The 55,564-nt window shown below is 72.7% G+C and carries 50 protein-coding genes (2 of these 50 cut by a window edge); 20 read left to right on the top strand and 30 right to left on the bottom strand.

Annotated elements, in window-relative coordinates; genetic code table 11:
* From ACF07V_RS08335 to ACF07V_RS08325, 3 genes are all read right to left on the bottom strand, one after another.
* Positions 1 to 1,466 carry the 5' portion of an FAD-dependent oxidoreductase gene (locus ACF07V_RS08335; protein WP_392152311.1) on the bottom strand. Its footprint begins 196 nt before the window's first position, so the window shows 1,466 of its 1,662 coding nt (coding positions 1–1,466); it begins with the start codon at positions 1,464 to 1,466; its stop codon lies off the left edge, out of view.
* A gap of 33 nt (positions 1,467 to 1,499) precedes the next feature.
* Positions 1,500 to 2,402 (bottom strand): diiron oxygenase, encoded by a 903-nt coding sequence (locus ACF07V_RS08330; RefSeq protein WP_392152310.1) that lies wholly within the window; start codon positions 2,400 to 2,402, stop codon positions 1,500 to 1,502.
* Between the two features lie 200 nt (positions 2,403 to 2,602).
* Entirely contained in the window at positions 2,603 to 4,369 is a 1,767-nt protein-coding gene (locus tag ACF07V_RS08325) for a S8 family serine peptidase (protein ID WP_392152308.1), read from the bottom strand.
* Between the two features lie 397 nt (positions 4,370 to 4,766).
* Between ACF07V_RS08325 and ACF07V_RS08320 the strand changes: the two genes are divergently transcribed.
* Both ACF07V_RS08320 and ACF07V_RS08315 read left to right on the top strand, forming a co-directional pair.
* On the top strand, positions 4,767 to 5,129 hold the full coding sequence (locus ACF07V_RS08320) for a DUF1304 domain-containing protein (protein WP_392152306.1): 363 nt from the start codon (positions 4,767 to 4,769) through the stop codon (positions 5,127 to 5,129).
* A complete protein-coding gene (locus ACF07V_RS08315) occupies positions 5,126 to 5,692 on the top strand; it encodes a TetR/AcrR family transcriptional regulator (protein ID WP_392152305.1) in 567 nt (188 codons plus the stop codon). The genes ACF07V_RS08320 and ACF07V_RS08315 overlap by 4 nt, the downstream gene beginning before the upstream one ends.
* Positions 5,693 to 5,730: 38 nt before the next feature.
* On the opposite strand, the gene ACF07V_RS08310 is transcribed toward ACF07V_RS08315, so the two are convergent.
* The gene (locus ACF07V_RS08310; RefSeq protein WP_392152303.1) at positions 5,731 to 8,709 is read right to left on the bottom strand and encodes a carbohydrate binding domain-containing protein; all 2,979 of its coding nucleotides are present in this window, start codon (positions 8,707 to 8,709) and stop codon (positions 5,731 to 5,733) included.
* Between the two features lie 214 nt (positions 8,710 to 8,923).
* Between ACF07V_RS08310 and ACF07V_RS08305 the strand changes: the two genes are divergently transcribed.
* Positions 8,924 to 9,292, top strand: a complete 369-nt coding sequence (locus ACF07V_RS08305; RefSeq protein ID WP_392152302.1) for a YrdB family protein — start codon at positions 8,924 to 8,926, stop codon at positions 9,290 to 9,292.
* 6 nt (positions 9,293 to 9,298) lie between these two features.
* On the opposite strand, the gene ACF07V_RS08300 is transcribed toward ACF07V_RS08305, so the two are convergent.
* Positions 9,299 to 9,754, bottom strand: coding sequence for a MarR family winged helix-turn-helix transcriptional regulator (locus tag ACF07V_RS08300; protein WP_392152300.1), 456 nt, complete (start codon positions 9,752 to 9,754; stop codon positions 9,299 to 9,301).
* A gap of 120 nt (positions 9,755 to 9,874) precedes the next feature.
* Between ACF07V_RS08300 and ACF07V_RS08295 the strand changes: the two genes are divergently transcribed.
* Complete coding sequence (locus ACF07V_RS08295) at positions 9,875 to 11,344, top strand: MFS transporter (protein WP_392152299.1); 1,470 nt, start codon at positions 9,875 to 9,877, stop codon at positions 11,342 to 11,344.
* Between the two features lie 176 nt (positions 11,345 to 11,520).
* On the opposite strand, the gene ACF07V_RS08290 is transcribed toward ACF07V_RS08295, so the two are convergent.
* Entirely contained in the window at positions 11,521 to 12,525 is a 1,005-nt protein-coding gene (locus tag ACF07V_RS08290; RefSeq protein ID WP_392152297.1) for an Lrp/AsnC family transcriptional regulator, read from the bottom strand.
* Positions 12,526 to 12,763: 238 nt separating this feature from the next.
* Here ACF07V_RS08290 and ACF07V_RS08285 point away from each other — a divergent pair, with 238 nt between their 5' ends.
* Both ACF07V_RS08285 and ACF07V_RS08280 read left to right on the top strand, forming a co-directional pair.
* Positions 12,764 to 14,212: an MFS transporter gene (locus ACF07V_RS08285; RefSeq protein ID WP_392152295.1), complete on the top strand. Its 1,449-nt coding sequence runs from the start codon at positions 12,764 to 12,766 to the stop codon at positions 14,210 to 14,212.
* Complete coding sequence (locus tag ACF07V_RS08280; RefSeq protein ID WP_392152293.1) at positions 14,209 to 15,393, top strand: amidohydrolase; 1,185 nt, start codon at positions 14,209 to 14,211, stop codon at positions 15,391 to 15,393. Before ACF07V_RS08285 ends, ACF07V_RS08280 begins: the two co-directional genes overlap by 4 nt.
* A 30-nt stretch (positions 15,394 to 15,423) precedes the next feature.
* On the opposite strand, the gene ACF07V_RS08275 is transcribed toward ACF07V_RS08280, so the two are convergent.
* The 3 genes from ACF07V_RS08275 to ACF07V_RS08265 all read right to left on the bottom strand — a co-directional run bounded on the left by ACF07V_RS08275 (position 15,424) and on the right by ACF07V_RS08265 (position 18,415).
* Positions 15,424 to 16,380: an SMP-30/gluconolactonase/LRE family protein gene (locus tag ACF07V_RS08275; protein WP_392152292.1), complete on the bottom strand. Its 957-nt coding sequence runs from the start codon at positions 16,378 to 16,380 to the stop codon at positions 15,424 to 15,426.
* A gap of 125 nt (positions 16,381 to 16,505) precedes the next feature.
* Positions 16,506 to 17,327, bottom strand: coding sequence for a VOC family protein (locus ACF07V_RS08270; protein WP_392152290.1), 822 nt, complete (start codon positions 17,325 to 17,327; stop codon positions 16,506 to 16,508).
* 107 nt (positions 17,328 to 17,434) lie between these two features.
* Positions 17,435 to 18,415 carry a MerR family transcriptional regulator gene (locus tag ACF07V_RS08265; RefSeq protein ID WP_392152288.1) on the bottom strand — a complete coding sequence of 327 codons (981 nt, stop codon included), beginning with the start codon at positions 18,413 to 18,415 and terminating at the stop codon, positions 17,435 to 17,437.
* A gap of 107 nt (positions 18,416 to 18,522) precedes the next feature.
* On the opposite strand from ACF07V_RS08265, the gene ACF07V_RS08260 reads away from it, so the two are divergent.
* Positions 18,523 to 20,022 carry an alpha/beta hydrolase gene (locus ACF07V_RS08260; RefSeq protein WP_392152286.1) on the top strand — a complete coding sequence of 500 codons (1,500 nt, stop codon included), beginning with the start codon at positions 18,523 to 18,525 and terminating at the stop codon, positions 20,020 to 20,022.
* A gap of 105 nt (positions 20,023 to 20,127) precedes the next feature.
* On the opposite strand, the gene ACF07V_RS08255 is transcribed toward ACF07V_RS08260, so the two are convergent.
* From ACF07V_RS08255 to ACF07V_RS08235, 5 genes are read right to left on the bottom strand one after another with little or no spacing between them, the layout of a single operon-like run.
* Entirely contained in the window at positions 20,128 to 20,913 is a 786-nt protein-coding gene (locus ACF07V_RS08255; RefSeq protein ID WP_392152284.1) for an ABC transporter ATP-binding protein, read from the bottom strand.
* Positions 20,910 to 21,911 (bottom strand): ABC transporter ATP-binding protein, encoded by a 1,002-nt coding sequence (locus ACF07V_RS08250; RefSeq protein WP_392152283.1) that lies wholly within the window; start codon positions 21,909 to 21,911, stop codon positions 20,910 to 20,912. The genes ACF07V_RS08255 and ACF07V_RS08250 overlap by 4 nt, the downstream gene beginning before the upstream one ends.
* A 5-nt stretch (positions 21,912 to 21,916) precedes the next feature.
* Positions 21,917 to 22,786 (bottom strand): ABC transporter permease, encoded by an 870-nt coding sequence (locus tag ACF07V_RS08245; protein ID WP_392152281.1) that lies wholly within the window; start codon positions 22,784 to 22,786, stop codon positions 21,917 to 21,919.
* Positions 22,783 to 23,736 (bottom strand): ABC transporter permease, encoded by a 954-nt coding sequence (locus ACF07V_RS08240; RefSeq protein ID WP_392152280.1) that lies wholly within the window; start codon positions 23,734 to 23,736, stop codon positions 22,783 to 22,785. The genes ACF07V_RS08245 and ACF07V_RS08240 overlap by 4 nt, the downstream gene beginning before the upstream one ends.
* A complete protein-coding gene (locus tag ACF07V_RS08235; protein ID WP_392152278.1) occupies positions 23,733 to 25,370 on the bottom strand; it encodes an ABC transporter substrate-binding protein in 1,638 nt (545 codons plus the stop codon). Before ACF07V_RS08235 ends, ACF07V_RS08240 begins: the two co-directional genes overlap by 4 nt.
* Positions 25,371 to 25,516: 146 nt before the next feature.
* On the opposite strand from ACF07V_RS08235, the gene ACF07V_RS08230 reads away from it, so the two are divergent.
* Positions 25,517 to 26,566, top strand: coding sequence for a LacI family DNA-binding transcriptional regulator (locus tag ACF07V_RS08230; protein ID WP_392152276.1), 1,050 nt, complete (start codon positions 25,517 to 25,519; stop codon positions 26,564 to 26,566).
* Between the two features lie 7 nt (positions 26,567 to 26,573).
* Here ACF07V_RS08230 and ACF07V_RS08225 read toward each other — a convergent pair whose 3' ends face one another.
* Positions 26,574 to 28,208 carry an amidohydrolase gene (locus tag ACF07V_RS08225; protein ID WP_392152274.1) on the bottom strand — a complete coding sequence of 545 codons (1,635 nt, stop codon included), beginning with the start codon at positions 28,206 to 28,208 and terminating at the stop codon, positions 26,574 to 26,576.
* Between the two features lie 92 nt (positions 28,209 to 28,300).
* Between ACF07V_RS08225 and ACF07V_RS08220 the strand changes: the two genes are divergently transcribed.
* The 4 genes from ACF07V_RS08220 to surE all read left to right on the top strand — a co-directional run bounded on the left by ACF07V_RS08220 (position 28,301) and on the right by surE (position 33,062).
* Complete coding sequence (locus tag ACF07V_RS08220; RefSeq protein ID WP_392152272.1) at positions 28,301 to 29,014, top strand: TetR/AcrR family transcriptional regulator; 714 nt, start codon at positions 28,301 to 28,303, stop codon at positions 29,012 to 29,014.
* A gap of 113 nt (positions 29,015 to 29,127) precedes the next feature.
* Positions 29,128 to 30,519, top strand: a complete 1,392-nt coding sequence (locus ACF07V_RS08215) for an NAD(P)/FAD-dependent oxidoreductase (protein WP_392152271.1) — start codon at positions 29,128 to 29,130, stop codon at positions 30,517 to 30,519.
* 86 nt (positions 30,520 to 30,605) lie between these two features.
* Complete coding sequence (locus tag ACF07V_RS08210; protein ID WP_392152269.1) at positions 30,606 to 31,871, top strand: MFS transporter; 1,266 nt, start codon at positions 30,606 to 30,608, stop codon at positions 31,869 to 31,871.
* Positions 31,872 to 31,985: 114 nt separating this feature from the next.
* A complete protein-coding gene (surE, locus tag ACF07V_RS08205) occupies positions 31,986 to 33,062 on the top strand; it encodes a 5'/3'-nucleotidase SurE (RefSeq protein WP_392152267.1) in 1,077 nt (358 codons plus the stop codon).
* Positions 33,063 to 33,089: 27 nt separating this feature from the next.
* Here surE and ACF07V_RS08200 read toward each other — a convergent pair whose 3' ends face one another.
* Positions 33,090 to 33,503: a MarR family winged helix-turn-helix transcriptional regulator gene (locus tag ACF07V_RS08200; RefSeq protein ID WP_392152266.1), complete on the bottom strand. Its 414-nt coding sequence runs from the start codon at positions 33,501 to 33,503 to the stop codon at positions 33,090 to 33,092.
* 220 nt (positions 33,504 to 33,723) lie between these two features.
* Here ACF07V_RS08200 and ACF07V_RS08195 point away from each other — a divergent pair, with 220 nt between their 5' ends.
* Genes ACF07V_RS08195 through ACF07V_RS08180 form a run of 4 tightly spaced genes read left to right on the top strand, consistent with a single transcriptional unit; the run spans position 33,724 to position 37,584 of the window.
* Positions 33,724 to 34,635: an SDR family oxidoreductase gene (locus tag ACF07V_RS08195; protein WP_392152264.1), complete on the top strand. Its 912-nt coding sequence runs from the start codon at positions 33,724 to 33,726 to the stop codon at positions 34,633 to 34,635.
* 1 nt (position 34,636) lies between these two features.
* Positions 34,637 to 35,524: an amidohydrolase family protein gene (locus tag ACF07V_RS08190; RefSeq protein WP_392152262.1), complete on the top strand. Its 888-nt coding sequence runs from the start codon at positions 34,637 to 34,639 to the stop codon at positions 35,522 to 35,524.
* Positions 35,525 to 35,534: 10 nt separating this feature from the next.
* Complete coding sequence (locus tag ACF07V_RS08185) at positions 35,535 to 37,082, top strand: long-chain fatty acid--CoA ligase (protein ID WP_392152260.1); 1,548 nt, start codon at positions 35,535 to 35,537, stop codon at positions 37,080 to 37,082.
* A 43-nt stretch (positions 37,083 to 37,125) separates the two neighbouring features.
* Positions 37,126 to 37,584: a MaoC family dehydratase gene (locus tag ACF07V_RS08180; RefSeq protein ID WP_392152259.1), complete on the top strand. Its 459-nt coding sequence runs from the start codon at positions 37,126 to 37,128 to the stop codon at positions 37,582 to 37,584.
* A gap of 168 nt (positions 37,585 to 37,752) precedes the next feature.
* Here the strand turns inward: ACF07V_RS08180 and ACF07V_RS08175 are convergent, their stop codons facing one another.
* From ACF07V_RS08175 to ACF07V_RS08140, 8 genes are all read right to left on the bottom strand, one after another.
* Complete coding sequence (locus ACF07V_RS08175) at positions 37,753 to 38,784, bottom strand: aldo/keto reductase (RefSeq protein WP_392152258.1); 1,032 nt, start codon at positions 38,782 to 38,784, stop codon at positions 37,753 to 37,755.
* Positions 38,781 to 39,755 (bottom strand): Gfo/Idh/MocA family oxidoreductase, encoded by a 975-nt coding sequence (locus ACF07V_RS08170; protein ID WP_392152256.1) that lies wholly within the window; start codon positions 39,753 to 39,755, stop codon positions 38,781 to 38,783. The genes ACF07V_RS08175 and ACF07V_RS08170 overlap by 4 nt, the downstream gene beginning before the upstream one ends.
* 1 nt (position 39,756) lies before the next feature.
* A complete protein-coding gene (gene ligA, locus ACF07V_RS08165) occupies positions 39,757 to 41,064 on the bottom strand; it encodes a protocatechuate 4,5-dioxygenase subunit alpha (RefSeq protein WP_392152254.1) in 1,308 nt (435 codons plus the stop codon).
* 23 nt (positions 41,065 to 41,087) lie between these two features.
* On the bottom strand, positions 41,088 to 42,005 hold the full coding sequence (locus tag ACF07V_RS08160; protein WP_392152252.1) for an amidohydrolase family protein: 918 nt from the start codon (positions 42,003 to 42,005) through the stop codon (positions 41,088 to 41,090).
* A gap of 2 nt (positions 42,006 to 42,007) precedes the next feature.
* On the bottom strand, positions 42,008 to 42,697 hold the full coding sequence (gene ligK / locus ACF07V_RS08155) for a 4-carboxy-4-hydroxy-2-oxoadipate aldolase/oxaloacetate decarboxylase (protein WP_392152250.1): 690 nt from the start codon (positions 42,695 to 42,697) through the stop codon (positions 42,008 to 42,010).
* Positions 42,698 to 42,714: 17 nt separating this feature from the next.
* On the bottom strand, positions 42,715 to 43,740 hold the full coding sequence (locus ACF07V_RS08150; RefSeq protein ID WP_392152249.1) for an amidohydrolase family protein: 1,026 nt from the start codon (positions 43,738 to 43,740) through the stop codon (positions 42,715 to 42,717).
* Positions 43,741 to 43,766: 26 nt separating this feature from the next.
* A complete protein-coding gene (locus ACF07V_RS08145; protein WP_392152247.1) occupies positions 43,767 to 44,978 on the bottom strand; it encodes a 4-hydroxybenzoate 3-monooxygenase in 1,212 nt (403 codons plus the stop codon).
* A gap of 103 nt (positions 44,979 to 45,081) precedes the next feature.
* Positions 45,082 to 45,849, bottom strand: a complete 768-nt coding sequence (locus ACF07V_RS08140) for an IclR family transcriptional regulator (protein ID WP_392152245.1) — start codon at positions 45,847 to 45,849, stop codon at positions 45,082 to 45,084.
* Positions 45,850 to 45,932: 83 nt separating this feature from the next.
* Here ACF07V_RS08140 and ACF07V_RS08135 point away from each other — a divergent pair, with 83 nt between their 5' ends.
* A complete protein-coding gene (locus ACF07V_RS08135; RefSeq protein ID WP_392152243.1) occupies positions 45,933 to 46,631 on the top strand; it encodes a substrate-binding domain-containing protein in 699 nt (232 codons plus the stop codon).
* 27 nt (positions 46,632 to 46,658) lie between these two features.
* Here ACF07V_RS08135 and ACF07V_RS08130 read toward each other — a convergent pair whose 3' ends face one another.
* Together ACF07V_RS08130 and ACF07V_RS08125 are read right to left on the bottom strand one after the other, a co-directional pair.
* Complete coding sequence (locus ACF07V_RS08130; protein ID WP_392152241.1) at positions 46,659 to 47,996, bottom strand: hypothetical protein; 1,338 nt, start codon at positions 47,994 to 47,996, stop codon at positions 46,659 to 46,661.
* Positions 47,997 to 48,057: 61 nt separating this feature from the next.
* On the bottom strand, positions 48,058 to 49,335 hold the full coding sequence (locus ACF07V_RS08125; protein ID WP_392152239.1) for a hypothetical protein: 1,278 nt from the start codon (positions 49,333 to 49,335) through the stop codon (positions 48,058 to 48,060).
* Positions 49,336 to 49,875: 540 nt separating this feature from the next.
* Between ACF07V_RS08125 and ACF07V_RS08120 the strand changes: the two genes are divergently transcribed.
* Positions 49,876 to 51,276: a polysaccharide lyase 6 family protein gene (locus ACF07V_RS08120; protein ID WP_392152238.1), complete on the top strand. Its 1,401-nt coding sequence runs from the start codon at positions 49,876 to 49,878 to the stop codon at positions 51,274 to 51,276.
* 49 nt (positions 51,277 to 51,325) lie between these two features.
* On the opposite strand, the gene ACF07V_RS08115 is transcribed toward ACF07V_RS08120, so the two are convergent.
* The gene (locus ACF07V_RS08115) at positions 51,326 to 51,676 is read right to left on the bottom strand and encodes a DoxX family protein (protein ID WP_392152236.1); all 351 of its coding nucleotides are present in this window, start codon (positions 51,674 to 51,676) and stop codon (positions 51,326 to 51,328) included.
* Between the two features lie 61 nt (positions 51,677 to 51,737).
* Here ACF07V_RS08115 and ACF07V_RS08110 point away from each other — a divergent pair, with 61 nt between their 5' ends.
* Complete coding sequence (locus ACF07V_RS08110; RefSeq protein WP_392152235.1) at positions 51,738 to 52,637, top strand: LysR family transcriptional regulator; 900 nt, start codon at positions 51,738 to 51,740, stop codon at positions 52,635 to 52,637.
* A 45-nt stretch (positions 52,638 to 52,682) separates the two neighbouring features.
* Positions 52,683 to 52,898, top strand: a complete 216-nt coding sequence (locus ACF07V_RS08105) for a hypothetical protein (protein ID WP_392152233.1) — start codon at positions 52,683 to 52,685, stop codon at positions 52,896 to 52,898.
* Between the two features lie 16 nt (positions 52,899 to 52,914).
* Here ACF07V_RS08105 and ACF07V_RS08100 read toward each other — a convergent pair whose 3' ends face one another.
* The 3 genes in view from ACF07V_RS08100 to ACF07V_RS08090 are tightly spaced (at most 56 nt apart) and all read right to left on the bottom strand, a layout consistent with a single transcriptional unit that may run on beyond the window.
* Positions 52,915 to 54,318 carry a GH1 family beta-glucosidase gene (locus tag ACF07V_RS08100; protein ID WP_392152232.1) on the bottom strand — a complete coding sequence of 468 codons (1,404 nt, stop codon included), beginning with the start codon at positions 54,316 to 54,318 and terminating at the stop codon, positions 52,915 to 52,917.
* Positions 54,319 to 54,374: 56 nt separating this feature from the next.
* Complete coding sequence (locus ACF07V_RS08095) at positions 54,375 to 55,241, bottom strand: carbohydrate ABC transporter permease (protein ID WP_392152230.1); 867 nt, start codon at positions 55,239 to 55,241, stop codon at positions 54,375 to 54,377.
* Positions 55,238 to 55,564, bottom strand: the final stretch of a protein-coding gene (locus ACF07V_RS08090; RefSeq protein ID WP_392152229.1) for a carbohydrate ABC transporter permease. The gene runs 639 nt beyond the window's last position; the window shows 327 of its 966 coding nt (coding positions 640–966); its start codon lies beyond the right edge, outside the window; its stop codon occupies positions 55,238 to 55,240. The genes ACF07V_RS08095 and ACF07V_RS08090 overlap by 4 nt, the downstream gene beginning before the upstream one ends.

Here is a 55,564-nt window from a genome sequence, read left to right as displayed (position 1 = left end):
GTCGGCTGCGGCAGCGCCCCGGCGACCGCGTCCGCGAGCAGCGTCCCGACCGTCTCCTCCGCGCACGCCCGGTTGGCCCCGATGCCCCCGGAGGGCCCGCGCTTGATCCAGCCCACGACATAGCTGCCTGCCAGCCCCGCCACCCGGCCCGCCTCGTGCGGCACGGTGCCGGTCGTCTCGTCGAACGGCAGCCCCGCGAGCGGCACTCCGCGGTAGCCGATGGCCCGGACGAGCAGCCCCGCCGCGATCTCCGTGCCCGGCCCCGAACCGTCCTCGGTCACCCGGACCGCGCGCACGCGGCCGTCGCCCAGGGCCTCGACCGGGGCGGAGTGGAACCGCAGCACGATCCGGCGCCGGTCCTGCCCGGGCGCCCGCGTCCAGTCCACCGACTCCCGGGCCACGCCCCGCAGGAGCCCGGCCTTCGTCCCCGGCCCGGCCGCGTCGATCGCCGCGCCGGTGCGCGGATCCCGGTCGTCGACGACGAGGTCGACGCCGGACAGGTGCTTGAGGGCGAGCAGTTCGGAGGTGGTGTACGCAGCGTCCTCGGGTCCGCGGCGGCCGAGCAGCACCACCTCGCGGACCCGCGCGTCGCGCAGGGCGGCGAGCGCGTGGTCGGCGATGTCCGTACGGGCCAGGGAATCGGGGTCCGAGACGAGGACGCGGGCCACGTCGAGCGCCACGTTGCCGTTGCCGACCACGACGACCCGCTCGGCGGGGAGCCGCACGGCGTCCGCGCCGGTCTCCGGGTGCGCGTTGTACCAGGAGACGACGGAGGTCGCCGAGACGCTGCCCGGCAGGTCCTCGCCGGGGATGCCGAGCCGTCGGTCGGAGGGCGCGCCCACCGCGTAGACCACCGCGTCGTGGTGCGCGGCGAGTTCCTCGGGGGTGACGTCCCGGCCGATCTCGACGCCGAGCCGCATGCGGACCCGTGGGTGGGCGTGGAAGCGGGCGAAGGTCTCCCCGGCGCCCTTGGTCGCCGGGTGGTCCGGTGCCACGCCGTACCGGACGAGGCCGCCGGCGACCGGCAGCCGGTCGATCAGCGTCACCTCCGCGTTGGTGTGCAGGAGGAGGTCCTCGGCGGCGTACATGCCGGCCGGGCCCGTGCCGACGACCGCCACGCGGATCGGGGCGAAGTCGGCGGGGATCGAGCGGTCGAAGACCGGCTCGCCCCAGGGGTGGAAGGTCGGCGAGGCGAGGACCGGCGCGGGCTCGCGGTTCGCGTAGTAGGCGGCGTTGATCCCCTCGTACTCCCGCAGCCGCGCGGTGAGCCGGTCGGCCGGGAAGATCGCGTCGACGGGGCAGGCGTCGGCGCAGGCCCCGCAGTCGATGCAGCTCCGCGGGTCGATGTACAGCATCTCCGTGGTGCCGAAGTCGGGTTCGTCCGGCGTCGGGTGGATGCAGTTGACCGGGCAGACGGCGACACAGGTGGCGTCGTTGCAGCAGGTCTGGGTGATGGCGTAGGTCATGTCGTCGGCTCAGCTCGGATCCGGGGGAGGGGGTCAGATGAGGTGCGCGCGCTTGTAGAAGAAGAGCGCGGGCCGGGTCAGCATCCCGACGTCGGCCAGGAACTCCATGAGGCCGGAGCAACTGGACCGCAGCTGCGCCTTGTAGTGCTCGTTGGCGGCCGCCTCGCGGCGGGCGCGCTCGGGGTCGAGTCCGGCCCGCACGTACACCTCCGGGTTCACCAGGCTGGTGATGATGTAGTACGCGGCGATGGCGACGACGAGGGACTGGAAGTGGCGGCGTGGCCTGCTCGCGCGGGCGAGGTGACGGCGCGTCTCGTCCCGGGCGAACTTCATGTGCCGGGACTCCTCGACGACATGGATGTTGTTGATGGTGCGGACGAAGGGGACGACCCGCTCGTCGCGCATCCAGTCGCGCTGCATGACGTCGAGGACCTCCTCGGCGACGAGGATGCCGGCGTACGCGGCCTCGCCGAAGCCGACGGTCTTCATGAAGCGCCCGAGTTCCAGCACGGCCCGCCTGGGCCGGTAGGCGGGGGCGCCGAGCTTCTGGGAGCCCCGGGCGAACATGATCGAGTGCCGGCACTCGTCGGCGATCTCGGTGAGCGCCCACTGGAAGCGGGGGTCGGTGTGGTCCATGAGGTAGATGTCGCGCAGCACCATCTGCTGGAGGATCATCTCGAACCAGATGCCGGTGCTGGCCACCGAGGCCGACTCCTGCCGGGTCAGCTCCTTGCGCTGCTCCTCGGTCATCTCCTGCCAGTAGGCGGTCCCGTAGAGGCTGTTCCACTCCGGGCTCTGGCCGTGGAAGTCCTTGTCGAGGGGGGTGTCCCAGTCGACCTCGGCGGCGGGGTCGTACGAGAGCTTGGCGGCCGACAGGAGCAGCCGCGCGGCGACGTCGTGGTCTTCGTTGTCGGGGCGAACGGTGCTGCTTGCCATGGTGCGGCTCCTCGGGGTCGCGCGGGCGGCTCGGGCGCTTGTTAGACATCGCGTCTAGCAAGCTTGTTAGACGGAACGTATAGCAAGGGCCCCCGGGAGGCCTACCCCTCGGTACGGACTTTCTTCCGCCGGAGTTACCCCGGGTACGCGAACGGGGCCGGAGCCGTGGCGGCTCCGGCCCCGTCCCGGGGTGCGCGGTGTCAGAAGGTCAGGTTCCAGGCGTCGATCCTGCCCGTGTCCTGGTTCGCGTTGTCGTTCACGCGGAGCTTCCAGACGCCGTTCGCGACCTCCGAGGAGGCGTCGACCGTGTACGTCTGGAGGATGTTGTCCGTGCCGCTGCCGGTCCGGTTGTGCAGGGTGTACACGGTGCCGTCCGGGGCCACCAGGTCGACCTTCAGGTCACCGATGTAGGTGTGCTTGATGTCGACGCCCACCTTGAGGGTGGCCGGTGCGTTGCCCGTCACGCCGCTGACCGTGATCGGGCTCTCGACGGTGGTGTTGTCCGCGATCGCGACGTCCGTGAGGTTCTCGAAGTACGCCCCGGCCGGCGGGGTGGAGCCGCCGACGGCCTTCAGGGCGTCCACGCGGCCCTCGCCGAAGAAGCTGTTCTTCGCCGTGGTGCCGGTGCAGCGGGCGTCCGAGGGGCAGGCCAGGTCGGTGGCCTGCTCGCCGAGCTTCGCCCGGATGTCCGCCGGGGTGTACGCCGGGTTGGCGCTCGCGAGCAGGGCCGCGACGCCCGCCACGTGCGGGGAGGCCATCGAGGTGCCGCTCAGGGAGGCGTACTTGCCGCCGGGGACGGTGCTGTAGACGGACTCGCCGGGGGCCGAGACCTCGATGATGTCCTTGCCGTAGTTGGAGAAGGACGCCTTGGAGGTGCCGCTGGTGCCGTTCGCCGCGACCGTGACGACGCCCGGCAGCTCGGCCGGGATGTCGAGGCAGTCGCTGGTGAGGGTCCGGGTGACCGGCGTCGAGTCGTTCGGGCTCGACGAGTCGGTGGTCTTGTTGGCGAGGTCGACATTGGAGTTGCCGGCCGCCGCGACCTGGAGCGAGCCCTTGCTCTCGGCGTAGGCCTGGGCGCGGCCCACGCCCTCCAGGATGGCCGCCTGGTCGACGTTGTTCGGGCAGTTGAACTGCCACGGGTCCGTGTAGTAGCTGTTGTTGGTGACCTTGAAGCCGTGGTCACCGGCCCACACGAGGCCGCAGATGGTGTTCTCCGCGAAGAACAGCGTGGTGCCGGGCTCGGCGATGCGCACCGAGGAGATCTTCACGCCCGGGGCGACACCGATGGCGCCCTTGCCGTTCTTGGCGGCCGCGACCGTGCCGGCGACGTGGGTGCCGTGCTGGTCGACGTCGCGCCAGGCCCCGGCCCGGGTGTCCGTCTTGCCGTAGGCGCAGGAGACCGAGTCGGCGGCGTTGAAGTTCGGCGCGAGGTCCTGGTGCTGGTCGTCGACGCCGGTGTCCAGGATGCCGACCTTGACCGAGGTGGAGCCCGGGTTGACGGCCCAGGCCTGGTCGGCCTTGATCTGGGTCATGTCCGAGCGGACGGGCTCCGTCGTGGGCGCGGCGGCCTGCGACGGGTTGGCCGGGAGCGCCGGGTTGTAGGCGTCGGCGGGGACGTCGGAGGTACGGGTCGCGCCGACCTTCTGGACGCCGGAGACGCCGCGCATCGTGGCGGCGAAGGAGGCGGAGGTCGAGTGCGCGACGATCACGCCGATCGCGTCGTACGAGGCGAAGACCGAGCCGCCGTTGCTCGCGACGGCGGTGCGGACGGCGGTGGTGTCGCCCGGGGTCGTGATGACCAGGTAGGCGCGGGTTCCGGCGGCCCAGGCGGCCGGGGCCGCGGCGTTCGAGGGGGCGCTCGCGGTGAACGCCGCGAGCGGCTCGTTGTCGAGCGGGGCGGCCTGGGCGAGGGAGACGGGTCCCGCGAGCGCCAGGGTCGTACCGAGGGCGGTCGCCGCGAGTCTCATGCGGCCGGATATGTGGGAAAACAATGCGTCCTCCGATGACCCGGTGGCGCGGGTGGCGCCGGCCGGGCCGTGTGATGTGTGGGGTGGACGCAAGATCCCAGACGGGCCGGGCGGAAGGAAGTGTTCTGTCCGAGAAGCCGGTTCGCGTTACACAGTGTTGACCTGTCCACGCCAGGAAGGGGGGTGTATCCCCCGATCTGCCCCTTCGCTCCCGAGGGGCGGAGTCGGGCGCTCGACGAGCTCCGCGGGCGGGCCTGGACCCGGCGCCCGCCAGCTCGGGCATGCCCGATTTCCTGGACAGGTGTCCATGAGCTCGGGCATGCCCGATTTCCTGGACAGGTGTCCATGTATGCTGGACATCTGTCCAGAAAATGTCGAGGCGATGAGGGAGACGGCGATGGAGACCGCGGCGAACGTACTGGTGGGCCTGGTGGCCGCCCTGCACGCGTACATCCTGGTTCTGGAGATGTTCCTGTGGGAGAAGAAGCCGGGGCGCGGACTGTCCGGCTTCGACGCCGACATGGCCAGGGCCACCGCGCCGCTCGCCGCCAACCAGGGCCTCTACAACGGCTTCCTGGCCGCGGGACTCGTCTGGGGCTTGATCGCGGAGGACCCCACGGGGTACCGGGTGAAGATCTTCTTCCTCGGCTGCGTGGTCGTCGCGGGACTGTACGGCGCCGCCACCGCGAACCGCCGCATCCTGTTCGCCCAGGCCCTGCCCGGCGCGCTCGCGCTCGGCGCGGTCCTCCTGGCCGGATGACGGACAAGCAGGGGGACCCCAGGGCCGCCCGCACCCGGGCCAGGCTGCGCCGGGCCCTCCTCGACGAGTGCGCGGAGCACCCGCTGGCCGAGGTGAGCATCGCCGCGCTCGTCCGCAGGGCCGGCGTCGGCCGCGCCACCTTCTATCTGCACTACGGCGACCTGGAGGCGCTCGCCGTCGACGCCTGCGCCGACGTCGTCCGCGAGGCGGTGGACGCCCTGCACGCCTGGCGCGGCACCCCCGATCCGGCGTCCCCGCCGCCCGCGCTCCTCGACTTCTTCGCCGGCCTCACCCCGCACGCGGCCCTCTACCGGGCCCTGTTGCGGCCGGGCGGCGGCGGACCGCTCGGTCTCGTGCTCCACCAGGACCTGCGCGCCCGCAGCCTCGCGGAACGCAGCCTGGTCGGCGCCCCCGAGCCGGCGCTGATCGCCTCGGCCGTGGCCGCGACCTTCGCGGGCGTGCTCGCCGACTGGCTGCACGGCCTCGTGGAGGGCACTTCGGACGACGTGGCCCACCGGATCTGGCGGCTGCTGATCCAGCTGCACCGCACACCGCTCTCCTAGCCGTACGGGGCGGGGGTGCCCGCCCCGTACGGGAACCCCTACTTGAGGTACGGGCCGGCCGCGCCGACCTTGCCGGGGCCGTTCAGGACGTACACCCGGAGGTTGCCCTTGCCGGGGGCGGCGACCGAGAGGGTGCCGTCGGCGACCGTCCGGACGTCGCCGGTGACGGCGTCGGTGTACGTGCCGTTCGGGACGCCCGTGAAGGTCGCGCCGCCCGAGACGGTGACGAGCGCGAAGCTGTCCGTCGAGCCGCTGGTGTAGCGGCGCTTGAACGCCATGCCGCCCGAGACGCCCTCGGTGGAGTACTGGCCCGTCTGGAGCGCCGGGATCGCCCGGCGGATCTGGTTCAGCCGCTGGACGTGCTTGACCAGGGGCTGTTCCAGGGTGGTCGCGACCTGGCCGCTCGCCGAGGAGACCTGGGAGAAGTTGGAGGCCGTGACGGAGCCGGCGACGTGATCGCCGAAGTAGGCACGGCCGGTGGTCGCGAGCGGGCAGGTCGGCCCGCAGTCGATCTTCTTCCCCTTCTGGAACTCGATCTCGGAGCCGTAGTACAGCGTCGGGATGCCGCGGAAGGTCCACATCAGGGACATGTTCTCGGCCCAGGCGTCGGTGCCGCCGGCGTACCGCTCGCTCGACTTGTTGGGGCCGTAGTCGTGGCTGTCGACGTAGACGACGTTGTAGGTGGCGTCGTTGTAACTGTCGTCGGAGTCCTTGCCGTTGGAGAAGGCGTTCTGCGCGTCGCCGAAGTTCATGTGCATGCGCATGTCGATGACGTTCATGCCGGAGAAGCGGCTGTGGTCGGGGGTGTGGTAGCTGTTCCCGGCGAGGAAGGCGTTGGTGGAGGTGGGCTGGTTGCCGGTGCCCTGCTGCTGCTCGTAGTCGTACATCTCGAGGGCGGCCCTGGCGTCGTCGGCGTCGTACTCCTTGCGCTCCTTCCAGGTGTAGAACTGCGCGGAGTGGTTGACCGAGCCGCGGTTCCACTTGTCGTTGACGAAGGCGGCGACCTCGCCGAAGACGAAGAAGTTCTTCGCCGCCTCGGCGCCGTGGCGCTGGGTGACCCGCTCCTGGATGGCGGGCAGGAAGCGGCGGTTCCAGGTGGTGCGGGGAATGTGCACGGCGGTGTCGACGCGGAATCCGTCGACGCCCATGTCGATGTACTTGTCGTAGGCGCCGATCAGGTAGTTCTGCACGGTCGCGTTCTCGGTGTTGAAGTCGGCCAGGTCCTCGTGCAGCCAGCAGGACCGCGCGTCCTCGCCCTCCCAGTTGCCGATCCAGCACTGGTGGTAGAGCTCCTTCGGGAACATGCCCGAAGTGGGGCTCGGCCACTGGCAGTTGTAGACCGTGTACCCCTCGGCGCTCTTCCCGCCGGTCGGCCTGCCCCAGTTCACGCAGGTGTTGCCGGTGGGCTCGGCCGTCGACCACAGGTCGCCGTTGTAGTACGACTTGCCGCTCTTCGCGTCGATCGTCAGGCCGTCGTACTCGAAGCCGGGCTGCTTCTCGTCGTAGTACCAGCTCCACTGGCTGTCCCGCACGCCGTACACGGTCGGGACGAAGAGGCCCTTGGCGCCCCAGCGGGAGGAGTGGTTGTAGACGACGTCCTGGTAGATCTTCATGCCCTTGGCGTGGGCGGCGTCGATCAGGTCCTGATAGGAGGCGCCGGCGGACTCCAGGCGCGGGTCGACCTTGTAGAAGTCCCAGCCGTGGTAACCGTGGTAGTCGTAGTCGGAGCGGTTGAGGACCACCGGGGTCACCCAGATCGCCGAGAACCCGAGGCCCTTGACGTAGTCCAGCTTCTGGATGAGGCCCTTGAAGTCGCCCCGGAACATGGGGTCGTCGTTGGCCGCGTTGCCCGACTTGGTGTGCTGGCTGCCGCCCCGGTTGTTCGACGGGTCGCCGTCGTTGAAGCGGGCGGTGAGGACGAAGTAGATCGGGTCCTTGCGCGGGTCGGTGCCGAGCGGCTTGCCGGTCGCGGGCGTGGCGGGCCTGTCGCCGGTGGTGGCGGTCGCGGCGGCCGAGGCGGCGGAGACGTTCCCGGCGGCGTCCACGGCCCGCACCGTGTAGCTGTAGGCGGTCCGCTCGGCGAGGCCGGTGTCGGAGTACACCGTGGAGCCGACGTCGGTCACGACGGTGCCGCCGCTGCCGCCGGTGCGCGTGACCTGGTACTTCGTGACGCCCCGGTCGTCGGTGGCGGGGTCCCAGCCGAGCAGTACGGAGACGCCGTCCGCGGTCGCCGTCAGACCGGCCGGGGCGGTGGGGGCCCGGGTGTCGGGCGGGGTCGCGGCGCACGGGTCGGCGGCGTTCGCCGTCACCACCCGGTTCCGCACGGTGGAGACGCCCGCGCCGATCGTGTAGTCGGAGCCGCCGTTGTTGTCCCAGGTGCCGTTGCCGTTGTTGAAGGCGGCCTTGAGGGAGGCGGCCGACCCGAGGTCGATCTCCCGCTTCCACCAGCCGGCGCAGGCGGCCTGCATGCCGACGCCCGGGACGGCGGTCCAGGCGCCACCCGCGGGCTGGTAGTGGATGTTGGCGGTGGACCAGCCGAGCGCCTCGGTGGAGTAGTAGACCGTCGCCTTCGCGGCGGGGGTGGGCGTGGTGGCCCCGCAGGGGTCGGAGTGGGCGACGACCCCGTCCTTGACGGTGATGTTCCCCGTCCCCAGGGCGTAATTGGCGCCGCCGTTGTTGTCCCAGGTGCCGCTGCCGTTGTTGAAGGTGGCCTGGAGTCCGGCGGCCGTGCCGAGGCTGACGGTCTTCTTCACCCAGTCCGTGCAGGCGGGCTCCATGGCGACGCCGGGGACCGTGGTCCAGGATCCGCCGTCGGGGGCGTAATGCAGGTTGTACGCGGGCCAGTTCTTCGTCTTCGTCCAGTAGAAGACCGTCGCGGTGTTCTCGGCGCTCGCCGCGACCGGGGCGGTCCTGGGCGAGGGGTCGGCGGGTGGCGCGGCGAGCAGGCCGAGGAGGCCGGCGGCCACGGCCAGGACGGCCACCGGGCGTCCGGGCAGCGGTACGGGGATGCGGCTCATCTGATTCTCCAGGCGGAGGCGCGTTCCGTTCGGGCCGGTTGGGGCGAAGGGGATCGGCGCCGATGGAAACGCTGTCGGAAAGTTTCTGAAACATCTTGCGTCGGGCGGAAGTTACCGCCGCCGGGACCCGGAGGTAAAGACTTCTGACGGAAGCGGCGTTCGGGGTCTACGCTCGGGCCGTCCCGCACGTGTGATCGACGTCGAGAGGTGTCCGATGAAGCTGCCCGCCCCGCTGCACGTCTTCAACGAGGGGCTGGCGTTCCTGCTCGAACTCGCCGCCCTGGCCGTGCTGGCCTGGTGGGGCTGGGAGAGCGTGGAGAACACGGCGCTCCGGCTGCTGTGCGCGATCGCCGCGCCGGCCCTCGCGGCCTTCGTCTGGGGCCTGTTCGCCGCGCCCAGGGCGCGGTTCCGGGTGCCGCTCGCGGCGGTTCTGCTCGTGAAGGTCCTGGTGTTCGGCGCGGCGGCGCTCGCGCTCCACGCCCTGGACCGGTCGGCGTGGGCCGCCGCCTTCGCCGTCGTGGCGCTCGTCAACACCGCCCTGGCGACGGCGGACCGGCAGGCCGCGATGCATCGCGGCGCGTGAACCGGGCTACGGTCGGGGCCAGGGCCGGCCTTCGAGCCGCTCGATGTCCCGGTTGAAGCGTTCGAGGTAGGCGGCGAAGCGGGTCACGTCCTCGGGTGACCAGTCCTCCAACACCCGTTCCAGGCCTTCGACGTTCGAGGTGCGGTCGGCCTCCAGGCGGCGCTCGCCCTCCTCGGTGATGCGGAACTTGCGGGCGATGCCTCCGTCCGGATCCGGGATGCGCTCCACGACCCCGGCGCGCAGCATCGCGGCCGTCTGCCGGTTGAGGGTGGAGGCGTCGAGGCCGAAGGCCTCGCTGAGCTGACCGATGGACATCGGCCCGTGCATACGGATGCGGGTGAGGAGCACGTACGCGCTGCGGTCGAGCTGGCCGCCGGCCGCCCGGGAGCGGGGTCCGTACAGGAGGGCGTGCCGTCCGATCAGCATGCTCTCGAACTCGACCAGGTGGGTGGGCTTGTCCATGAGGGCATTCTCTCCTGTCCCCGAGTCATGTGCATCCTACACGGCTTGTGCATCATGCAATCGATGTGCATGATGCATAAGGCAGTTCCGCACAACCGCAGAAAGCACGAGGGAGAACCCGTGGACGGCTCCAAGCCCGACGCCCGCCCCGGCGGCGTCGTCGGCGTCCTCGCCATGGCCGGCATCGTGGCCGCACTCATGCAGACCCTGGTGGTGCCGCTCATCGGCGACCTCCCCAGGCTGCTCGACACCAGCGCGTCCGACGCCTCCTGGGTGATCACCGCCACCCTCCTCGCCGGAGCCGTGGCCACCCCCGTCGCCGGCCGGCTCGGCGACACCCTCGGCAAGCGGCGCGTCCTGCTCGCCTCCGTCATCCCGCTCGCCGCCGGCTCGGTCGTCTGCGCGCTCGCCTCCTCCCTCGTCCCGATGATCGTCGGACGCGGACTCCAGGGCCTCGGCATGGGCGTCGTACCGCTCGGCATCAGCCTGCTCCGTGACGTCTCCCCGCCCGAGAAGCTCGGCGGGTCCATCGCCCTGATGAGCGCCTCCATGGGCGTCGGCGGCGCCCTCGGCCTGCCCTTCTCCGCCGCAGTCGCCGAGAACGCCAGCTGGCAGGTGCTCTTCTGGGTCGCCGCCGGACTGAGCGTCCTGGTCGGCCTCCTGATCTGGCGCGTCGTCCCCGCCGGCCGCCGCGCCGCAGCCCCCGGCCGCTTCGACGCGCCGGGCGCCCTCGGCCTCGGCGTCGGGCTCGTCGCCCTGCTGCTCGCCGTGTCCAAGGGCGCGACCTGGGGCTGGAGCAGCGCCACCACCCTCGGCCTCTTCGCCGTCGCCGCCGTCGTCCTGCTCGGCTGGGGCGCCTGGGAGCTGCGCACCCCCGACCCGCTCGTCGACCTGCGGCTCACCGCCCGCCCGGTCGTCCTGATGACGAACGCGGCCTCGATCCTGGTCGGCTTCGCCATGTACGCGCAGTCGCTGGTCGTCCCCCAGCTGTTCCAGCTGCCCGAGGCGACCGGGTACGGCCTCGGCCAGTCGATGATGGCCATGGGCCTCTGGATGGCCCCGGCCGGTCTCATGATGATGATCCTGGCGCCCCTCGGCGCCAAGCTGTCGGCCGCCCGCGGTCCCAAGGTCACGCTCTCCGTCGGCGCGCTCGTCATCTCCGCCGGTTACGGCTCCTCCCTCGCCCTGATGGGCTCCACCTGGGGCCTGCTCACCGTGACCCTCATCTGCAACACGGGTGTGGGACTCGCCTACGGGGCCATGCCCGCGCTCATCATGGGCGCGGTGCCGCAGGAGGAGACCGCCTCGGCCAACAGCTTCAACACGCTGATGCGCTCGATCGGCACCTCCGTCTCGGCCGCCGTCATCGGCGTCGTCCTCGCGCAGATGACCACCACCCTCGGCGGCCACGCGCTGCCCTCCGAGGACGGCTTCCGCGCCGCGATGCTCATCGGCTGCGGCGTCGGACTCGTGGCCGCGGTCGTCGCCGCGCTGATCCCCGCGAAGGCGGCGGCACCGGCCTCCGGCGAGGCCCGGGACGCCGGGCCCGGGGCCGGTCCGCGCACGGCGTCGCAGGCCACCACCGCCTGACCTCGACCGGGGCGGGCCGCCGCGGGGTACGTGGGGACGGCCCCGCGGCGGCGCAGCCCCCGCCCGGCGCGCGGAACCGCGGAGGCGCGCGCCGGAACCCGGAGGGCCCCGTCGGACGCGGAGACGCGACCGACGGGGCCCTCGCGGGTGTCCGGGGCCGCGGAGCGGGCCGCTCCTCAGCCCTGGACCGCCGTGAAGCCCGCCCTCTTGTAGGTCCGCATCAGCAGCGCCGTCTCCGTCGACGTCACGCCCTCCAGGCGGGCGAAGACCCGGGCCGTGAACTCCTGGAAGTCCCGGGTGTCGCGATGGCTGGAGTAGCCGAGCAGGCTCGTCCCGCCGCTCGTGACCACCAGGTGCCGCAGGGCCGGCTCCCGTGCGAGCAGCCGGATCGCCGGGTCCAGCTCCCGGTGCGGCACTCCGAGCCGGAACCGCGCCTCCACCGGATAACCGAGAACGGCCGGGTCGGCGTGCAGTCGCAGATGCAGCACGTGCGAGGCCGTCAGCCGGGCCAGGCGCCGCCGGGCCGTCGTCTCGCCGACGCTCAGCTCCCGGGCGAGACGGGTCGTCGACATACGGGCGTCGCGCCGGAGCAGCTCGACGAGCCTCCGGTCGAGCTCGTCCACGACCGGCGGCTCCGGGAGCGCGGTGCCCTCCATGGCGTGCCGCCGTACCTCCGTGGGCTCGTCGTCGTACGGTGCCCAGTCGCTGGCCGTGAGCAGCAGCCGGAGCACCACCGCCGAGTGGAGGTCCACGACCCCGTCGAGCCGGCCGATCACCGTGTCCACGAGGGTGAGCAGCGCGTCATGGCCCGCCGCCTGGAGCTCGACGAACACGTCGAGCGCCCCGGTGGCGACCTCCACGGACCGCGTCTCCTCCAGGGCGGCGAGCGTCAGAGCCACCTCGTGGACGCGGCCCGGAGCGCACCGTACGGCGATCTCCGCCGTCACCCCCTCGTACTGGTACTCGGGGACGAGCGCCGCCACGAACGCGACCCGCCCGTCGGCGGTCATCCGCTCCAGGCGGCGCGCGACGGTCCGCTCGTGCGCCCCGACCGCGGCGGCCACCTCCGCGAACGGCGCCCGGGGATCGCGGTGCAGGACCTTCAGGATCCCGTGGTCCAGCGCGTCGAGGCCGGCGCTCTCGCCCCGGCCGCCTCCGCCGTCGTGCCGCTCCGCCGCCATCAGGCCCCTTCTCCTCCCGGTCGCGTGCCCGCCCGAAGGCGCCCCGCTCGACCTCCTCGTGCCCGAATCCGCCGCGGACCCCCCACCCGCTGCCGCATTCGGCCGTCTTCACCCTCAACTCTTGCCCGAAGTGCCGTTCGCTCGCCACATTGTGGTGCATCTTCCGCCCCGTACCCCCAGTCGGGCGGCCCCCCTTCCCCTGCCCAGCCCCCGCGGCCCTCCCGAAGAGGTAGTACGTATGACGGACGCCGGTACCCGCACCGCCCCCGTACACAGAAGAGCCGTACGACCCGTCCCCGCAGGCGCGGTCATCGCCTCGGTCGCGCTCGTCGAGCTCTCCAGCGGCATCACCCAGGGCTTCCTCTCGCCGCTGCTCAAGGGGCTCACCGACACCCTGAAGGTCACCGCGGCCGACCTGAACTGGATCAGCATCGCGAACCTGCTCGCCAGCGTCGCCTTCACGCCGGTCCTCGCCCGCATGGGCGACCTCTACGGTCACCGCCGCATCCTGCGCTGGAACCTCGCCCTCGTGCTCGCCGGTTCCGTCCTCGTCGGCCTGAGCCGCTCCTTCCCGGTGCTGCTCGCCGGGCAGATCCTCCAGGGCGCCCTCGCCGGGTTCTTCCCGCTCCTCGTCGGCATCCTCCGCAACCGCCCCGACGGCGGCGACGCGGCGGAGAGCCGCCGGGGCATCAGCCACATGGTCGCCGCGCTCATCGGCGGCCTCACACTGGGCCTGCTGACCAGCGGCATCATCGCCGGCTCCGTCGACAGCCCGACGGCGGCCCTCTGGGTGCCCGCCATCGGCGTGACGCTGGCCCTCGTCGTGACCTGGCCGCTGCTCCCCGAGTCCCAGGACCGCCCCGGCGGCTCCGTCGACTGGGCCGGGGGAGCGCTGCTCTCCCTCGGACTCGTCGCCCTGATGCTCGCGCTCGGCCTCGGGGGCACCCCCGGCTGGGAGTGGACGTCCACCCGGACCCTCGCCACCCTGGCCGGCGGCGTCCTCGTCACCGCCCTGTGGGTGCTCGTCGAACTCCGTACCGCGGAGCCCATGATCGACGTGCGGATGTTCCGCCTCCGCAACGTGGTCGTCGTCTCCCTGGTCACCCTCACGTTCAGCTTCAGCTTCTTCGGCCTCCAGGTCGCCCACTCCGTCTTCCTCGGCACCAGCCCCGCCGAGACGGGCTACGGCTTCGGGTACGGACCCGTCGCCATCAGCCTCGCGCTGCTCCCGAACCTGCTCGCCATGGCCGGTGGCGCCCTCCTCGCCCCCGCCGTCGCGGCCCGCATCACCGACCGGCTCACCCTCGTCACCGGCTCCGCCCTCATGGCCGTCGGGTACGGGACCGTGCTCGCCGTCCACACCTCCGCGCCGCTCTTCTTCCTCGGCACCGCCCTCGCCGGTCTCGGCACCGGCTTCCTCCAGCACTCGACGCGCACGCTCGCCGTGGAGTCCGTCCCCCACGACCGGACCTCCGTCGGCTCCGGCATCAACGAGCTGATCATCAACGTCGGCGGCTCGCTCGGCGCCGCGGCCGTCCTGACGGTCTTCGCCGGACACACCCCGGCCGGCCGCGCCCTGCCGGACCTCGGCGCCTACACCACCTCCTGGGTGCTGTGCGTCGCGGTCTGCCTCGTCGGCGCCGCCGCCTCGCTCCTGTACCGCACCCCCACCGAGGACGCCCGATGACGACGACCACCACCGCCCGCGACCACAGCCGGGCAGCCCTGACCCGCCACCAGGACGCGGTGATCGGGCTCAGCCACGCCCTGCACGCCGACCCCGAACTCGCCTACGAGGAGCACCGCGCGGCCCGCCGCATCAGCGACCTCGTCGAGCGCGCCGGCTTCGACGTGACCCGCGAGGCGCACGGACTGCCCACCGCCTTCCGCGCCACCGCCGGCACCGGTGACCTGGTCGTCGCGATCTGCGCGGAGTACGACGCGCTCCCCGGGATCGGCCACGCCTGCGGCCACAACGTCAACGGCTCGGCCTCCGTGGCCGCCGCCCTGGCCCTCGCACCGCTCGCCGACGACCTCGGCCTCACCGTCGCACTCCTCGGCACCCCCGCCGAGGAATCGGGCGGCGGCAAGGTCGACATGCTCCGCGCCGGGGCCTTCGACGACGTGGCCGCCGCCATGATGGTGCACGCCGCGCCGCAGGACGCCGTGGGCCTCTCCACCCTGGCCATCAGCAGCCTCTCCGTCGCGTACTCCGGGGTCCCCGCGCACGCCGCGGCGATGCCGCACCGGGGCGTCAACGCCGCCGACGCGATGATGATCGCCCAGGTCGCGATCGCCGCCCACCGTCAGCAGATGGTCCCCGGGGCCGTCGTCTCCGGCGTCGTCACCTCCGCCGGCGACGCGGCGAACGTCATCCCGGACCGCGCCACCGCGACGTACGACGTCCGCGCCGGCACCAGCGAGGAACTCGCCGCACTCCAGGCTCGGGTGCGGGCCTGCTTCGAGGCCGGAGCGCTCGCCACCGGCGCCGAGCTCCTCCTGGAGACCGTCGGCAACGACTACGCCGACCTCCGCCAGGACCTCGCGATGGGCCGGAGCTACCAGGCGGCCGCCGAGGCCCTGGGCCGCACCGTCCTCCCCAACGACCCCGGTCTGCGCGGGGGCTCGACCGACATGGGGAACGTCTCCCACCTCGTCCCGACCATCCACCCCTCCATCGGGTACGACTGCGGCGACACGATCATGCATCACCCGGACTTCACCCGGTACGGCACCACGGCCGCAGCCGACCGTGCCGTCCTCGACGGCGGCCTGGCGATGGCGTGGACCGCGATCGACCTGGCGACCGACCCGGTCCAGCGCGAGCGGCTCCTCGCCCGCGTCGCCGCCCGCGCCACCGCGAACTGACCGCCGTCCGGCCGCGGTCCGGGCCGTGCCTCAGGCCGCCGTGTCCAGCCAGGGCCGGCGGCCGGGGCCGGTCGGGTGGGTGCCCGTGACGGCCATGACCACCGAGTAGAGGCTGGTCTCTGCGGCGAGGAACAGACGGTTGCGCTTGGCGCCGCCCCAGGAGATGTTGGCGACCGCCTCGGGGACGCGCAGCCGCCCGATCAGGGTGCCGTCGGGGTCGTAGCAGTGCACCCCGTCGTCCATCGCGGCCGCCCAGAGCCGGCCGCCGTCGTCGAAGCGGAGATTGTCGAAGCGGGCCTTCTCGCGGGCCGAAGCGTCGGCGAAGACCTTGCCGTCGGAGAGCGTGCCGTCCTCGCGCACGTCGAAGACGCGGATGAAGCCGGCCCGGGTGTCGGAGACGAACAGCTGCTTCTCGTCGTGGGAGAAGACGAGACCGTTCGGCGCGCCGAACCCGTCGGCGACCAGGCGCACTTCGCCGCTGTCCGGGTCGACGCGGTAGACGTTGTTGGAGCCGATCTCGCTCTCCGCGCGGTAGCCCTCGTAGTCGCTGGTGATGCCGAAGTCCGGGTCGGAGAACCAGATCGAGCCGTCGGACTTCACCGCCGCGTCGTTCGGGCTGTTCAGCCGCCTGCCCTGCCAGCGGTCCGCAAGCACGGTGACGGTGCCGTCGTGCTCGGTGCGCGTCACGCGCCGGTTGCCCTGCTCGCAGGTGACGAGACGGCCCTGCCGGTCGAGGGTGTTGCCGTTGGTGTGCCCGGCCGAGCGGCGGAAGACGGCGACGGAGCCCGTCTCCTCGTCCCAGCGCAGCATCCGGTCGTTGGGGATGTCGCTCCACACCAGCTGCCGCCAGGCCGGCACGTAGACCGGCCCTTCGGCCCAGCGGCAGCCGGTGTGGAGGACCTCCAGCGCCTCGTCGCCGTTCATGCACCGTCCCGTACGGAACCGCTCGTCGAACATCTCGTACAGCCCCGGGCCCTCGCTGCTCATGGGCTCTCCCCTTTCGCCAGTCACCATGTGCCGAACCTGATCCTGTGCAAGATGCAGATTGCAGGATCATCTACGGTCCACACAAGGAACTTTCGAACGGAGAGCTGTGGATCACACGATCCGGATCACCCTTCGTCCTCCGCCTCCACCGCGAACAGCGCCCCCTCCGGATCGCGGACCACCAACCGCCGCTCGTCGTCGCCGCCCGGCGGCCGCATCCCCGCCCACTCGCCGCCCGGCACCACCGAACCCCCGTGCGCCACGACCGCCTCCCGCGCCGCCGCCAGATCCCGCACCCGGAACCGGACCAGCCAGCGCGGCCGCAACTGCGGGCGGGGGGACTCGGATTCGACCGGCCCGCTGTCGAGCCGGGCCACGGCCTCGCCGTTCCGCCGCAACACCACCCCCTCGTGCTCGTACGACACCTCGGTGCCGCCGGCGCTCGCATCCGCCCAGCCGAGGACCCCGCCGTAGAACACGGCCGCGTCGAACGCGTCACGGGTGTGCAGCTCCACCCAGGCCGGCGCCTGCCGCTCGCCGACGTGCCAGCGCGAGACCAGACGCCCCTCCCACACGCCGAAGACCGCACCCTCCAGATCCGTCGCGAGCGCCGCCCGGCCCCGGGGCGGATAGGCCAGCGGCCCCACCCCGACCGTGCCGCCGCGCTCCCGGATCCGCGCCACCGCGGCGTCGGCGTCGTCGACGGCGAAGAACACCGTCCAGGCCACCGGCCCCGCCGGCTCCGCGGCCAGCGCCGCGATCCCCGCCACCGGCACCCCGTCCCGCTCACCCACCATGTACGCGTCGCCGAAGGCGCCCCGCCGGAACGTCCACCCGAGCACCGCCCCGTAGAAGCGCTGCGCCGCCTCCAGATCGTGTGCGGACAGATTCAGCCAGCACGGTGCTCCCACCGCGTCCCCGGTCGTCGGCCCCGACACCGGCACCACCTCCTCGTCGTCCTGAGTCCGTGCGCCCTTTCCCCGCCCCGACGACGACCACACCCCGGGTACGCCGAACGGCTCAGCGGGCCGCGCGGGAGGCGTAGGAGATGACGTCAGGCGGCCGGGCCGTGGACCTGGTCCCCGAGGGCCACCGTGAGGTGGTGGTGGAGGAGGCCGAGGGCCGGCTCGTCCGGGGCGAACAGGCCGGCGGCCAGCTTCCAGTACCGGGGGAGCACCGGGCTGTCGTCCAGGGCGAGCAGCCCGACCAGCCGGCGACGGAAGTCCGGTGTGTCCGGCTCCCCGCGCGCGTGGGCGTAGGCGGAGACGAAACAGTCCAGCGCCCCGCCGTCCTGCGGCGCCCGTCCGGCCAGCACCTCGGCCGAGGCGAGCCCGTAGGCCTCGGCGAGGCCCTCGTAGAGCACGACCGGACGGTACTCGCCGTCCGGAAGCGGCGGCGCGGGCCGGAACTCCGGCCGTTCGAGGCGCGGGTCGGTGACGAGCGCGTGCAGCCGGGCGAACGCGAGGACGTCGTCGGCGCCGGGCTCGTCCGGCGGGCTCGGCACCACCGCGTCGAGGACCGTGGACACCAGCCGCCCCGGCAGCCGAGCCGGCAGGGCCCGGCGCCAGAACCGGACCAGGGCGTCCGTGTCCGGCGGGACGGGCAGGGCGCCGAGCAGCCGCAACCGCTCGGCACGCTCCCCGGCGGCGCAGTCCCGGAGCAGCTTCAGCGAGGCTTCCTTCCAGCGCAGCGCCACCAACTGGGAGCCCACGTACCGTAGTTGCCCGGCCACGGCCTCCTCGAGGGCGTCGTCGGCACCGTCCCGCTCAAGGACCCGCTCCACCTCGGGAACCGGCAGGTCGAGGGAGCGCAGGGAGCGGATGAACCGCAGCCGGTCGAGGGCCTCGGCCCCGTATCGGCGATGCCCCCCGGAACTCCGGGCCGCCTCGGGCAGCAGCCCGCGATCGGAGTAGAACCGTACGGTCTTGACGGTGACACCCGCCCGCGCGGCCAGCTCCCCGATGCTCCACAGACCGTCGGACAACACCGGGCGCACCTCCTTGAGCGGGACCCGGACGACTCCGGGCACCGCCATTCTGACGTCCCGCCGACACCCACCCCGAACAACTCCCTTGAATCTCCCGCAGGGGGAGTTCCTAGCGTGACCGCGAGACATTCCCCGGAAGAGACGAGGAGACGGTCATGACGGCTTTCGTGCTGGTGTCGGACACCTTCACCGGTGGCTGGGTGTGGGAGGAGACCGCCGCCCGGCTGCGGGCCGCGGGAGCGGAGGCGTACCCCGTCAGCCTGACCGGAACGGGGGACCGGCGCGCCGAGGCCGGCCCCGGGACCGGTCTGGAGACGCACATCGAGGAGCTCACCGGGCTCGTCGACGGGATCACGGACGACGAAGTGGTCCTCGTGGGCCACGGATACGGCCTGTACCCGGTGGTCGGCGCCGCGGACCGGAGGGCCGGGCGCGTCGCCCGGATCGTCTCCGTGGACACGGGACCCCCGCAGGGCGGCGACGCCGCCGCCGGCTCCGTACCCGACCCGGAGGTCCGCGAGCTGCTCGCCGCACGGCCCGCCGCCCCCGTCCCGCCGCCGGCGCCCGGCGCGTGGTCGCGGTGGGGCAGCGTCGAGGGGATCCCCGCCCAGGCCCTCGCACGTCTGGAGCGCGAGGCCGCGCCCCAGCCGGCCGGGACCCTCACCGAGCCGCTCCGTCTGACCGGCGCCGCGGCCGCCCTGCCGACCACCGGGATCCTGTGCGCCGCGAACGGGCAGAGCATCGCCATGGTCGAGGTGGCGGTCGCCTCGGGCCCGCCCCAGTTCCGGATGTTCACCGAGGACCGGTTCCGCTTCTTCGAACTCGCCACCGGACACTGGCCGATGCTCTCCGCGCCCGGGGAACTGGCCGAGGTGCTGCTGCGCGCGGCGGCCGGCGAGGGCCACCGGGTGACGGCGCCCGAGGACGGGCACGAGCAGCCGTCCCACCTCCTGCCCTTCCTCCTCGACCTGCCGGAGGGGCCGCGCGAGCGCGTCGGGAGGGTCGACCTCCACCTCCCGGACGGCGAAGGGCCCCGGCCGGCGATCGTCTTCGTCCACGGCGGCCCCATCGCCACCGACCAGCGGCCCACTCCGCGGGACTCGGCGTTCTTCCTGGGATACGGCCGCTACGCGGCGAGCATGGGCGTCGTCGGAGTCACCCTGGACCACCGGCTCCACGCCCTCGGCGACTACCCGCGGGCCGCCCAGGACCTGGCCGAGGCCGTCGAGCTGGTCCGCGCCGACCCGCGCGTGGACGGGGACCGGATCGCGCTCTGGTTCTTCTCCACCGGTGGGCCGCTCGCCGCGGACTGGCTCGCCGCACCCCCGTCGTGGCTGCGGTGCGTGGCGGCGAACTACCCGGCCATGGCGCCGCTGCCCGGCTGGGAGACGGTGGAATCCCGCTTCCGTCCCGTCGACACCGTCGGCACGGCGGACGGGCCGCCGGTCGTCCTCACCCGCGCCGGTCTGGAGCACCCGGTCTTCACGGCGACCGTCGAGGCGTTCCTCACCGCAGCGAAGGAGCGCGGGGCCGACGTCGAGGTCGTCGACGCGCCGCACGGCCACCACGCCTTCGAACTGGTCGATCCCACCGACGAGTCCCGCGCGGTCGTGGAGCGGTCGATGCGCGCGGTCCTCGCACGGCTGGGGGACTGACGCGCGAGGGCCTGTCGTCACCTTCCCGGCGCGGGGCGGACGGGAAGGTGACGACAGGCCCCGGGCCGCGCGCACCGGGACCACCGGAAGCGCGCGGCCCGCACCTCAGGCCGCCGGCCGCCGGCGGCGGGGCACGGAGTCCAGGAGGAGCCGGGTGTACGGGTGTTCCGGCGCGTCCAGGACCTGCGTGGTCGGTCCCGTCTCCACGACCTGGCCGGACTTCAGGACCATGACCTCGTCCGCGATGTGACGGACCACCGCGAGGTCGTGGGTGACGAAGAGATAGCCGATGCCCGACTCGCGGCGGATCGTGCCGAGGAGTTCGAGGATCTGCGCCTGGATCGACACGTCGAGCGCGGCGACCGCCTCGTCGAGGACGAGGACCCGGGGCTTGACCGCGAGGGCGCGGGCGATCGCCACGCGCTGACGCTGACCGCCCGAGAGGCCCCGGGGCAGGGCCGAGGCCTCGCGGGCGCCGAGACCGACCTGGTCGAGGAGCTCGTCGACCCGGGCCCGGCGGCCCGCCCGGTCGAGGTCGGTGTGCAGGCGCAGGACCTCGTCCAGGCAGCCCTCGACGGTGATCCGGGGGTCGAGCGACAGGTACGGGTCCTGGAAGACCATCTGGATGTCCCGGGCCCTGGCGAGCCGTTCGGCCCGGCCGCGGGGCCGGGCGGAGCGGTCCTGGCCGTCCAGGTGGACCGTGCCGCCGTCGGGGCGCTCCAGACCGACGAGCATCCGGACCGTGGTGGTCTTGCCGCTGCCGGACTCCCCGACGAGGGCGAGCGAGGAGCCGGGCGCGAGGGCGAAGGACACGCCGTCGACGGCCGTGTGGTCCCCGTACCGCTTGCGCAGGCCCTCGACGACGAGGCCCTCCTTCGGCGTGGCGGTCACAGCGTGATCCCTTCTTCGGCACGGTGGCAGGCGGCGAGCCCGTCGCCGTGGCGTACGAGCACGGGCGTCTCCTCGGTGCAGCGCGCCAGCGCGTGGGCGCAGCGCGCGGCGAACGAGCAGCCGGGCGGCGCCTCCGCGAGGGAGACGGGGCGTCCCGGGATGGGCCGGGGGGCCGGCGCGTCCGGTTCGAGACGCGGGGTGCAGGCGAGCAGGCCCGCGGTGTACGGGTGGCGGGGCCGGTCGAACAGTTCGTCGGTGGACCGGGTCTCCACGATCCGGCCCGCGTACATGACGTACACCCGGTCGCAGATGGCGGAGGCCAGTTCGAGGTCGTGGGTGACGAACAGCATGCCCGTGCCCCGCTCGGCCCGCAGCCGGGCCAGGATCGAGATGACCTCGGCCTGGGTGGTGACGTCGAGCGCGGTCGTCGGTTCGTCGGCGACGAGGAGGGCCGGCTCGCTCGCGAGGGCCGCCGCGATGACGACCCGCTGGAGCATGCCGCCGGAGAACTGGTGCGGGTGGCGGCGCAGGGCGCCGCGCGGGTCGCGGATGCCGACGGCGTCGAGGAGTTCCTCGGCGCGTGCGGTCGCCTCGGCGGCCGGCGTCCCGGCCGCGCGCAGCCCCTCGGTGAGGAAGTCGCCGACCCGCCGCAGCGGGTTGACGGAGGCGCGCGGGTCCTGGAAGACCATGGAGACCTGCCGGGCCCGCAGTGCGGTGAGCTCGGCGCGGTTCATCGTGAGGACGTCCCGGCCGGCGACCCGGACCTGGCCCTCGGTGCGGGCGCCCCCGGGCAGCAGCCCGAGGACGCTGCGGCAGGCCACGGACTTGCCGGAGCCGGACTCGCCGACCAGGCCGACCGTCTCCCCGGGCCCGACCGTCAGACTGATCCCGTCCAGGATCGGCCGGGCGGCCCGGTCGCCGGCGAGGCGGACGCCGAGGCCCTCGATCTCCAGGACCGGCGCGGTCTTCGGAAGGGGTGCCTTCGACACCGTACTCATCGCGTTCACCGTTCCCGCTTCGCGATCCGGTCGGCGAGCCCCTCGCCGACGATGCCGAACGCCACCACGGCGAGCACGATGCACGCGGAGGGCGCGAGGGCCGGCAGCATCGCCCCCTGCAGGACGGCCGCCTGCCCCTCGTTGATCATGGCGCCCCAGTCGGCGGCCGGCGGCTGCACCCCGAAGCCGAGGAAGGAGAGCGCCGCCAGGTCCATCAGCGCGTACCCGAAGTTCATCGCCGACTGCGCGAAGACCGTCGGGGCGATGTTGGGCAGCAGATGGCGCACGCAGACGGTCCAGCCGGACCAGCCCTGCACCCGGTAGGCCTCGATGTACGGCCGGGCCTTCTCTTGCCGGGCGATGCCCCGGACGAGCCGGCCCACGTACGGGGTGTAGGCGACCGACATGGCGATCACGGGCGCGGTGAGCCCCTCGCCGACGACCGACACCAGAAGGATCGCGAGCAGCAGTCCGGGGATCGCGAAGACGAGGTCCATGGACCGGGAGAGCATCGTGTCCACCCAGCCGCCCCGCCAGGCCGCCACCACGCCGAGGAGCGTGCCCAGCAGCGTGGAGACGCCGACGACGAGCAGCGGCCCGAGCAGCCCGGTGCGGGCGCCGTGGAGCAGCCGGGACAGGATGTCCCGGCCCGACTGGTCGGTGCCGAGCAGATGGTCGCCGGTGGTGCCGACGAGACTCGCCGACAGGTCGAGCGCCTCGGGGTCGTACGGGGCGAGGACGGGCGCGAGCAGGGCGACCAGGACGAGCAGGGCGAGGACCGCGACGGAGACCGCGAAGAGCGGTCCCTGGCCGAACAGGCGCAGGGCGCGCAGCCCCGGCCTGCGGTACGGCACCGCGGAGGTGGTGGAGGTCATGAGGAGCCTTCCCCGAGGGAGAGACGGGGGTCGATGAGCGGGGCGAGCAGGTCCACGACGAGGTTGACGAGGACGAAGGCCGCCACGCTGAGGAGCGTGATCGCCTGCACGACGGCGAAGTCCTTCGCGGTGACCGACTGCACGAGCAGCGAGCCGAGGCCGGGGACGTCGAAGGCGGTCTCGACGATCGAGGTGGAGATGAGCAGACCGGCGAGCATCGTGCCGCCGACGGTGACGACGGGGCCGAGCGCGTTGCGCAGGACGTGCCGGCGGACCACGGACCGGCCCGCCACGCCCCGGGCGCGCGCCACCTCGACGTGCTCGCGCCCGAGTTCGTCGAGCATCGACGAGCGGGTCACCCGGGCGAGGAGTCCCGCGAAGGACAGCGCCAGGGCGAAGGCGGGCAGGGTCAGCTGGTACAGCCGGTCGGAGAGCCCCGCCGGGGTGCCGCCGCCCGGCCCCGGGAACCAGCCGAGCTGCACGGAGAAGAGCGAGACGAGCGCGATGGCCGTCACGAAGGAGGGCGTGGCGGTGGCGACTCCGGTGCCGATGAGCACCACCCGGTCCGGCAGGCCGGGGCGCAGCGCCCCGAGGATGCCGGCCGCGACCCCGAGCACCGCGACGAGCACGGCGGCATAGCCGACGAGCAGGGCGGTGCCGGGCAGCCGGGAACCGATGAGGGAGGCCACGTCCTGGTGGTACTGGGCCGAGCGGCCGAAGTCACCGGTCAGCACGCCGCCGAGCCACTTCGCGTACTGCGTGACCAGCGGGTCGTCGAGGTGGTGCTCCGCCCGCAGGGCCGCCACGGCCGCGGGGGTCGCGGGGCGGCCGTGCAGGAGGAACGACACCGGGTCGCCGGGGGCCAGGTGGACGGAGCCGAAGACCACGAGGGAGGTCACGAACAGCACCGCCGCCAGGCCGAGGAGCCGTCCGACGAGGTAGCGCGTCATCGCTGGGAGGCCCCGATCGTCGCGGCCCACGGGAAGTAGAGCTGGGCGATGCCGGTCGGCGCACCGGTGATCCGCTTGCCGAGGAAGACCGAGTAGGGCGCCTCGTACACGGGGATGACCGGCAGCTCGTCCATGGCGATCTTCTGGAGCTTCGCCGTGAGTTCGGCGCGCTTGGCGGGGTCGGGCTCGGAGTTGGCCTTGTCGAAGGCGACGTCGTACTCGGCCTCGGACCAGTTGCCGTAGTTCCCGAAGTCGCCGGTGCGCAGGTACTGGTAGAACTCCAGCGGGTCGGGCGTGTTGTCGTAGCCGTTGGTGATGACCAGGTCGAGACCCTCGCGCGCGTTCGGGTCGACGAAGATGCTGCTGTACGCGTCGGGCGAGACCGGCTTCAGCACGACGTTGAGACCGATCTGCCGGCCCGCGGCCTGGACGGCGTTGGCGACGACGCTGATCTCGGGCGCCAGGGTGCTGGTGACGAGGGTGATCGTCCGGCCCTTCGCGTGGGCCTCCTCGACGAGCTTCTTCGCGCCCTCGACGTCGTACGCGGGCTCGGGCAGCGTGTCGTAGAGCTCCGCCGTCTTCTCCGGGGCCAGCGCCCAGGCGCCGCGTGCGGCGGGGGCCTTGGCGGGGACGCCGACGCCGCCGGCCGCGGCCTTGATGATGTTCTTCCGGTCGAGGGCCATCGACAGGGCCTTGCGGACCTTGACGTTGGCGAGCGGGCCGTGGAAGTTCAGCACCGCGAGGTTCGCGGCGGCGGTGTTCGGGCCGAAGAGGAGCGAACCCTTGCCACCGGACTTCAGCTGGGCGAAGGAGGAGGACGGGACCAGGTAGCCGCCGTCGGCGCTGCCGGACAGGAAGGCGTTGGAGCGGGCAGCGGCGTCCTCGATGAAGGTGAACTTGACCTTCTCCGACTTGGGCGTGAGCGACTTGTCCCAGTAGGCGGCGTTCTTCTTGAGGGTGATGCTGTCGCCCTGGGCCCAGGAGTCGAGGGCGTACGGGCCGGTGCAGTTCAGCTTGCCCTTGGGCGTGCCGTAGTCCTTGCCCTCCTTGGCGAGGGAGGCGGCGCTCACGACGGTGCCGGGGGAGGCGGCCAGCAGCTCGTGGAAGAGGACGTCCTCCTTGCCGAGCCGGATCGTCACCTCCAGCGGGCCGGTCTTCTCGATGGCGTCGACGCTCTTGAACGCGGAGCCCCAGGGCGAGCCGGTCTTCGGGTCCATCTGGCGCTTGAGGGAGGCGACCACGTCGTCGGCGGTCATCGTGGTGCCGTCGTGGAACTTCACCCCGGGCCGGAGGGTGTAGACGAGGGTGCGCGGGTCGGGCTGCGCCCACTTCACGGCGAGGCCGGGCACGATCTTCATGTCGGGCGTGACCCGCAGGAGCTGCTCGCAGACATTGGCGAGGACCGTGTTCGGCGGGTAGTCGTACGCGAGGGCGTAGTCCAGCGTGTACGGCTCGGCGTAGAGGGACCAGGTGAAGGAGTCCAGCGGCCCCTGCGCGGCCGGCGAGGTGGGGCTGACCTTGAAGTTCGTGCCTCCGCCGGCGGCCGGCGGGTTCGTGGCGCCGGAGCAGGCGCTGGTGGTGGCCGCGAGGGCGGCGGTACAGACGAGAAGCGCGAGGGCTCTGGGCATGCGCATGGGGAGGGACCCACCCCTTTACAGGTGTAGTGACGGGCTCGGGGGGATGGAGCGAGTATTGGTGCGGGAACGTTCCCGCACAAGACCTGCAGCCGACTTTGCGGGAACGGTTTTGCGCAGGTCGCGAGGGTGGCAGCATCACCACCATGACCGAAGCTTCACGGCCCGGCGGGCAGCCCTCGCCGCCCGTCCCGCGCGTCCGCCTGGTCGACGTGGCCCGCGAGGCGGGCCTGTCCAAGACGACCGTCTCGGCGGCGCTCAACGGCACCGGCAGACTCTCCCCCGAGGTACGGGAGAGGGCCCGCGAGACCGCGCGCAGGATGGGCTACCGGCCCAACGCCACCGCACGCCAGCTGCGCGCGGGACGGGCCCGGCTGATCGGATACGTGGTCGGCGAGTTCGCCGCCACTCCCTGGACCTTTCTCGAGTCGCCGTATTTCGCCCGGCTGACCGGGGCCACCGCGGCCACCGCGCTGCGACGCGGCTACGCCGTGGTCCTGCTGCCCGCCGGCTCCTTGCAGAGCGAGTGGGCCGACCTGTCCCTCGACGCGGTGGTCGTCGCCGACCCCGTCGCCGAGGACCCGGTCGTCGAAAGCCTCCTCGCCGCCGGTATCCCCGTCTTCACGGACCGTTCCGTCGAGGGGCTGCCGGGGGGCTACTGGGTGGACGTCGACGCGGGCGGCGCCGTCCGCGAGGCCCTCGACCACCTCCTGGAACAGGGGGCCCGCAGGCCCGTCCTCGTGGTGCCGGACAGCACCACCCGCTTCCACACCGAGGTGTGCGCCGCCCACCGGGAGTGGTGCGCCGCCCACGCCCTGCCGGAGCGCGCGGTACGCGTCGGGGAGGCCGGCAACGGCCCGGTGGTGCGCGCCGTCGAGACCGCCCTGGCCGGCGAGGGGCCGGAGCGGCCCGACGCCCTTCTGGTCGTCGCGGAGGCGAGCCCGCCCCTCGTCCTGGAGGCGGCGCGCCGCCACGGGTACGAGGTCCCGGACGACCTGCTGGTCGTCCTGGTCAGCGAGGACGCCACGGCCCTGCACACCGAGCCGCCCGTGACCACGCTGAGCCTGCGGCCCGAGGCGGTGGCGGAGGCCGGCATCGAGCACCTCGTCGCGGTCCTGGAACACGGCCGGCGGGAGCCGGCCGGGACACTCGTCCCGACGCGCTTGGACGTACGGGGCTCGTCGCTGCGCCGCTGAGGCACGGTCAGACCGAGTGGACCAGCCGGCCGCCGACGTAGGTCCGTTCCACCCGGGCCTCGGCGATCTCCTCCGGCGGGCCCGTGAGGATGTCGCGGTCCAGGACGACCAGGTCGGCGAGGTGGCCGGGCCGCAGGCTGCCGGTGTCGTCGAGACCGTTCACGTGCGCGGTGCCCGCGGTGTAGGCGGCCAGCGCCGTGGTGAGGTCGAGGCGCTGCTCGGCGTAGAAGACCCGGTCGTCGGTGGCCTCGGGGTCGCGGCGGTTCACCGCGACGTGGATGCCCTCGATCGGGTTCGGGCTGCTGACCGGCCAGTCGCTGCCGGCGGCGAGGGTGGCCCCGGCCCGTACGAGATCGCCGAACGGGTACTGCCAGGCGGCCCGCTCGGGACCCAGGAACGGGATGGTCAGCTCGTCCATCTGCGGCTCGTGCGCGGCCCACAGCGGCTGGATGTTCGCGATGGCGCCGAGCTTCGCGAACCGGGCCAGGTCCTCGGGGTGGACGACCTGGAGGTGGGCGAGGTGGTGCCGGTTGCCGCGGCGGCCGTTGGCGGCGATCGCCGCCTCGACGGCGTCCAGGGCCTCACGGACGGCCCGGTCGCCCAGGGCGTGGAAGTGGACCTGGAAGTCCAGGGCGTCGAGCTCGGTCACGTACCCGCGCAGCGCCTCGGGATCGACGAAGCTCAGGCCGCTGTTGGCGGTGGCGCAGCCGCAGCCGTCCAGGTACGGGGTGGTCATCGCGGCGGTGAAGTTCTCCGCGATGCCGTCCTGCATGATCTTCACCGAGCCGGCGCGGAAGCGGCCGGAGGTCAGCTTCTCGCGCCTGGCCACCAGTTCGGGTATCTGCTCGGCGCCCCGCTCCCGGTCCCACCACAGCGCCCCGGTCACCCGGGCCGTCAGCGAACCGTCGCCCGCGGCCGCCATGTACGCCTCGGACGGGTCGGCCATGCCGGCGAAGGAGCCGAGCAGCGCGTCCTGCCAGGCCGTGATGCCGAGCGAGTGCAGCAGCTTCTGGGCCCGCAGCAGTCCGGCGAGCCGGTCCTCGGCGGTGGCCTCCGGCACCAGCCGGCCGACGAGACCGATCGCGCCCTCCTGGAGCATGCCGCTGGGGGAGCCGTCCGCCTCCCGCTCGATCCGGCCGTCGGCCGGGTCCGGGGTGCCGGCGGTGAGACCCGCGAGCTCCAGCGCCCGGGTGTTGGCCCAGGCGCCGTGGTGGTCACGGTTCGACAGGAGGACCGGCCGGTCCGGGACGACGGAGTCGAGCAGCTGCCGGGTGGGCAGGCCGCCCTCGAAGCTCTCCATCGACCAGCCGCCGCCGGTGATCCAGGCCTGCTCGGGGTTCGCGTCGGCGTACTCCCGGATCCGCTCCAGGTACTCGGCGACGCCGACCGTGCCGGTCAGATCGCACTCGGCCAGCTCCTTGCCGCCGCCGACCGCGTGGATGTGGGCGTCCTGGAAGCCGGGGAGCAGCAGCTTCCCCGTCAGGTCGACGACCTCCGTGCCGGGGCCGACGAGCTCCCGCACCTCGTCGTGGCCGACGGCCACGATCCGCTCGCCGACGACGGCGAGCGAGGTCGCCCGGGTGCGGGCCGGGTCCGCCGTGAAGACGGGACCGCGGGTGAAGACCAGATCGGCCGTGGTCATGGGCGCTCCAGAACAAGTGATGTCGGTTGGTGGGCGCCATGGAAGCGGGCGGGCCGTTTACACGTCAATAGTGTTGACGTAAGGTTCCGGCCATGTCCGAACGCGTGGTTCCCGAAGGCAGCCGGCAGCGTCGCCGCCCCACCAAGCAGGGCGCCGTCCTCTCGGAGCGGCTCATCGTCGAGACCGCGCTGCGCCTGATCGCGCAGCACGGCGCGGAAGCCCTGTCGGTACGGAGGCTGGGCGCCGCGCTCGGCGCCGACCCGACGGCCCTCTACCGCTACTTCCGGAACACCGACGCCCTGCTGCTCGCCGTCGCGGACGAGATGATCGGCCGCGCCCAGGAGGGCTGGACGGCCACCGGCGACTGGCGGGCCGACCTCCGTGACCTGGGGCTTCGCATCCACGGCTGCTACATGGCCTACCCGCAGGCGGCGGCCCTCGCGGCCCACCGCACCACCGGGCGGCCGTACGAGACCCGGGCCGTCGAGCGGATCCTCGGCGTCCTGCGCTCCGCCGGCTTCCCGGACGGACTCGCCGTGCGGATCTACCACGCCTTCGTCGACCAGGCCCTCGCCTTCGCCGCCCAGGACGCCGCCGCCCTGGCCCTGCCGCCCGCCGCCCAGGAGAAGGAGGAGCAGGTCTGGCACGCGGTCTACGGCCGGCTGTCCGCCGACACCCACCCGAACATCGCCGCGACCTTCCCCCTCCTGGCCGCCGACATGAGCGACAGCGGCTACCCGTTCGCGCTGGAACTGATGCTGAGCGCGGTGGCGGCGCTACGACCGGAGCCCGGCCCGGAGAGGTGACGCGGGGGGTCTTACGTCAACACCATTGACCTTGTTCCCGCGGCGGAGTCTCATGGGCGGCACTTCGGAGGCTCCCCGCGCTCGGGCGTCTCCGCGACCCCGAAGGAACACCCATGAACCACCTCAGCTCGCTCCGGGACGTCGACCCCACCCCGTTCTGGCTGGACGACCCGCGCCGACCTCAGCCCGCCCCCGCCCTCGTCGGCGGCACCACCTGCGACCTCCTCGTGGTCGGCGGCGGCTACACCGGCCTGTGGACCGCCCTCAACGCCAAGGAACGCAACCCCTCCGCCGACGTCGTGCTCGTCGAGGCGGACGAGGTCGGCGGCGCCGCCTCCGGCCGCAACGGCGGGTTCTGCGAGGCCAGCCTCACCCACGGCCTCGCGAACGGCCTCCAGCGCTGGCCCGAGGAGATCGGCCGCCTGGAACACCTCGGCCGCGAGAACCTCCGGGGCATCGAGGACGCCATCCAGCGGTACGGCATCGACTGCGACTGGGAGCGCACCGGCTCCCTCGCCGTCGCCACCGAGCGCTACCAGCTCGAAGGCCTCGCCGAGGAGGCCGAAGCCGCCACCCGCTACGGAGGCACGCCCCTCCTCCTCGACGCCGACGAGGTCCGCGCCGAGATCGACTCACCCACCTTCCTCGGCGGCGTCTGGAACAAGGACGACGTCGCCATGGTCAACCCCGCCCGGCTCGCCTGGGGCCTCAAGCAGGCATGCCTCGACCTCGGCGTCCGCATCCACGAGCGCACCCCCGCGACATCGCTCGACGAGCACGGTGCCGTCATGGGCGTCGGCACCCCCTACGGCCGGATCACCGCCCGCCGCGTCGCGCTCGCCACCAACGCCTACCCGTCCCTGCTCCGCCGCCACCGCCCGTACACCGTCCCCGTGTACGACTACGCGCTGATGACCGAACCGCTCACCGACGACCAGCTCGCCTCCGTCGGCTGGGCCCGTCGCCAGGGCTTCGCGGACTGCGCCAACCAGTTCCACTACGTCCGGCTCTCCGCCGACAACCGCATCCTCTGGGGCGGTTACGACGCGATCCACCACGGCGGTCCGGTCCGCGCCGAGCACGACCGCAGGCCCGCGACCTACGCGACCCTCGCCTCGCATTTCTTCACGACGTTTCCGCAGCTCGAAGGGGTTCGCTTCAGTCACGCCTGGGGCGGAGCCATTGACACCAGCACCCGTTTCTGCGTTTTCTTTGACACGAGTCACCACGGCAAGGTCGCCTACGCCGCCGGATACACCGGCCTCGGCGTCGGCGCCACGCGCTTCGGTGCCGACGTGCTGCTCGACCTGCTCGCGGGCGAGCACACCGAGCGCACCGAGCTCGAACTCGTACGCCGCAAGCCGCTGCCCTTCCCGCCCGAGCCCGTCCGCTCGATCGGCATCAACATCACCAAGTGGTCCATGGCACGCGCCGACCTGAACGAGGGACGCCGCAACCTCTGGCTGCGCACCCTCGACCGCTTCGGCCTCGGCTTCGACAGCTGACCGGCACCACCCCCGCACCACCCTTCCCGCTCACGCATGACCCGCCGCACAGGACGCCTCCCGGGGCCGCGGCCGAGGAGAACCACATGAACGCATCCGAAGTCCGGCCGGCCGACCCGGCGGAGTCGGAGCCGCAGGCCGCCGGCCCGGTCGCCGGCCGAGGCGCCCTGCTGCGGCTGATGCCCATGCTCACGGTGGCGAACGCCGCCATGTTCATGGTCTACATGGGCATCGGTGTGGTTCTCCTGCCGGTCCAGGTCGAACTCGTCGACCCGGCGAACAAGGTCGCCAACTTCGGTCTCGTCTCCGGCGTCGCCGCCATCTTCGCGACCCTCTTCAACCCGCTGGCCGGACTGCTCTCCGACCGCTCGGGACGGCGCAACCCCTGGATCCTGTGCGGCGGTCTCGCCGCCCTCGGCGCGCTCGCCCTGCTCGGCGCCGCCCGGACGGTGCTCCTCGTCACCATCGGCTGGTGTCTCGTCCAGGCCATGATGAACATCTACCAGGCCGCCCTGACCGCCGTCGTCCCCGACCGCGTCCCCGTCGAACGCCGTGGCCTGGCCTCCGCGATGGTCGGCATCGGCACCCCCATCGGCTCCGCCGTCGGCATCTCCACCGCCGCCCTGTTCGTCCCCGGCGACGTCACCCTCGGCTATCTCGTACTCGGCGCGATCATCGCCGGCGCGGCCGTCCTCTTCACCGGCGCGGTCCGCGAGCGGAAGCGTCCCACGGTCGAGACGGTGCCGCTGCGCAAGCAGCTGGCCGCATTCGCGGACACCCTGAGGTCGGCCGACTTCCGCTGGGTCTTCATCGGCCGCTTCCTGATGATGCTCGGCTTCTTCTCGGTCTCGCTGTTCCAGATGTACATCCTCCAGGACCACATCAGGCTCCCCGAAGGGCTCGACGCCACCGAGGCCGTCGCCTTCATCGCCCCCCTCGACGCCGGCGTCACCCTGCTCGCCACCGTCCTCGGCGGACTGCTCTCCGACCGCATGGGCCGCCGCAAGCCGCTGGTCGGCCTCTCCTGCACCCTCTGCGCCGTCGCGATGCTCGTGCCGGTCGTCAAGCCGGACTGGACCGGCATGCTGATCTTCACCGTCGTCATGGGCCTCGCCTTCGGCTGCTACATGGCCGTGGACACCGCCCTCGTCACCCTGGTCCTGCCCAGCGCCGACGACGCGGCCCGCGACATGGGCGTCCTCAACATCGCGAACGCCGGCCCGCAGATCCTCGCCCCGTTCCTGGCCTCGCTGCTCGTCGGCGCGGTCGGCTACGACGGTCTCTACGTCGCGGCCGCCCTGATCACCCTGGTCGGCGCGGCGGCGGTCATCCCGATCAAGTCGGTCCGCTGACCCCGCACGGATCCACCTCCCCCTGACTCGCGGCCCTCCCGGAGCCGCGACGCCGGGCGGCGCGACCTGACCGAGCGCCGCCCGGCACCCCTCCCCACCGAAGGGAACACGCCCATGTCGCCGATGTCGCCGACCACGCGCAGGATCGGACTCGCGGCCGTGGGGGCCGCACTGATCGCCGCCGCGGGAGTGACCGCGTACGCCACCACTCCCGGCACCGCCGAGAAGGCCCTCCCGCTCGCGGGGATGCGGATCCTGATCTCCAACGACGACTCCATGCAGGCGGCGAAGGCGAGCAACTCCGACGGTCTCGGCCTGTACGAGCTCCGCCGCGCGATGTGTGCCGCCGGGGCCGACGTCGTCGTCATGGCGCCCTGGCAGGTCCAGTCCGGCAAGGGCACCGCCGTCACCAACGGCGGCGTCCTCACCGCCCAGCGCCGCACCGCCCTGCCCGCCGGCTACGAGAACGACTGCGCCCAGGCCCCGTCCCGCGGAGCCGTCTACGGCGTCTGCCTCGCCGACGGCCCCTGCACCAAGGACTCCCCGTCCGCCACCCCCGCCGACACCGTCAAGCTCGCCCTGCGCGCCGGCCTCAAGGCCAAGGCCGGCTGGACCGAGGCACCCGACCTCGTCCTCACCGGCATCAACTCCGGCCCCAACGTCTCCGCGAGCGTGAACGACTCCGGCACCGTGGGCGCTGCCGTCGCCGCGATCGACCAGGGCGTGCCCGCGATCGCGTTCTCCTCCTCCGGCGACGAGAGCAACCTGAACTTCCCCCGCGTCAACTACCGTGCCAACGCCGAGTTCGGGGCCCGTTTCGTCGCGGGCCTCGAGGAACGCGGCCTGCTGACCGGCGACTTCGCGCTCAAGGTCGACTACCCCGACGTCAGCACCGGTCAGCGGGCCGGGACCCCGGCCTGGACGAGCGTCGGCCGCGGCGCCGTCGTCTGGCACGCCTACGAGCAGACCGGGGACGACTCCTTCGAGATCGGCCTGGGCTTCTGCGAGGAGACGCCGGGAGAGCCCTGCACCGAGACCGTGAAGGACGCCGACTCCGCGGCCCTGTTCCGCGACGGCCGCATCGCGATCGCGCCGGTGACCGCCGACCGCACCTACGGCGCGAAGGAAGCGCACCCCGAGACGCTGCGGAAGATCCGCCGGTACGTCGAGCACGACGCCCCGCGCGGCTGATCCCTGCTCCGAGGACCGGGGGTTCTTCTACGACAGGGAGCGCCACGCCCCGACCAGGGCCTCCCTGAGCACATGGATCTCCTCGGCGCTCAGACCGGCGACCATGCGCTCCTCCAGTGCGCGCGCCGGCCCGGCGTACTCGGCGAGCAGTCGCCGTCCCGGGTCGGCGAGCAGGATGAGGCGCTCGCGGCGGTTGGCGGGGTTGGGCTCGCGGCGGATCAGGCCCCGGCTCTCCAGGGCGCGGACCATGTCGGCCATCGACTGGGCGGTGACGAAGGAGTCGCGGGCGAGCTGGGCGGCGGAGATGCCGTCGTGCCGCTCAAGGACGGTCAGGGCGGTGTACTGCAGGGCCGTGATCCCGGCGGGCTTGACCAGTTCCTCCAGGCGGGCCCGCACCGCCAGCTCCGTCCTCTTGAGCAGGTAGAGCAGTGAGGTGCTCACGTTCGTCCTCCCGTGGTGAAGGTGCGCCCGGGGTGGCCGTACCGCTCCCGAACCGGCTGCCGCCGGAGTGGCGGCGCCCCTCACCCTAAAACATTGACAGGAATCCTGTTAATGCCCAGACTGGCGTTCATCAGGATTCCTGTCGATCCCGGCTTGTGCCGGGACCTTCGGCACACCCCCTTCCACCCCCCTTCCACCCCCTTGAGGAGAGGCATCTCTCATGGATCTTCACGGCAAGGTCGCCGTCGTCACCGGCAGCGGACGCGGTCTCGGACTGGCCTACGCCCAGGCTCTCGCCGCGGCCGGCGCCGCCGTCGTCGTCAACGACGTCGACCGGGCCGTCGTCGACGCCGCCGTCGCCGCCATCACGGCCGAGGGGGGCAGGGCGACCGGCGTCGTCGCGGCGGTGGGCGACAGCGCCGCCGCCCAGGAGCTGGTGGACACGGCCGTGCGCGAGTTCGGGAGCCTGGACGTGCTCGTCACGAACGCCGGCATCCTGCGCGACCGCGTGCTGTGGAAGATGACCGACGAGGACTTCGACGACGTGGTCCGCGTCCACCTGCGCGGCACCTTCACCTGCGCCCGCGCCGCCGCCGTCCGCATGCGCGAGCAGGGCACCGGCGGCCGCCTCGTCCTCATCTCCTCCCCGGCCGGCCAGCGCGGCAACTTCGGCCAGACCAACTACGCCGCCGCCAAGGCGGGCATCGTCGCCATGGCCCGCACCTGGGCCATGGAGCTGGGCCGCGCCGGCATCACCGTCAACGCCGTCGTCCCGGTCGCCGCCACCGAGATGACCAAGACCATCCCGGCGTTCGCCCCGGTCATCGAGGAGTCCGAGCGCACGGGCAAGCCGCTGCCGGACTGGCTGCGCAAGGACGAGGGCCTCGGCACGGTCGAGGACGTCGCCGCCCTGATCACCTTCCTGGCCTCGGACGACTCCGACGGAGTGACCGGGCAGGCCATCGGCATCGGCGGCGACCGACTCGCCCTGTGGGCCCACCCCAAGGAGAAGGCCGTCGCCCTCGCCGACGGCGGCTGGACCGCCGACGCCATCGCCGTCGAGTGGCCGGGCGGCGTCGGCGCCGAGCCCGAGACCTACGGCATCCCCGCGCCCCAGGCCCCGGTGGCGTGACATGAGCGACCTCGCCCTCGACCTCGACCGGCTCACGGCCATCGACGTGCACACGCACGCGGAGATCTCCAAGGACGGCCACGGGGCGCTGAGTCCGGAGCTCTTCGGGGCCTCCGAGGAGTACTTCAAGGCCCACGGCCACCGGCAGCCGACCATCGACGAGATGGCCGACCACTACCGGGAGCGCCGCATGGCGGCGGTGGTGTTCACCGTCGACGCCGAGCACGCCACCGGCCACCCGCGGATCTCCAACGAGGAGATCGCGGAGAGCTGCGCCGCCCACGCCGACGCGCTCATCCCCTTCGCGAGCATCGACCCGCACAAGGGACGCGCGGGCGTACGGGAGGCACGGCGCCTGGTCGAGGAGTACGGCGTCCGCGGCTTCAAGTTCCACCCGAGCATCCAGGCGTTCTCGCCGAACGACCGGCTCGCCTACCCGCTGTACGAGGCCATCGAGGAGCTGGGCGTGCCCGCGCTCTTCCACACCGGCCAGACCGGCATCGGCGCCGGCGTCCCGGGCGGCGGCGGCATCCGGCTGAAGTACTCCAACCCGATGCTGATCGACGACGTGGCCGTCGACTTCCCGGAGCTGCGGATCGTCCTGGCCCACCCGTCCTTCCCCTGGCAGGACGAGGCCCTGGCGGTGGCCACGCACAAGCCGCACGTGTACATCGACCTGTCCGGCTGGTCCCCGAAGTACTTCCCGCCGCAGCTCGTCCGGTACGCCAACACCCTGCTCAAGGACAAGGTGCTCTTCGGCTCCGACTACCCCGTCATCACCCCCGACCGCTGGCTCGCCGACTTCGAGAAGCTCGACATCAAGCCCGAGGTCCGGCCGAAGATCCTCAAGGGGAACGCCGCCTACCTGCTGGGTCTGACGGCGGACTGAAGGAGACTCCGTGTTGAACCAAGGCATCGGCTCCTGGCCCGCGCGCCGGGCCCGCAAGACGCCCGGCCGGGTCGCCGTGGTCCACGAGGACCGCACCCTGACCTACGGCGAGCTGCACGAGCGCGTCCTTCGCCTCGCCCACGCGCTGCGCGACCTCGGCGTGGCGCGGGGCGACCGGGTCGCGTACCTCGGCCCCAACCATCCGGCGTTCCTGGAGACCCTGTTCGCCGCCGGGGCGCTGGGCGCGGTCTTCGTCCCGCTCAACACCCGGCTCGCGGCGCCGGAGCTGGCCCACAACCTGGCCGACTCGGGCAGCACCGTCCTCGTCCACGCGCCCGAGCAGGACGGGACGGCCCGTGCCGCGGCGGCCGAGGCGGGCGCACGGCACCGGATCGACCTCGCCGGCCCCGACGAGGACGGAGGTCTCGGCTACGAGGAACTTATCGCCGGCGCCGGGACCGATCCGCTGGACGAGGCGGTGGCACCCGAGGACCCGTGCATGATCATGTACACCTCCGGGACCACGGGCCGCCCCAAGGGCGCCGTCCTCTCCCACGCCAACATCACCTGGAACAGTGTCAACGTCCTGGTCGACACCGATGTTTCCGGCGACGAGGTGACCCTCGTCGTGGCCCCGCTGTTCCACACCGCCGGCCTCAACATGACCTGTCTGCCGACCCTCCTGAAGGGCGGCCGCGTGGTCCTCCTCGGCGCGTTCGACCCCGAACGCGTCCTGGAGATCGTCGAGGTCCAGCGGGTGACGTACATGTTCGGCGTCCCCACCATGTACGACGCGATGGCCGCCCGGCCCCGCTGGGCGACCGCCGACCTGTCGAGCCTGCGCACCCTCAACTGCGGCGGTGCCCCCGTGCCCGCCCGCACCATCGCCACGTACCTCGACCGCGGCCTCGCCTTCAGCCAGGGCTACGGCATGACCGAGGCGTCCCCCGGCGTCCTGTTCCTGGACCGGGAGAAGGCCTCGGAGAAGGCGGGCTCCGCCGGGGTGCCGCACTTCTTCACCGACACCCGTGTCGTCGGGCCCGACGGCCGCGAGGCGGGCCCGGGGGAGCGCGGCGAGGTCCTCGTCCAGGGCCCCAACGTCATGACCGGCTACTGGGGACGGCCCCAGGACACCGAGGCCGTCTTCACCGACGGCCGCTGGCTGCGCACCGGCGATGTCGCCCGCACCGACGACGAGGGCTACGCCTACATCGTCGACCGGGTCAAGGACATGTTCGTCTCGGGCGGGGAGAACGTCTACCCGGCCGAGGTGGAGGACGCGCTCCTCGACCACCCCGCCGTCGCCGAGTGCGCGGTCATCGGCGTGCCGGACCCGGTCTGGGGCGAGGTCGGCCGCGCCGTCGTCGTGCTGCGCCCCGGCGCCCGCGCCGACCAGGACGACATCCTCGGCCACCTCACGGGCCGGCTCGCCAAGTACAAGATCCCCAAGTCGCTCGTCCTGACCGAAGAGCTGCCCCGCACGCCCTCCGGGAAGATCATCAAGCCCGCCGTGCGCGACACCTACGCCACCGGCCCCGCCGAGCGCCCCCATCCGTGACCGAGCCGGGAGCGAACCGCTCCCGCCATCGAAAGGACCCTCCATGTCCACCACCGCCAACGGCCTCGACGAACTCAAGTCCCTCAGCGGAGCCGACCTCGGCCGCACGCGCTGGCTCGAGATCACCCAGGACCGGGTGAACACCTTCGCCGACGCCACCGACGACCACCAGTGGATCCACACCGACCCGGAGAAGGCCAAGGACGGCCCCTTCGGCGGCCCCATCGCCCACGGCTACCTCACCCTCTCCCTCATGATCCCGCTCTTCGGGGAGCTGCTCACCATCACCGGCACCAAGATGAGCGTCAACTACGGCCTGGAGAAGGTCCGTTTCCCCAGCCCCGTCCCCGTCGGCGCGAAGATCCGCCTCCACGGCGTCGTCGGCACGGTGGAGGAGGTCAAGGGCAACGGCGTGCAGATGCCCCTGACGTTCACCGTCGAGGTCGAGGGCAACGAGAAGCCGGCCTGCGTCGCCGAGGCCGTGTACCGCCACTACGCCTGACACGACCACCTGTCGGGCCCGCACGGGGGGAGCCTCCGCCTACCGCACGGGCGGAGGCTTGCCGCGGGCCGCCGCGGCGGGCGGGGCGACGAGGACCCCGCCCGCCGGACGACACACGACGAGGGGCGGTACCGGCCACAAGGCCCGTACCGCCCCTCGTCGTATGCGTCAGCCCGCCCGGCCGCAGCGCTCGGTGTCGATCTCGGCGAGCGTGGACTCGTTGTAGCGGGGCCCGTGGACCGTCGCGGCGTTCAGCACCCGGTCCGCCGCGTCGAGCACCTCGCCCGGTACGTCGAGGTCGAGCACGGACAGGTTCTCCCGCAGATGGGGGACCGACCGGGTGCCGGGGATCGCGACGACGTGGGAGCCCCGGGAGACGACCCACGCCAGGGCCAGCTGCGGGAGACCGAGGCCCGCCTCGCCGGCGATCCGCTCCAGTTCCTGCCGCAGCGCCAGATTGGCGGGGTAGTGGCCGGAGTCGAAGCGGGGCATACCGCGGCGGATGTCCCCGGCGGGAAGACCGCCGAGGTCCGGGGGCGTCGAGGTGAGGAAGCCCCGGGCCAGCGGGCTGAACGCCACCAGGGCGACTCCGAGTTCACGGGCCGCCGCCAGAGTGCCCTGCTCCGGATTGCGCGACCAGAGGCTGTACTCGTTCTGCAGGGCGGCGATCGGATGCACGGCGTGCGCCCGGCGCAGCGTCGCCGCGGAGACCTCCGAGAGCCCGAGCGCGCGTACCTTCCCCGCCGCGACGAGTTCGGCCATCGCCCCGACGCTCTCCTCCACCGGGACCTGCCGGTCGACCCGGTGCAGGTAGTACAGGTCGACGACATCGGTGCGCAGCCGGGCCAGCGCCTCGTCCACGGTGCGCCGGAGGGTCTCCGGCCGCCCGTCGATGACGCGCCGGCCGTCGACCCCGGTCATCCCGCACTTGCTGGCCAGCACGATCCGGTCCCGGTGCGGGGCCAGCACCCGGCCGAGCAGCTCCTCGTTCGCGCCGAAGCCGTAGAGGGCGGCGGTGTCGAAGAGCGTGACGCCCTCCTCCAGCGCCGTCAGCAGCAGCTTCTCGGCGGCCTCCGGGCTCGGCGGGACACCGTACGCATGGCTCAGGTTCATACAGCCCAGGCCGATGGCAGGGACCGCGAACGGACCGAGCCGGCGCGGGGCGAGCCCCGCGCCGGCGGACGACGCGGCGGCGGTCACGAGCCCGCGACCGCGTTCAGCTGCTGCTCCAGCGCCGCCAGGGTCCGGTAGCAGGAAAGCACCTGGGCGATGGAGGAGTTCGGCTCGCGGCCCTCGCGGATGGCGGCGACGAACTCGCGGTCCTGGAGCTCGATGCCGTCCATCGACACGTCGACCCCGCTGACGTCGATGGGCTCCTCCTTTCCGGTGAACAGGTCGTCGTACCGGGCGATGTACGTGCCGGTGTCGCCGATGTAGCGGAAGAACGTGCCGAGCGGCCCGTCGTTGTTGAACGACAGCGACAGGGTGCAGATGGCGCCGTTCTCCGCCCGCAGCTGGATCGACATGTCCATCGCGATCCCCAGCTCGGGGTGGAGGGGGCCCTGCACGGCGTTGGCCTGCACGATCGGAGAACCCGCCTGGTACGCGAACAGGTCGACCGTGTGCGCGGCGTGGTGCCACAGCAGGTGGTCGGTCCAGGAGCGCGGCTCGCCGAGCGCGTTGAGGTTCTTCCGGCGGAAGAAGTACGTCTGCACGTCCATCTGCTGGACGGAGAACTCGCCCGCCTCGATCCGCCGCCGCACCCACTGGTGGCTCGGGTTGAACCGGCGGGTGTGGCCCACCATCGCCACGAGGCCCGTGCGCTCCGCCGCGGCCCGGCACGCCTCGGCGTCGCCGAGCGAGTCGGCGAGCGGGATCTCGACCTGGACGTGCTTGCCCGCTTCGAGGCACGCCAGCGTCTGCGAGGCGTGCAGCTGCGTGGGGGTGGCCAGGATGACGGCGTCGATGTCGTCCATGGCGAGGACCTCGTCCAGGGAGGCGACGGCGCGCCCGACGCCCTGCTCCGCGGCGAACTTCTGGGCGCGTTCGAGGCTGCTGCTCACGACGGCGGCCACCTCGACGCCCTCGATCCGCTTCAGCGCCGCCGCGTGCTTGGCGCCGAAGGCACCGCCGCCGGCCAGGGCGATCCGTACGGTCCGGTCGTCAGTCATGTCACTCCTTCACGGCGGGCTCTTCGGCCCGGGGGTGGTTTTCCAGGATCAGGTGTCCGACGGCCGTGTTGGACGCCGGCACATGGTAGAAGCGGTGCCTGACCTCGACCTCGCCGGAGCCGTCGACGTCGCTCATCGCGCCGCGGGCGATCAGCCACATGACCAGCTCGATGCCCTCCGAGCCCGCCTCCTCGACGTACTCCAGGTGCGGCACCTGTGCGAGGCCGGCGGGATCCTCGACCAGCCGGTCCAGGAAGGCGTTGTCCCACTCCCGGTTGATGAGGCCGGCCCGCGGGCCCTGGAGCTGGTGGCTCATGCCGCCGGTGCCCCACACCTGCACCCTGAGCGGCCGGTCGTACGACTCGATCGCCCGGCGCAGGGCGCGGCCGAGCTCGAAGCAGCGGGCGCCCGAGGGGACGGGGTACTGCACCACGTTGACGTGGAAGGGGATCACCTTGCACGGCCACTTCTCGGTGTCGCCGAACATCAGCGACAGCGGGACGGTGAGGCCGTGGTCGACCGTCAGCTCGTTCGCGAGGGTGAGGTCGAAGTCGTCCCTGATGAGCGAGTGCGCGATGTGCGCGGCCAGATCCGGGTCGCCCTCGACGCCGGGCACGGGGCGGGGCCCGTACCCCTCGTCGGCGGTGGGGAAGGCGGCGCCGGTCCCGAGGACGAAGGTGGGGATCAGGGACTGGTCGAAGGCGGAGGCGTGGTCGTTGTAGACCAGGAAGATCACGTCGGGGAGGTTCTCCCGCTCCCACCGCCTGGAGTACTCGTACCCCTCGAACACCGGTCGCCAGTAAGGCTCTTCGGTCTTCTCGTGATCCATCGCCGCGCCGATGGCCGGCACGTGGGAGGTGAAGACCGCGCCGGTGATCACGGCGTGCTCGGCCGGGGGCGTCGGGTCGGCGTGTGCCGCCTCCAGGACCGCGTGGTCGATGCGGTTCCCGTCGACGGAGCGGCCGCCGCCGACCATCATCGCGCGGTACTCCTCCTCGGTCATGCCGGTCATCGACCCCGCCATCTGCTGGAACGAGAACCCCAGGGTCGCGCCCCACTTGGCGAGGAAGTAGATGTTGCCGCCCTCGCGCATGGCGGCGTTGAGGTCGCGGTCGAGCAGGGCCCGCTTCTGCTCCTCCCGAAGCGGCCAGGCGTCCAGGTAGGCACGCTCGTCGGCGAGGTAGGCCGCGCGGTTCTCCGCGGTCATCAGCGACATGCAGAACTGGTTGAGGTGGTAGCCCTTGGCGGACTGTTCGGCGTCGAAGATCGTGGTCCCCGGCACCAGTTTGTAGGTCTTGTCCAGTGACATGGTGGCCTCCGGTCGTGGGCGGGTCAGTCGGCGTCCGGCCAGTACAGGCGCATCGGGTTGTCGACGAGGAGCTTCTGCCGCAGCGCCGGGGTCGGCGCGATGTGCGGGAGGAAGTCGACGAGCAGGCCGTCGTCGGGCATGTGATCGGTGAGGTTGGGGTGCGGCCAGTCGGTGCCCCACAGGACGCGGTCGGGGAACTCCTCGACGACGCGCCGGGCGAAGGGGACCACGTCACGGTAGGCGTTCCGCTCCCCGTCGAGGGCCGGCGGGCCGGTCAGCGAGAGCCGCTCCGGGCACGTCACCTTGCACCAGATGTCCGGACGGGCCCGCATGAAGTTCAGGAAGGCCTCGAAGTCGGGCCCTTCCGGGTCCTTCGCGGTGTCCGGCCGTCCCATGTGGTCGACGACCAGCGGGACGGGGATCGACAGCAGGAAGTCCCGCAGGTCGGGGAGGTCCGCGGCCTCGAAGTAGACGACGACGTGCCAGCCGTACGGCGCGATCTTCTCGGCGACGTCCCGCAGGTGCTGCTGCGGCGCCGCGTCCACGAGCCGCTTCACGAAGTTGAACCGCACCCCGCGGACGCCCGCCTCGTGCAGCTCCCGCACCTGGGCGTCGGTGACGTCGGGGCGCAGCGTCGCCACGCCCCGGGCCAGCCCGCCGGAGGCCCGCAGGGCGTCGACCATGGCGGTGTTGTCGGCGCCGTGACAGGTCGCCTGCACCACGACGTTCCGGGCGAAGCCGAGGTGGTCGCGGAGCGCGAACAGCTGGTCCTTGGACGCGTCGCACGGCGTGTACTTGCGCTCGGGGGCGTACGGGAACTCGGCGCCCGGTCCGAAGACGTGGCAGTGCGCGTCGACGGCGCCGGAGGGGAGCCGGAACTGCGGCCGGCTCGGACCTGCGTACCAGTCCAGCCAGCCCGGGGTCTTCTCGAAGGTCGTCATCGTCAGTCCTCGTAACGCAGGCCGAGCTCGGCCAGCGGGCCGCGCATGCCGTACAGGTCCAGGCCGAGCCGGCCCGCGCGGAACTGCGCCCGCTTGCCTTCCTCGTTGGCCTCGCGGGCGGCGGAGGCGGCGGCCACCTCGGCGGCCCGCTCGCGCGGCACCACGACGACGCCGTCGGCGTCGGCGACGATCACGTCGCCGGGGCGGACGAGGGCGTTGCCGCAGACCACGGGCACGTTGACGGAGCCGAGGGTGGCCTTGACGGTGCCCTTGGCGTTGATCGCGCGGGAGAAGACGGGGAAGTCCATCCGCTCCAGGTCGGTGACGTCGCGGACGCCTCCGTCGATGATCAGGCCCCGGCAGCCGCGGGCGCGGAACGACGTGGCGAGCAGCTCGCCGAAGAAGCCGTCCTCGCTCTCGGTCGTGCAGGCCGCGACGACGACGTCGCCGTCCTGGATCTGCTCGGCGGCCACGTGGAGCATCCAGTTGTCGCCGGGCTGGAGGAGCGTGGTCACGGCCGTGCCGCACATCCGGGCCTTCGGGTAGGCGGGGCGCAGGTAGGGGCGCATGAGCCCGACCCGGCCCATGGCCTCGTGGATCGTCGCGACGCCGTACTTCGCCAGCTCCGCGACGGCCTCCGGGTCCGCCCGATCGATCTTCGTGTGGACGACGCCGAGTTCGGTGTGTTCCATGGGTGCTTCTCCTGGGGTCAGCGGCCGGCCGCGGCGAGGCGGGCGGCGAGTCGGGGGTAGACGCGCAGGGCGTTGCCGGAGTACACGGCGGCGCGGTCCTCGTCCGTCAGGTGCGGGGTGGCGTCGACGTACCGCTTCGTGTCGTCGAAGTGGTGGCCGGTGTGCGGGTCGATGTCGCGGACCGCGCCGATCATCTCGCTGGCGAAGAGCACGGACCTGCCGGGGACGACCCGCGTGAGCAGGTCGATGCCGGGCTGGTGGTAGACGCAGGTGTCGAAGAAGACGTTGTCGAGCAGGGTCTCGGGGTCCGGCCGGCCGAGCGCCATGGCCAGGCCGCGGAACCGGCCCCAGTGGTACGGGACGGCGCCGCCGCCGTGCGGGATCACGAACCGCAGCGTCGGGAAGTCCTTGAACAGGTCGCCCTGGAGCAGCTGCATGAACGCCGTGGTGTCGGCGTTGAGGTAGTGGGCGCCGGTGGTGTGGAACGCCGGGTTGCACGAGGTGCTGACGTGGATCATCGCGGGGATGTCGTACGCGACCATCGCCTCGTAGACCGGGTACCAGCTCCGGTCGGTGAGCGGCGGCGCGGTCCACCTGCCGCCCGAAGGGTCGGGGTTCAGGTTGACGGTGACCGCGCCGAGCTCCTCGACCGCGCGGCGCAGTTCGGGCAGGCAGGTCGCGGGCTCGACGCCCGGCGACTGCGGCAGCATCGCGCCCATGGCGAAGCGGTCGGGGTGGAGCGTGCTGACGCGGTGGACCAGGTCGTTGCAGATCCGGGCCCACACCGAGGACACCGCGAAGTCACCGATGTGGTGGGCCATGAAACTGGCACGCGGGGAGAAGATCGTCAGGTCGCTGCCGCGCTCGTCCATGAGCCGCAGCTGGTTGCCCTCGATCGCCTGCCGCAGGTCGTCGTCGGTGATGACCAGCTCGTCGGGATCCGGGACGGGGCCGCGGCCCTCGGCCGCCGCGATCTGACGGTCGCGCCACTGCCCCAACTGCGGCGGCGCGGTGGTGAAGTGACCGTGGCAGTCGATGATCATGGATGTGCTCCTGGGAGTCGTCGGTGTCAGCCCTGGGCGCTGACGGGCCAGCCGGTGTACTGCTCGGAGAGGTAGGCGCGTCCGGCGCGCGTTCCCACCACGTTGTCGAGCTCGCCGAGCTGGCGGCGCCGGTCGAACGCCGAGGCGCCCGGCGGCGTGTGCAGCAGCCCGGTCAGCCAGTGGGAGAAGTTCTGCGCCCGCCAGATCCGCTCCAGGGCCCGCGGCTGGTAGTCGTCGAGGGCGGTCTCGCCCTCGTCCCCGAGCGCCCGCAGCAGGACGTCGGCGAGGACCTTCACGTCGTGCAGGGCGAGGTTGAGGCCGCGGGCGCCGGTCGGCGGCACGGTGTGCGCGGCGTCTCCGGCGAGCACCATCGAGCCCCAGCGCATCGGCTCCTGCACGAACGAGCGGAACCGCAGCACCGCCTTCTCCAGGACCGGACCCTCGGCGAGGCGGAAGCCGTCCTCGCCGGCCACCCTGGCCTGGAGCGTCTCCCAGATCCGGTCGTCCGTCCACGCGTCGACGGACTCGTCGGGGTCGCACTGGAAGTACATCCGCTGCACGGTCTCGGTCCGCTGGCTGATCAGCGCGAACCCGTGCTCGGAGTGGGCGTAGACCAGCTCGGGCGCGCTGCGCGGGGCCTCGGCCATGATGCCGAACCAGGCGAAGGGATACTCCTTGCCGTACCGCACCCGCCGGTCCTCGGGGACCAGGTTGCGGCACATGCTGCGGGAGCCGTCGGCGCCGACCACGTACCGGGCGCGGATCTCGTGCCGGGAGCCGTCGGCGGCGGTGTAGCGGACCCGCGGGGCGTCGGTGGTGATGTCCAGGACCTCGGTGTCCTTGACGCCGAAGTGGACCGTGCCGCCGTCCCGGTCCCGCGCGTCGGCCAGGTCGATGAAGACGTCGGTCTGCGGATACAGCCAGACCGACTCGCCCACCAGCGCCTTGAAGTGGATCCGGTGCGCCCGGCCGCCGACACGGATCTCGGTGCCTTCGTGTTCGTGGCCCTCGCGCAGGATCCGGTCGGAGACGCCGGTCTCGACCAGGTCCCGGGCCACGTCGGCCTCCAGGATGCCGGCCCGCTGCGTCGTCTCGATCTCGTGCCGGGTGCGGGTGTCGAGCACGATCGTCCCGACGCCCGCCCGTCCGAGCCGGTGGGCCAGCATCAGGCCGGCGGGGCCGGCGCCGACTACGGCGACGGGCACCGAGGCGACGGTGTCGACGGGGGCATCGGCCATGGCATCTCCTGGGAGGGTGCGAACGTGCGGGATGACCCGAACGTTGACACCCGGAGCGGCGGCCGGTCGCCGGCGTTTCCGTCAGGCGGAAGTGCCCCGGAGATCAGAGCGCCGTGCGGGCCCGCCGGCCGAGCTCGTCGGAGATCCCGTGCACGGCCCTGAGCAGCGGCTCACGCAGGCCCCGCGCGCGGCTCGCGCTGCGCGCCGCGACGACGATCCCCAGAGCCGCGCTGACGGGTCCGGTCCGGCCGATCCGTACGGGAGCGGCCACCGCGACCGTGTCCTCCGAGAGCTGGCGGTCGCTGACGAAGACCTGCTCGCGGCGGATGCGGTCCAGCTGTCTGCGCAGCGTCTTCGGGTCGGTGACGGTGTGCGGGGTCCAGGCCCGCAGCGGTGAGGCGAGGACCTCCTCCTGGATGTCCCGCGGCGCGTGCGCAAGGAGCACCCGGCCCATCCCGGTGGACCCGACGGGGAACCGGGTCCCCACCATCGTCAGGAGCTGCACCGACCGGTGTCCGGCGATCCGCTCGACGAAGACGAGCTCGGTGCCCTCGCGCACCGCGAGCTGGATGTTCTCGTGCGTCACCTCGTAGAGGTCCTGCATGAACGGCAGGGCCACGTCACGCAGGATCTGCGTACGGGGGCAGCCCGAGGCGATCTCCCAGAGCCTCAGCCCGACGTGCCACGACCCGTCCTCCGCACGCTCCAGAGCCCCCCACGCCGCCAGCTCCGCCACCACACGGTGCGCGGTGCTGAGCGCCAACCCCGTGCGCTGGGCGATGTCCGACAGGGTCTGCGACGGGTGCTCGCGGTCGAAGGCCGACAGGACCAGAAGGACCTTTCCCGCCGCGGTGCTCTGGGTTGTGCTCACACGAGCAGTCTCGCAGACCCGCGTTGAGGCATCCGACCGAGCGCCGTACGATCTGCCGCACACCGAGGAGGAGACGAGAAGACGTGGACCGAGAGATCTCTGGGCTGTCCTCGATGGCGACGCGGCCCGTACTCGCCGAACTCACCGAACACATCCGGCTCGCCCACGGGCTCGCGGTGCGCTTCGACTCCGCGGGCGGCGTCGAGATCGCGAGGCGGGTGCGTGACGGCGCCGAGTCCGATGTGCTCGTGCTTGCCGACGGGGCGCTGGCCGGGCTGGCCGAGCAGGGGTACGTCCTCGGCGACACGGTGCGCCCCCTGTGGGTCTCGGAGGTCGTCGCCGCCGTGCCCGAGGGAACACCGCTCCCTCCGCTGGACTCGGAAGCCGACCTGCGGGCCGCACTGCTGTCGGCGAAGCGGATCGCCTACTCCACCGGCCCGAGCGGCACGGCCCTGGTCGATCTGATCGCCCGGCTCGACCTCGCCGACGTCCTGGGGGACCGGCTCGTCCAGGCGCCACCGGGCGTGCCCGCCGGCAGCCTGCTGTCATCCGGCCGGGCGGACCTGGCCTTTCAGCAGCACAGCGAGCTGATGGACCTGCCGGGCGTCGTCATCGTCGGCCCCCTGCCGGGCGACACCGCCATCACCTCGACGTTCGGCGGAGGCGTCCTGGCCGTCTCCTCCCAGCCGGCCCGTGCCCGCGAAGTCCTCGACCTCCTCGGTTCCGACCAGGCGTCGAAGGCCGCCGCTGCCCGGGGCATGCGGGCCGCCGGGTCCCGCTGATCCCCCTGCCACGCGCCACCGCCGTCGTCACGCGTGCGTGAACACCCCGACCATCCGGGTGTCCGGGTTGCTGCTCATCCCGACGATCGCGCCCCCGTCGGCGCGGTTCACGCGCGCGTGCGCGCCCGCGTAGCCGTCGTCGGTGAGGAAGAACCCCAGCGCCGCGATCCAGTCGTCCACGGTCCCGGTCGCCGGGTCGTACACGGGCTCGGGCCGCGGCACGACCCGCTCCTGCGCCACATAGCCGCCGCGCTCGACCGCGAGGGCCAGGGCCTTGCCCCACTCGGCGTCCGTGCACTCCCAGCCGACGAACGTGTCCAGACCGCCGTACCCGGCCCCGGGCTTGAGGATGAGCCGATCCCGCCGCTCCCGGCAGAGGTCGATCAGCTCGGCGGGGCCGGAGGCGCGCAGCGCCCGGCTCCACGGCAGGACCCGCTCGACCAGGGCCCGCTCGGCGGCGTCGAAGACATCGGCCCGGCGCGGGTCGGAGAGGAGGGCGAGGGCGCTCTTGTGGGAGTAGAGGCCGCTCTCCAGGGACGTGAACAGCACGGTCCTGCCCGCCTCGTGGGCGTGGAAGAAGGGTTCCGCCACCTCCGGGCCCGCGGGGTCGTCGAGCAACTGGCTCGCCGCGAAGTTCCGGAGCACGAGGTCGAGCGGCGTGCCGTCCAGGGTGAGTTTTCCGTCGGCACGCGCGCGTACGTCGCCGATCTCCCCGATCCTGAGGTCGAGACCCTGCTCGGCCATCGCCTCCTGGGTGGCGCGCATCAGCGCTCCGTACGGGCCGACACCCCCGCGCCCCTCGATGAGACCGATCACCGGTTCCGCCGAGCCGGACAGCGCGGGACGGGCCCGGTCGCGCAGCACGGCGGCCATCCGCGCGGCGATGTCCACATGGCCCAGGCCGTGCTCGCGCGCGAAGCCGGCGAACTCGGGGACCCGCAGCAGCGCCCGGCCGAAGACGTCCATGTCGAGACCGCCGACCTCGCTGCCGAGGTTGAGCTCCAGGAGCCTGAACCCGGTGCCGTCGTGGTACGCGTCGGCGCGCCCCAGCTTGGCGGGGACGCCCGACCCGGCCCGGCGGAGCAGCGCCACGAGGGACGGCTCGAACCCGAGCTCCGCCGCGTACCGCTCGACGTCCCCGTCGAAGAGCCGCTCCGGCAGCGACAGGAGGAGGTCGAAGAGGCCCTCCAGGTCCCGGGCGAACGCGGCCGTCTCCGCGGCACGGACGAACCAGGGCCGGGGCAGCAGGTGGGAGCGCCAGGCCGCCTCGAAGGCGGGAGGCAGTTCGGCCCGGGCGACGGCCGTCGCGAGCCCGCCGTTCCCGCGCAGGCACTCGTCCACGTATATCCGGCTCAGTTCGGTCATCTGTCTCGCTCGCTTCGCTGGAAGAGATCGGGTCCGTGCTCCGAAGGGCGAGCAGGGTACCTCAGTACCCGATCCGTACTCCCGTGACCGCGTGACGGTCTGTCAAACCGCCGGTGGCTGCGGAGAATCCGACCAGGACGTTCCGGGGGAGCGTCACCGCCACGTCGATGACCCGGGTGCCGTCGACGAGGACGATCAGGCGTCCTGCGGCGGTGACGTCGACGTCGACGACATGGCTTCCGGTACGGAGCGCGGGCACGGCCGTCGAGGTGGCCGCGTACCGGAGCGTGGTCCCCGTGCCCCCGGTGGCGACCCCCACGAAGTTCGACGACGGCTCCCCGGCGTTGCGGTACGTGTCCAGGGCGACCGCCACGCCCGTCAGGCCGCTGAAGCCGAGCCCGCCGCCCCCGCCGCCGAGGGCGGTGGGCGTCGCACGGGTCGCGTCCAGGAGCATCAGCGCGAGCCCGTCGGCGCCGGTGCCGCCGGAGAGGGTGGCGGTGAAACGGGCCCTCAGCCGGGCCGAGGGAACGGCGGTGGCCCGGATCGCCGACCCCTTCAGGTACGGCTGGGCCGGGGTCAGGACGAGGCTGGTGCCCGACGGCGCGGCGCTGCCGTTGTACGTCCAGCCCTTGGGGCCCGGCGGCGGCACGGCGTACGAGGCGGCGGTGATCGACGCGCCCCGCACGGCGTGGATGTCGGTGATGCCGCCGGTCCCGCCGGTGAAGGCGAGGAGGGCGGCCGGGGGGAGCGAGGCGACGGTGGTCCGCAGCCGCTGGGTGCCGTCCACGGAGAGCGTGAGGGTCTTGCCGGCGACCGCGACGGACACCGTGTGGGTGCCCGACCGCAGGTTGGGCACGCTCGACGTCGTCGACGCGTACGTGAGGGCCGAACCGCTGCCCCCGGTGGCGATGCCGACGAAGTTCGCCGAGGGATCGCCCGGGTTCTTGAAGGTGTCGAAGGCGACGGCCACACCCGGGAGCCCGACGTAGCCGAGGCCGCCGCCGACGCCTCCGAGCGCGGAGGGCGTGGTCCTCGCCGGGTCGAGCAGGGAGAACGTGAGGCCGTCGGCGCCGCTGCCGCCGCCGATCACCGTGGTGAACGAGGCCTTCAGACCGTCGGTCAGCACCGGCACGGGCCAGACCGCGGAACCCCGCTGGGAGGCGCTCGCCTGGGTGAGCTGGAGGTCGTTGCCGGAGATCCGCGCGGAGCCGTTCAGTTTCCAGCCGCCGGCGCCGGGCGTGGGAACGGTGACCGTGGTCCCGGCGATGCCGGTCCCGGTCAGCGCCTCGTTGTGCGGACCGGTCCCGTCGTCGGAGGTCAGCTCGTACGCCGCCGTCACGGCGCCGATGGACGTGGGGGAGAAGGTGACGGCCTGGTGGACGACGTCGTCCGGGCCGAGGACCTGGCCCTCGCTGATCGGATTGGTGACCTGGAACGGAGCCGCCGGAGGCTTCGCCCCACCCGATCGGCGGGCCCGGCCGGCAGCCGTTCCCGCCGGTCGCCCGTCCCCGCGCGTTAGCGGAACGTGAGCGAGACGTGAGCGGCGCGGGGCAGGCTGTGCGTGTCGGCAGGCCAGGGAGGGGTGACCGCCCGCCCGGAACGCCCGCCGACGGGTTCCGAGGAGCAGACCGGAACGAGCGGGACCGAGGCGGGCGCCGTGGCGGCCGTCGTCCTGACGGTTGCCGTCGTGGGGGCGGCACCGGGGAGGACGAGCCGACGCCTGCGGGGAGCCGGCGTCCGGAACCGGACCCGACCGGTCGGGACCCGGTGCGGGCCGTGGGGGCCCGCACCGGGGTCCCGGCGGCCCGGCGCCCCGGCGAATCCATGCCACCTGGTCACAGGACACAGACGACGACTCCACCTTCCTCCAGGAGGCATCATGCGACGACGTACCTTCCTCAAGGGCTCGCTGCTCGGCGCGGCCGCAGCCGCCGTCCCCCTCGGCGCCTCGGCCGCCGAGCCGGCACCCGTCACCTCCCTGAGCGCGCTGCAGAGCGCGATCGACCGGGCCGTCCCCGGGGACAGGATCGTCGTCGCCGACGGCACGTACACCGTCCCCTCGGGCGGAGCGATCGACGTCTCGGGACGCAGCGGCATCACGATCGTCTCGCAGACCCGCGGCGGCGCCGTCCTGCGCGGCGCGCGCAGCTTCGTCCTCGACGGCGCGAGCGCCGTCACCATCAGCGGCTTCGCGCTCCGGCAGAGCGGAACCCTGGAGATCCCGGCGGGCAGCACGGGCATCCGGCTGACCCGCAACGACATCCAGTTCGCGGACGTGGACGGCCTCGACTGGGTCCTCGTGGAGGGCGACGGCGCCAAGATCGACCGGAACCACTTCCACGACCGGACCACGCAGGGCATCTTCCTCGTCGTCGACGGGCCCGGCTCGACCGCCGTGGCGCAGGGCCTCCACGTCTTCAAGAACCGCTTCTCCAACCACCTGTACACGGGCGCCAACGGCGGCGAGTCGATCCGGCTCGGCGTCAGCAGCCGGGCCCTGTCCAACGCCGACGCGATCGTGGAGTACAACCTGTTCGAGCGGTGCGACGGAGACCCCGAGGCCATCTCGGTGAAGTCCTCCGGCAACACCATCCGGTACAACACGATCCGCGACAGCCAGGGCGGCATCGTGCTGCGCCACGGCAACGGTTCCACCGTCGAGGGCAACTGGCTGCTGGGCGGCAAGGAGGGCATCCGTCTCTACGGCAACGACCACCTGGTCGTGAACAACCACCTCGCCGGCCTCACCGGCCGGGCCCTCGTGATCGGCAGCGGCACCACCCGCGACCACCACGACGGCGAGACCACCGAGGAGCGGCGCGGCAACGACGCCTGCGACCGCGCGGTGATCGTGCACAACACCCTGCGCGCCAACAAGAGTTCGCTCTCGGGGGAGACCCGCACGTACGAGCCGCAGGACGTGACCGTCGCCGACAACCTCATCGTCGGGGACAGCGGCAGCCTCGTCGCGATGGGCGCGACCACCGGCTTCATCTGGCAGGGCAACATCCTCTGGGGCGCGGCCGCCGACGGCACCCTCCCCAACGCGGGCTACACCCGGGTCGACCCCCGCCTGACGCAGTCCACGGACGGTGTCTTCCGCCTCTCGGCGGCCAGCCCCGCGATCGGCGCGGCGACTCTCGCCGCCGTGTCGGTCCCGGAGGACATCGACGGTCACGCCCGGGGCACGGCGCGGGACATCGGCTCCGACGAGTACTCGACCCTGGCCCCGGTCCGCCGCCCCCTCACCTCCACGGACGTGGGTCCGAACGCCTCCTGACGTCGTCTCACATCCCGGGGCCTGTCCGACCACACGCGTCGGACAGGCCCTACTGCGCGGCGGCGAGGGCCAGGGAGCCGGTGGCCAGGGCCAGGAAGGCCGTCGGGAAGGCGATGTTGTGGAAGACGCGGGCCCGGACGTGGACGGCGACCGCGCCGAGGAAGAAGAGCACGAGCCCGACCCCGGCGGCGACACCGACGGGCCGCGCGCCCAGCAGGCCGAGCAGGAGCCCGGCGGCGCCCGTGGCCTTCAGGGCGGCAAGCCAGGGGATCCAGGCCGCCGGCACGCCCACTTCCGCCGAGTTGGCCAGCACGAAGGGTGCCCGCGCGAGGTCCGCGGCGGCGATCCCGGAGTTGGCCAGGACGGTGACAAGGGTGACCGATAAGTACGTGGGGGACATGGGTTCCAGCCTCGTCGCGTGCCCGCTTGGCGTCCAATACCCGCATCCATAACCTGGCGGCATGGATGTGGACACCCGGCTCCTGAGGTACTTCGTCGCCGTCGCGGAGGAAGGCAGCCTGACGCGCGCGGCGGAGCGGCTCTACGTCTCGCAGCCCGCGCTCACCAAGCAGATCAAGCACCTGGAAGCGCTGCTCGGGGCGCGGCTGTTCACCCGCTCCAAGGCCGGCATGGCCCTCACCGAACCGGGCCGGGTGCTCGCCGAGCGGGCCTCGGAACTGCTCACCTCCTGGAGCCGTACGCTCCGGGAGGTGAAGACCGCCGCGGGCCGGGAGGAACGGGTCCTGCGCGTCGGCTACCTGGCGAGCGCGGCCAACGAGGCCACCCGCCCCATCGTCGAGGAGTTCGCGCGCCGCAGGCCCGACTGGCGGGTGGCGATGCGGCAGGCCGCCTGGTCCGACCCCACCGCCGGACTCGCTGCCGGGGCCGTCGACGTCGCCCTCGTACGGCTCCCGTTCCCCGGTGAGGACGACCTCCGGGTGGACGTCCTCTTCAGCGAGCCCCGCTGGGTCGCTCTCCCCGTCGACCACCGGCTCGCCGGCCGCGCGACGATCCCCTTCACGGAGCTCCTCGACGAGCCGTTCGTCGCCGCCCCCGCCGAGACCGGCGCCTGGCGGGACTTCTGGCTCGCGACCGACGCGCGCGAGGGCCGTCCCGTCCGAGTCGGAGCCGTCGTCGACCAGCCCGACGACTGGCTCGGCGCGATCGACCATGGCCACGGCATCGCCCTCGCCCCGGAGTCGGCCGCACGCTTCTACGCCCGCCCCGGCATCGTCTACCGGCCGGTCAGCGGCATCGCACCGACCCGGGTCGGCGTCGCCCGTACGGCCGAAGCCGACAGCGATCCCGTCGTACGGGACTTCGTTCGCTGCTGCACGTACATCCGCGACCTGCACGTATGACCACCCCGGTCGTGATCAACTTCGCGATGTCCCGGGGGAATGCACGTGAACAGGGTGGGGACCGTCGTCGCCGCGGTCGTACTGGCAGGCGCGCTGGCGGGCTGCGGTTCCGGAACGCCCGCGGACGGCACACGGCCGGCGGACAAGCCGGCCTCCGCGCAGCCCTTCACGGGCGACACCGGCGACTCCGGTCGGGCGCAGGGCGAGAAGCTCGCCGCCCGGCTCACCCAGGACTTCGTCGCCGGCGCCCTGAAGAAGTAGGAGCCGCCGGGCGGTCTCAGGCCTCCCCGAGACCGCCCCGGGCGATCACCTCCGCGTACCAGCGCGCGCTGTCCTTCAGGGTCCGGCGCTGCGTCGCGAAGTCCACGTGGACGATCCCGAACCGCTTGCCGTAGCCGTACGCCCACTCGAAGTTGTCGAGCAGCGACCACAGGAAGTAGCCCCGGACATCGGCGCCGTCCGCGAGCGCCCGGTGCACCGCCGCCAGGTGCGCGTGCAGATACGCCACCCGCTCCGGGTCCTTCACGTTCCCCGACGGATCGGCGTAGTCGTCGTACGCCGCCCCGTTCTCCGTGATGACCAGCGGTACGCCCGGCAGCTCGTCCCGCAGCCGGACCAGGAGCTCGTGCAGCCCGTCCGCGTCCACCGGCCAGTCCATGGCCGTGCGCGGCCCGGCCGCCGGCTCGAACCGCACGTGCCGCTCGGCCCCCGCCCACGGCGAGGGCGACTCCGAGGTGCCCGCCGCGACGACCGCCGGGGAGTAGTAGTTGATCCCCAGGGAGTCGATCGGCGCGGCCGCCGTCGCCAGGTCGCCGTCCCGGACGAACGACCAGTCCGTGACGGACGCCGTGTCCCGGACCAGGTCCTCGGGGAGCCGGCCGTGGAAGACCGGGTCGAGGAAGATCCGGTTGCCGACGGCGTCGATCCGGCGGGCCGCGTCCAGGTCCTCCGGTGCCTGCGAACGAGCCCGTACGGCATGGAGGTTGAGGGTCAGCGACACCTCCGCGGAACCGGGCAGCGCACCGCGCAGGGCCCGGGCCGCGAGGCCGTGCGCCAGGTTCAGATGGTGCGCGGCGCGCAGCGCGGCGAGGTCACTGGTCCGGCCCGGGGCGTGCACGCCCTGGCCGTAGCCGAGGAAGGCCGCGCACCAGGGCTCGTTGAGCGTGGTCCAGGTCGCGACCCGGTCTCCGAGGGCGTCGGCCGTGATCCCCGCGTACTCGGCGAACCGGTACGCGGTCTCCCGGTGCGGCCAGCCGCCCGCGTCCTCCAACTCCTGGGGCAGGTCCCAGTGGTAGAGCGTCGCCACCGGCCGGATGCCCGCCGCCAGGAGCGTGTCGGTGAGCCGCCGGTAGAAGTCCAGGCCCTTGCGGACGGCCGGACCGCGCCCGGTGGGCTGGACCCGCGGCCAGGCGATCGAGAAGCGGTAGTCCGTCACGCCGAGCAGCCGCATCAGGGCCACGTCCTCGTCGACCCGGTGGTAGTGGTCGGCGGCGATGTCGCCGGTGTCGCCGTTGCGCACCTTGCCGGGCGTACGGCTGAAGGTGTCCCAGATGGACGGGGTCCGGCCGTCCTCGGCGGCGGCTCCCTCGATCTGGTAGGCGGCCGTGGCCGTGCCCCAGCGGAAGCCCTCGGGGAAACGGAGGGCGGTCGTGACGTCGGAGTGGGCGTCGAGCGCGGTCATGAGGTGAGAACTCCCTGGAGTGAGAGGTGTGTCGGAAGAGGCAGGAACGACGGACGTCAGCCCTTGACCGCGCCCTGCATGATCCCGCCGACGATCTGCCGGCCGAGGAGGCCGAAGACGAGCAGCACCGGCAGGGTCCCGAGGAGGGTGCCCGCCATGATCACGGACTGGTCGTGGACGTAGCCGCCGCCGAGCTGGCGCAGCGCGACCTGGACGGTGGGCTCGGAGGAGGAGAGCGCGACGACGGGCCAGAAGAAGTCGTTCCACGCGGCCATGAAGGTCAGCAGACCGAGCACGGCCATGCCGGGACGGGCGATCGGCACCACGATCGACCAGAAGATCCTGGCCGTGGACGCGCCGTCGACCCGGGCCGCCTCGATCAGCTCGTCCGGCAGCGACTGCACCAGGTACTGCCGCATGAAGAACACCCCGAACGCCGACACCAGGCCCGGCAGGATCACCGACTGCAGCTGGTTCACCCAGCCGAGCTCGGCGATCAGCATGAACAGGGGGATCACCCCCAGCTGCGGCGGGATCATCATGGTCCCCACCGTGACCGCGAGCAGCGCGCCCCGGCCCCGGAAGCGGAGTTTCGCGAAGGCGAAACCGGCGAGGGTGCAGCACAGGACGGTGCCGAGGGTGATCGATCCGGAGACGAGCAGCGAGTTGAGCAGCGCCTTGCCGATGTCGGCCTCTTCGAGGACGGCCTCGAAGTTCCGCATCAGGTGCGGTCCCGGCAGCAGGGCCAGCGGGACCTTCGCCAGGTCGGCGTTGGAGCGGCTCGCGGCGACGATCGTCCAGTAGAAGGGAAAGGCGGAGAACAGCACGGCGACGATCAGGATCGTGTAGGCGAACGGCCCGGCGTGCAGGGTGCGCCCGGCCCGGGAGGGCCCGGGCCGTGCCGGGCGGACGAGCGTGGTCATCGGCCGGCCTCCTTGCGGGAACGGCGGCGCGCGATCAGGGCGTTGAGCCCGACCAGCACCACGATGAGCAGGAACATCACCCAGGCGATGGCCGCGGCCCGCCCCAGGTGGAAGAAGCCCCAGCCCTGCTCGTACATGTAGAGGCCGAGCGTCTGGTACTGGTGCGAGATGCCGCCCGAGATCGAGCCTTCGAGGAGCAGCGGCTCGCCGAACAGCTGGGTCGCGCCGATCGTGGAGACGATGACGGTGAAGAGGATGGTGGGACGAAGGCCCGGCAGCGTGACATGGAAGAACTGCCGCCACCGCGAGGCCCCGTCCATGGC

It is taken from the genome of Streptomyces sp. NPDC015661, from assembly GCF_043077765.1.
Lineage (GTDB): Bacteria > Actinomycetota > Actinomycetes > Streptomycetales > Streptomycetaceae > Streptomyces.
Note: the sequence above shows the minus strand (reverse complement) of the source record. Positions and strands in the feature narration are given on the sequence as shown.

What these genes read in the sequence shown, in the direction of transcription:
- ACF07V_RS08330 (WP_392152310.1), bottom strand. Translation starts at nt 2,402, where the DNA reads ATGGCAAGCAGCACCGTTCGCCCCGACAACGAAGACCACGACGTCGCC.
- ACF07V_RS08325 (WP_392152308.1), bottom strand. Translation starts at nt 4,369, where the DNA reads ATGAGACTCGCGGCGACCGCCCTCGGTACGACCCTGGCGCTCGCGGGA.
- ACF07V_RS08320 (WP_392152306.1), top strand. Translation starts at nt 4,767, where the DNA reads ATGGAGACCGCGGCGAACGTACTGGTGGGCCTGGTGGCCGCCCTGCAC.
- ACF07V_RS08315 (WP_392152305.1), top strand. Translation starts at nt 5,126, where the DNA reads ATGACGGACAAGCAGGGGGACCCCAGGGCCGCCCGCACCCGGGCCAGG.
- ACF07V_RS08310 (WP_392152303.1), bottom strand. Translation starts at nt 8,709, where the DNA reads ATGAGCCGCATCCCCGTACCGCTGCCCGGACGCCCGGTGGCCGTCCTG.
- ACF07V_RS08305 (WP_392152302.1), top strand. Translation starts at nt 8,924, where the DNA reads ATGAAGCTGCCCGCCCCGCTGCACGTCTTCAACGAGGGGCTGGCGTTC.
- ACF07V_RS08300 (WP_392152300.1), bottom strand. Translation starts at nt 9,754, where the DNA reads ATGGACAAGCCCACCCACCTGGTCGAGTTCGAGAGCATGCTGATCGGA.
- ACF07V_RS08290 (WP_392152297.1), bottom strand. Translation starts at nt 12,525, where the DNA reads ATGGCGGCGGAGCGGCACGACGGCGGAGGCGGCCGGGGCGAGAGCGCC.
- ACF07V_RS08285 (WP_392152295.1), top strand. Translation starts at nt 12,764, where the DNA reads ATGACGGACGCCGGTACCCGCACCGCCCCCGTACACAGAAGAGCCGTA.
- ACF07V_RS08280 (WP_392152293.1), top strand. Translation starts at nt 14,209, where the DNA reads ATGACGACGACCACCACCGCCCGCGACCACAGCCGGGCAGCCCTGACC.
- ACF07V_RS08275 (WP_392152292.1), bottom strand. Translation starts at nt 16,380, where the DNA reads ATGAGCAGCGAGGGCCCGGGGCTGTACGAGATGTTCGACGAGCGGTTC.
- ACF07V_RS08265 (WP_392152288.1), bottom strand. Translation starts at nt 18,415, where the DNA reads ATGGCGGTGCCCGGAGTCGTCCGGGTCCCGCTCAAGGAGGTGCGCCCG.
- ACF07V_RS08260 (WP_392152286.1), top strand. Translation starts at nt 18,523, where the DNA reads ATGACGGCTTTCGTGCTGGTGTCGGACACCTTCACCGGTGGCTGGGTG.
- ACF07V_RS08250 (WP_392152283.1), bottom strand. Translation starts at nt 21,911, where the DNA reads ATGAGTACGGTGTCGAAGGCACCCCTTCCGAAGACCGCGCCGGTCCTG.
- ACF07V_RS08245 (WP_392152281.1), bottom strand. Translation starts at nt 22,786, where the DNA reads ATGACCTCCACCACCTCCGCGGTGCCGTACCGCAGGCCGGGGCTGCGC.
- ACF07V_RS08240 (WP_392152280.1), bottom strand. Translation starts at nt 23,736, where the DNA reads ATGACGCGCTACCTCGTCGGACGGCTCCTCGGCCTGGCGGCGGTGCTG.
- ACF07V_RS08235 (WP_392152278.1), bottom strand. Translation starts at nt 25,370, where the DNA reads ATGCGCATGCCCAGAGCCCTCGCGCTTCTCGTCTGTACCGCCGCCCTC.
- ACF07V_RS08230 (WP_392152276.1), top strand. Translation starts at nt 25,517, where the DNA reads ATGACCGAAGCTTCACGGCCCGGCGGGCAGCCCTCGCCGCCCGTCCCG.
- ACF07V_RS08225 (WP_392152274.1), bottom strand. Translation starts at nt 28,208, where the DNA reads ATGACCACGGCCGATCTGGTCTTCACCCGCGGTCCCGTCTTCACGGCG.
- ACF07V_RS08220 (WP_392152272.1), top strand. Translation starts at nt 28,301, where the DNA reads ATGTCCGAACGCGTGGTTCCCGAAGGCAGCCGGCAGCGTCGCCGCCCC.
- ACF07V_RS08215 (WP_392152271.1), top strand. Translation starts at nt 29,128, where the DNA reads ATGAACCACCTCAGCTCGCTCCGGGACGTCGACCCCACCCCGTTCTGG.
- ACF07V_RS08210 (WP_392152269.1), top strand. Translation starts at nt 30,606, where the DNA reads ATGAACGCATCCGAAGTCCGGCCGGCCGACCCGGCGGAGTCGGAGCCG.
- surE (WP_392152267.1), top strand. Translation starts at nt 31,986, where the DNA reads ATGTCGCCGATGTCGCCGACCACGCGCAGGATCGGACTCGCGGCCGTG.
- ACF07V_RS08195 (WP_392152264.1), top strand. Translation starts at nt 33,724, where the DNA reads ATGGATCTTCACGGCAAGGTCGCCGTCGTCACCGGCAGCGGACGCGGT.
- ACF07V_RS08190 (WP_392152262.1), top strand. Translation starts at nt 34,637, where the DNA reads ATGAGCGACCTCGCCCTCGACCTCGACCGGCTCACGGCCATCGACGTG.
- ACF07V_RS08180 (WP_392152259.1), top strand. Translation starts at nt 37,126, where the DNA reads ATGTCCACCACCGCCAACGGCCTCGACGAACTCAAGTCCCTCAGCGGA.
- ACF07V_RS08170 (WP_392152256.1), bottom strand. Translation starts at nt 39,755, where the DNA reads ATGACTGACGACCGGACCGTACGGATCGCCCTGGCCGGCGGCGGTGCC.
- ligA (WP_392152254.1), bottom strand. Translation starts at nt 41,064, where the DNA reads ATGTCACTGGACAAGACCTACAAACTGGTGCCGGGGACCACGATCTTC.
- ACF07V_RS08160 (WP_392152252.1), bottom strand. Translation starts at nt 42,005, where the DNA reads ATGACGACCTTCGAGAAGACCCCGGGCTGGCTGGACTGGTACGCAGGT.
- ligK (WP_392152250.1), bottom strand. Translation starts at nt 42,697, where the DNA reads ATGGAACACACCGAACTCGGCGTCGTCCACACGAAGATCGATCGGGCG.
- ACF07V_RS08150 (WP_392152249.1), bottom strand. Translation starts at nt 43,740, where the DNA reads ATGATCATCGACTGCCACGGTCACTTCACCACCGCGCCGCCGCAGTTG.
- ACF07V_RS08145 (WP_392152247.1), bottom strand. Translation starts at nt 44,978, where the DNA reads ATGGCCGATGCCCCCGTCGACACCGTCGCCTCGGTGCCCGTCGCCGTA.
- ACF07V_RS08130 (WP_392152241.1), bottom strand. Translation starts at nt 47,996, where the DNA reads ATGACCGAACTGAGCCGGATATACGTGGACGAGTGCCTGCGCGGGAAC.
- ACF07V_RS08120 (WP_392152238.1), top strand. Translation starts at nt 49,876, where the DNA reads ATGCGACGACGTACCTTCCTCAAGGGCTCGCTGCTCGGCGCGGCCGCA.
- ACF07V_RS08115 (WP_392152236.1), bottom strand. Translation starts at nt 51,676, where the DNA reads ATGTCCCCCACGTACTTATCGGTCACCCTTGTCACCGTCCTGGCCAAC.
- ACF07V_RS08110 (WP_392152235.1), top strand. Translation starts at nt 51,738, where the DNA reads ATGGATGTGGACACCCGGCTCCTGAGGTACTTCGTCGCCGTCGCGGAG.
- ACF07V_RS08100 (WP_392152232.1), bottom strand. Translation starts at nt 54,318, where the DNA reads ATGACCGCGCTCGACGCCCACTCCGACGTCACGACCGCCCTCCGTTTC.
- ACF07V_RS08095 (WP_392152230.1), bottom strand. Translation starts at nt 55,241, where the DNA reads ATGACCACGCTCGTCCGCCCGGCACGGCCCGGGCCCTCCCGGGCCGGG.